The sequence below is a fragment of the Brachybacterium sp. B718/18 genome (assembly GCF_055454375.1).
Window position 1 is genome coordinate 55,869 of the sequence record NZ_JBVDDO010000009.1, and the last position, 54,988, is coordinate 110,856.

Below are 54,988 nucleotides of genomic sequence, written 5' to 3' on the forward strand. Positions count from 1 at the left end.
TCCTCGACGCCGCGGTCATCGCGGGGGAGCGGGAGGACCGCTTCATCGAGTACGTGCACCACCTCCACGAGCACTTCGAGGACCCCGTGATGATCGTCGACGGCAGCTACCGTGCCCCGTCCCTGCCCGGGGCGAGCGCTCGCATGCTCCCCGACTCCCTCGCGCCGCACCTGTTCCCGGACGGCGCCGTCTGGAAGGATCCCCACCATGTCCTCGCCGTCTGAGTCCTCCGTCGCCTGGTTCGACGAGGCGCGCTTCGGGCTGTTCATCCACTTCGGGCTGTACGCGATCCCGGCCCGCCACGAGTGGGTCATGTCGCGCGAGCTGCGCGATCCCGACGAGTACGCCCGCTACGCGGAGGTGTTCGACCCGGACCGCTTCGACGCGGCGGACCTCGCCCGCACCGCCCGCGCGGCCGGCATGCGCTACGCCGTGCTCACCACCAAGCACCATGAGGGGTTCAGCCTCTTCGAGACGGCGCACAGCGACTTCTCCGCCCCGGCGGTCTGCGGCCGCGACCTGGTGCGCGAGTTCGTCGACGCGATGCGGGCCGAGGGGCTGCGCGTGGGCTTCTACCACTCGCTCATCGACTGGCGCCATCCCGACTTCACGATCGATGAGCACCACCCGCTGCGCGGCCGTGACGACGTCGACGCGCTGAACGCGACCCGCGACATGGACCGCTACCGCGCCTTCCTCCACGCCCAGGTGCGGGAGCTGCTCACCGGCTACGGGCAGATCGACTATCTCTTCTTCGACTTCACCTATCCCGGGCCGCACGGCAAGGGGCCTGAGGACTGGGACGCCGAGGCGCTGCTCGCGATGGTGCGCGAGCTGCAGCCGGGTTGCCTCGTCAACGACCGGCTCGGGCTCCCCGGCGACCTCGTCACCCCCGAGCAGTACCAGCCCGCCGCGCCGATGCGCGACGAGCAGGGCGAGCTCGTGCGCTGGGAGGCGTGTCAGACCCTCAACGGCTCCTGGGGGTACGACCGCGACAACCTCGACCACAAGAGCCCGGACCTGCTGGTACGGATGCTCGTCGACTCCGTCGCGAAGAACGGGAACCTGCTGCTGAACATCGGGCCCGACGGCCGCGGCGCCCTCACCCCCGTCGACCGGGCGACGCTCGGCGCGCTCGGGGAGTGGATGGCGCTGCACGGCGACTCCGTGCACGGCGCCGGTCCAGCGGACGGGGTCGAGGCGCCGCAGGGCACCCTGCTCACCCGCCGCGGCGACCGCCTCTACGTCCACCTCACGGCCTGGCCGATGCAGCACCTGCACGTGCGCGGCCTCGCCGATCGGGTCCGCTTCGCGCGGCTGCTGCACGACGGCTCCGAGGTGCCCTTCGAGACCATCGACCCGGAGCGGCGGGCCTGGAACACCACCGCCCGCGGCCTGGGCGCCGACGTCGTGACGTTCACGCTGCCGATCCGCCGCCCCGACGTGCTGCTGCCCGTCCTCGAGATCCGACTCGACGCCCCCGACGCCCCCGATGAAGGAGCGATGCGATGACCCCCGCCGCCCGCCTGCCGGAGCTCGGCTTCGGCGCCGCCCAGCTCGGCAACATCTTCCGTGTGACCACTGACGAGGAGGCGCGCGGCGCGGTCGACGCCGCCTGGGAGGGCGGGCTGCGGATGTTCGACACCGCCCCGCACTACGGCGTCGGCACGAGCGAGCGCCGCCTCGGCGCGCTCCTGCGGGACCGGCCCCGCGACGAGTACGTGCTCTCCACCAAGGTCGGCCGGCTCCTCGTCCCCGGCCCCGGCTCCGGCGACGACATGGCCCACGAGTTCGCCGTCCCCGACGACCTCGTGCGGCGGTGGGACATGAGCGAGAAGGGGGTGCGGGCGAGCCACGAGCAGTCCCTCGAGCGCCTCGGCCTCGACCGCGTCGACGTGCTCTACCTCCACGACCCCGAGGAGGGGCCCGTCGACCAGGGCATCGAGGAGGCGCTCCCCGCCCTCGCCGCGATGCGCGAGGAGGGGCTGATCAGCCACGTCGGCGTCGGCTCGAAGGACGCGGACGTCCTCACCCGCGCCGTCCGCACCGGACTGCTCGACGTGGTCATGCTCTCCGGCCGCTACACGCTGCTCGAGCAGCCCGCCGCCGCCGAGCTGCTGCCCGCCTGCCTGGAGCACGACGTGCAGGTCGTGGCCGTCTCGGTGTTCAACTCCGGGATCCTCTCCCGTCCCGAGGTGCCCCAGGACTCCCACTATGAGTACGGGCAGGCGCCGACGGAGATGCTCGAGCGGGCCCGGGAGCTCGCCGCGCTCGCCGCCCGGCACGGCGTCGAGCTGCCGGACGTCGCCCTGCAGTTCCCGCGTCGCCACCCCGCGATCGGCTCCGTCGTGCTCGGCATGCGGACCGGGGCCCAGGTCCGCCAGAACCTCGAGCGGTTCCACCGGGAGATCCCCGCGGCGCTGTGGGAGGAGCTCGGTGCCTGATCACGCGGGTCTCACGGACACCCACCTGCACCTGTGGGACCTCTCCGGCGGCGGCTACGGGTGGCTCGCGGGAGCGCCTGAGGGTCTGCGTCGCGATGTGCGCTGGGAGGACGTCGCCCCGCAGCTCGCGGCCGTCGGCGTGCGCCGCGTAGTGCTGGTCCAGGCCGACGACACCCGCACGGACACACTCGCGATGCAGGCCGCCGCCGAGCGGATCGAGGCGGGGACGATCCCCGGCGGCAGCGGCGGGGTCGAGCGGGTCGACGTCGTGGCCTGGCTGCCGCTCGACGACCCGCACGAGGTCGCCCAGCTGCTCGACGACCCCGCGGCGATGCACCGCGTCGTCGGCGTGCGGCACCTTGTGCACGACGACCCCGACCCGGGCTTCCTCGACCGGGCGACGGTGCGCCGCTCCCTGCAGCTGCTTGCCGCCCGCGGCCTGCCCCTTGACGTCCCCGATGCGTATCCGCGCCATCTCCGCCAGGCGACGAGAGTCGCGCGCGAGGTCCCCGGGCTCGTGGTCGTCCTCGACCATCTCGCCAAGCCGCCCTTCGGCGACGCCGCGGCGATGCGCGACTGGGAGAGGCAGCTGCTGGAGGCCGCGGCGGTGCCCACCATCATCGCCAAGGTCTCGGGGCTGTCCACGAGCGGTCTCGGCCCCGGCCCGGGGGACGTGGCGCGGGTGCTCGAGGTCGCGCTCGACGCCTTCGGGGCGGACCGGCTGATGCTCGGCTCGGACTGGCCGATCGCCCCCGTGCCTCTCGACCTGCGCTCCGGCATGCAGGAGCTGCTCGACGCGGTGGACGCGCTCGAGGAGCCGACCCGCTCCCAGCTGCGGCAGCGGACGGCGGGGGGCGTCTATCGACGCGTCGAGGGGCAGACGACCTCACGCTAGGCAGGGGGCGCCGGAAACTCCACGATGGACGATGCTCGCGCCCCGCGGTCAGCCGACGTCGGCGCTCCGCTGGATCCAGGACTCCACGGCGGCGATGTGCGCCGCCGTGTGGACTCGGGCCAGATCCGCCCGTCCCGCCCGCAGCGCATCGAGGATGCGACGGTGCTCGGCGAGGGTGCTCTCGACCGCCGAGTCCTCGGTGAGCCCGCGCCAGACCCGCGCGCGGGCGGTCGCCGAGGCGAGTCCCTCGAGCATCGACGAGAGATAGACGTTGGGGCAGCGCGAGGTGATCCGCTGGTGGAACGCGAGATCTGCCGCGACCAGCTCCTCGACCGAGGAGTGCTCGGAGATGTCGACCATCAGCTGCTCGAGGACGGTGAAGTCCTCCTCGCCGAGGTGCGCGCAGGCCTGCTCCACCGCGACCGGCTCCAGCAGCCGGCGCACCTCGAGGATCTGCCCCTCGGCCGAGCCCTGGTGGAGATCGAGCATGAAGGCGAGGGACTCGACCAGCAGCTCGGGGGCGAGCGAGGTGACATAGGTGCCGTCGCCCTGCCGGACGTCCAGCACCCGGATCACGGAGAGCGCCTTGACTGCCTCGCGCAGGGAGTTCCGGCTGACCCCCACGCGCTCCGCGAGCTCCTTCTCGGGCGGGAGCCGATGCCCGGGGCCGAGCTCGCCGACGAGGATCATCTGCTTGATGGCGTCGATCGCCCGATCGGTCACCGCATGCGTCGTGGCCATCCGCGCCGTCCTCCCTGGAGTGCTGCTGGGCGTGCTCGAGGCGCACGCTGCGCTGCCGGGCACTGTCGGACGAGCCTAGTCGAGCAGACGGCCCGTGTCCGGGGGACACGGGCCGTCGTGGCTGGTCTCGAGGGAGTGCTCGGGCCGAGCGTTCCCGCTCAGACGACGGGGGGATCCCGACGCTCGGAGACCGAACCGTTCGGTGAGGACTGCGTGCTCACCACGGTGCGGCGCGACTTCAGCGCGAGCAGGAGGCCCACGACGAAGAGGATCGCGCCGGCGACCATGAGGATGGTGCCGAGCGTGCCGGAGTCGAGACCGGGGAGGTCGAACTCGAGGGCGAAGCGCGCGATGGCTCCGAGGACGAACAGGATGATGCCGCCGACGATGGCGCCCATGGTGTGCTCCTAGCGGTGGGGGGAGGGGAAGGGGTGCTGCGATGACCGCGGGGGCGGTCTCCGGCATCGTACGGCCGGGGCTCCTCCCGGGGAGGGAGAACGGCCGATGCGCGCCCGTGTCGCCGGCCGTCACGCCCGCGGCGAACAGACGGGGAATCCCCGGGGATCGCGCGTACTCTCGACCCATCACCACCACCGGACGGGGGAGGACCATGTTCGAACGCTTCACCGATCGCGCCCGCCGCGTCGTCGTCCTGGCTCAGGACGAGGCACGGCTGCTGAACCACAACTACATCGGCACCGAGCACATCCTGCTGGGCCTGATCCACGAGAACGAGGGTGTGGGCGCGAAGGCGCTCGAGGCCCTCGGGGTCACGCTCGACGCCGTGCGCGAGCAGGTCCGGGACATCATCGGCGAGGGCAACCAGACCCCCTCGGGCCACATCCCGTTCACCCCGCGCGCCAAGAAGGTGCTCGAGCTGAGCCTGCGCGAGGCGCTGCAGCTGGGCCACAACTACATCGGCACCGAGCACATCCTGCTCGGCCTGCTGCGCGAGGGCGAGGGCACCGCGGTCAAGGTGCTCTCGCGCCTCAAGGCCGAGCCGTCGGCCGTGCGCCAGGAGGTCATCGAGCGCCTCTCGGGCTACCAGGGCAAGGAGCCGGCCACCGCCGGCGGCCCCGCCGAGGGCCAGCCCGCGGGCTCCCTCGTGCTCGACCAGTTCGGTCGCAACCTCACCCAGGCCGCCCGCGAGGGCAAGCTCGACCCGGTCATCGGCCGCGAGGCCGAGGCGGAGCGCGTCATGCAGGTGCTCAGCCGTCGCACCAAGAACAACCCGGTGCTGATCGGCGAGCCCGGCGTGGGCAAGAGCGCCGTGGTCGAGGGCCTGGCCCAGTCGATCGTGGCCGGCGACGTCCCCGAGACCCTCAAGGACAAGCAGCTCTACACCCTCGACCTCGGCTCCCTGGTCGCCGGTTCCCGGTACCGCGGCGACTTCGAGGAGCGCCTGAAGAAGGTGCTCAAGGAGATCCGCACCCGCGGCGACATCATCCTGTTCATCGACGAGATCCACACCCTCGTCGGAGCCGGTGCCGCCGAGGGCGCCATCGACGCCGCCAGCATCCTCAAGCCGATGCTCGCCCGTGGCGAGCTGCAGACCATCGGGGCGACCACCCTCGAGGAGTACCGCAAGCACATCGAGAAGGATGCCGCCCTCGAGCGCCGCTTCCAGCCGATCCAGGTGGGCGAGCCCTCGGTGTCCCACACCGTCGAGATCCTCAAGGGCCTGCGCGACCGCTACGAGGCGCACCACAAGGTGACCATCACCGACAGCGCCCTCGTCGCCGCCGCGAACCTCGCCGACCGCTACGTCAACGACCGCTTCCTGCCGGACAAGGCGATCGACCTGATCGACGAGGCCGGCGCCCGCCTGCGGATCCGTCGCCTCACCGCCCCGCCGGAGCTGAAGGCCTTCGACACTCGCATCGAGGAGACGCGGAAGAAGAAGGAGGAGGCGATCGACGGGCAGGACTTCGAGCTCGCCGCGAGCCTCCGCGACGAGGAGCAGAAGCTCAAGACCGAGCGGGACGAGAAGGAGAAGGCCTGGCGGCACGGCGAGTCCGATGCGGTCACGACCGTCTCCGAGGAGACCATCGCCGAGGTGCTCGCCGCCGCGACCGGCATCCCGATCGTGAAGCTTACCGAGGAGGAGTCCTCGCGACTGCTCCACATGGAGGACGAGCTGCACAAGCGGGTCATCGGCCAGGACGAGGCCATCAAGGCGCTCTCGCAGGCGATCCGCCGCACCCGTGCCGGGCTCAAGGACCCCAAGCGCCCCGGCGGCTCGTTCATCTTCGCGGGGCCCACGGGCGTCGGCAAGACAGAGCTCGCCAAGGCGCTCGCCGAGTTCCTCTTCGGGGACGAGGAGTCCCTCATCCAGCTTGACATGTCCGAGTTCGGTGAGAAGCACACCGCCTCGCGCCTGTTCGGCTCGCCCCCCGGCTACGTCGGGTACGACGAAGGCGGCCAGCTCACCGAGAAGGTGCGCCGCAAGCCGTTCTCCGTGGTGCTCTTCGACGAGGTGGAGAAGGCCCATGTGGACATCTTCAACTCGCTGCTGCAGATTCTCGAGGACGGCCGCCTCACCGACTCGCAGGGTCGCACGGTCGACTTCAAGAACACCGTGATCATCATGACCACCAACCTCGGCACCCGGGACATCGCCAAGGGCGTGTCGATGGGCTTCACCGCCGGCGGCGACCTCTCCACCGACTACGAGCGGATGAAGTCGAAGGTTCATGAGGAGCTCAAGCAGCACTTCAAGCCCGAGTTCCTCAACCGCGTCGACGACGTGGTGGTCTTCCCGCAGCTGTCGCAGCCCGAGATCGTCCAGATCGTCGACCTGATGATCGGGAAGCTCGAGACGCGTCTCGCGGAGAAGGACATGGCGATCGAGCTGACCGACGGCGCCAAGAAGCTCCTCGCGGAGAAGGGGTACGACCCCGTCCTCGGTGCCCGTCCGCTGCGGCGCACGATCCAGCGCGACATCGAGGACACGCTCTCCGAGAAGATCCTCTTCGGGCAGGTCCACGTGGGCGACACGATCGTCGTGGACGCCGAGGGCGAGGGTCTGCTGGGCGAGCTCACCTTCTCGCGGCGGGACGGCGAGGGTCGCCTCGCGGCGATCTCCGAGACCGTCGATGTCGAGCAGATGACGCAGGCCCGCGCCGACGAGGTCTCGCTGCCGGACGCCTCGGGCTCGGAGGAGTCCGATCCGGCGGAGGCCAGCGCCTCCTGACCCCGGAGGAGCCGGTCCCCGCCCCCGACGGGGCGGGGACCGACTCCTCTGTTCAGCCGCTGCTGCCCCGCCGTCGCGGGGGAGCCCGAACTCGCGGACGGAGGAGTCGCATGGGCGGACTCGTCGAGTGGGTGCTGTCCCTGACCGGTCAGGTTGAGGACTGGATCCTGCAGGTAGCCGATGCGTGGTGGGTCCATGGAGTCGTCTACCTTTTCGCCGCCTTCGACGGGTTCTTCCCCACGGTGCCCAGCGAGTCGACCATCGTCACGCTCTCCTCGCTGTGGTCGAGCTCGGGCCGACCCTCGATCCTCCTCATTGGGATCGCGGCCTGGGCCGGAGCCTGGACCGGTGACAACCTCGGCTACTACCTGGGGCGCTGGATCGGGTTCGAGCGCTTCCGCTTCCTCCGGGAGGGCAAGGGGCGGGCAGCCGTCGAGGCCGCCGAGCGCGGTCTCGACAAGCGCGCCCTGGTCTTCCTGATGACCGCCCGCTACATCCCCTTCGGTCGCACCGCCGTGAACCTCGTGGCGGGGGCCGTGCACTACCCGCACCGCCACTTCTGGCCGCGCTCCCTGCTGTCCACCTTCGTGTGGGCGGTCTACTCCTGTGCGATCGGTGCCGTGGCCGGGGCATGGTTCGAGGACAACCACCTGCTGGCAATCACCGTGGCGCTGGTCGCCGCGGTGGTCGTGGCACTCGTGGTCGAGCGCCTGATCAACGCCTTGCATCGGGCCCTGGACCGCCGCGCCGCCCGACGAGCCTCCGTCGACTCCGTCGACACCCCCGACACCGCCGGTGAGGACGCTGGGGAGGACGGGGCCGAGTGGTCCTCCACCGAGGCGCGGCCGTCCGTCGAGACCGTCCGTTCCCCCGAGGAGCCCACCGCATGAGCATCGTGATCCGTTCCGCCCGCCCCGCCGACGTCCGCGGCATCGACGCGCTCGTCGAGCCGATGGCGACCGCGGGGATCTTGCTGGGCAAGGACCTGGTCTCGTACTACGAAGCGGTCCAGGAGTTCCTCGTCGCCGTCGACGAGGAGTCCGGACGGGTCCTCGGCTGCGGGGCGCTGCACGTCATGTGGGAGGACCTCGCGGAGGTCCGCACCCTGGCCGTCCACGAAGACCAGCGCGGCACCGGACTCGGCCACCGGCTGCTCGATCATCTCCTCGAGCGCGCCCGCGAGCTGGGCCTGCAGCGGGTCTTCTGCCTCACCTTCGAGGTCGAGTTCTTCGCGCGCCACGGCTTCGAGGTGATGGACGAGGCGGTCGACCCCGAGGTCTACAGCCAGCTGCTGCGCTCCCTCGACGAGGGCATCGCCGAGTTCCTCGATCTGGCTCGGGTGAAGCCCAACACCCTCGGCAACACTCGCATGATCCGGCAGCTCGAGCCGACCCCGGCCTGAGTCCCGGCGCGGGGACTCCTCACGGCAGGCGCAGCGTGGATCCTTCCTGCACCGCGAGGCCGTCGGCGACGAGCGACTCCCGGCAGCGCGCGACCCGTTCGGGATCCGCGGGATCGAGGTGGGCGAGGTCGGCGATCTCCACTCTGCTCGCATTGCGCAGCGCGGCCATGATCTTCCCGCGCATCTCGCGGTCGGTGCCCGCGAACGCCTGCCGGGGCCGCCTCTCGTCCTCCGGGGCCGCGGGTCGTCCGCGGGCGACCCAGGCACAGCGCCCGTCGGCCAGGGGGCACTGGTCGCAGCGCGGGGACCGGGCGGTGCAGACGAGGGCGCCGAGCTCCATCACGGCCTGGTTCCAGGCGACCGACACCTCGCGGGACTCGGGGAGCACCGCGGTCGCGAGACGACGCTCGGCCGCGGAGTAGCTGGGAGCGGGCAGGGGACGTCCGGTCGCGGCCCGTGCCAGCACCCGGCGGATGTTCGTGTCGACGACCACCGCCCGGTCGTGATGGGCGAACGCGGTGACGGCGGCAGCGGTGTATTCGCCGATCCCGGGGAGGGTGCGCAGCGCCTGTTCGCCCCGGGGCACGATCCCGCCGTGCTCGCGGACGATCGCCCGGGCGCACTCCTGGAGCCGCAGCGCGCGGCGCGGATAGCCGAGGCGGTCCCAGGCGCGCAGCACCTCGGCGGTCGGTGCATCGGCGAGATCGGCCGGGTGCGGCCATCGCTCCATCCAGTCGAGCCAGCGCGGGAGGACCCGCACCACGGGCGTCTGCTGCAGCATGATCTCGGAGACCAGGATTGCCCAGGGCGAGGTGTCCGCGGACCGCCAGGGCAGGTCCCGGGCCTGCTCCTCGAACCAGGCGATGACCGCCTCCACAGAGCCGGCGGGGAGCGCGCCGGGCGCGTCCGGATCGACGGCGGGAGCGGCGGGGGAACGGGGCACCTCGGGACCGTACCCCATGGCGGGGCCTGGGACGCGGCGGGAGACACAACGACGGGACGGCACCGTGCGGTGCCGCCCCGTCGGGGTGGGTGCTGATCCGGGTCGGATCAGACCTGCGGGTTCTGCGCCTTGAGCAGGTCGCGGATCTCGGAGAGCAGGACGACGTCCTCGGGAGCCGCCTCGACCTCCTCGTCGACGCCCTTGCGACGGTTGGCCGCCTCGCGGGCCTTGGTCATCGGCATGACGAAGACGAAGTAGACGACGGCCGCGGTGATCAGGAAGGTGATGATCGCGGAGATGACGGCGCCGAAGTTGACGAAGGTCGCCTCGTTGTTCTCGAAGATCTGGAAGCCGAAGCCGCCGACGGAGTCGGCGCCGCCGGCCGCGGCGACGACGGGGTTGATGAGGTTGTCGACGAAGGCGGTGACCAGCGCGGTGAACGCTCCACCGATCACGACACCGACCGCGAGGTCGATGACATTGCCCTGCATGGCGAAGTCCTTGAAGCCCTTCATGGCGGACGTCCTTAATGATTCGGGGGTCGGGGAGAGTCGCTTTCGCGATCCGCGGGAACTTTAACCGATCACCGAGACGCTTATGTATCCCTCGGCGAGGGCACTGGTCACACCGGCCGTGTCCCGTCGGTCGATCACCACGAGCACCTGCACGTCTCCGCTCGAGGTGGTTCCCGTCACGGCCTGCGCCCCGGTCATTCCGCCCGGTGGCTCCAGGACGGTCGCCGGCACCCCTCGCGGCTCGGGGTCCAGGGCGGTGGAGGTCTGCAGCTCGAGCCGCGTGCCGGCCCGCAGATGCGGGAGGAGGACGGCGGGGGCCGGCACGGCGAGCAGCGCCGAGCCCTCGGGGACGGTCGTCGAGCCTGTGCGGTCCTCGAGCATCCCCTCCAGCAGCGGGGTGCCCGCGTCGAGGGGGAGCAGGATCTCGCGGCCGGCCGGATCGTCCGCGGCGGTGAGGGCTCCGACCGGGACCAGCTCGGCGGCGAGACGCTCGGTGCTGAGGTCCTCCCGCTGCAGCGGCTCGCCCGCCGGCACGTCCCGGCGCAGCACCAGCACCTCGACGCCCCGGTGGGAGACCGGCAGCAAGGCGGGCAGCAGCAGCGCAGCGGCGAGGGCTAGACACAGCACCGTCAGGAGTCGACGGCGGCGACGGAGGGCGCGGTGCCAGTGGGGGAGGCGGGCGAGAAGTCGCGAGAGCATGCCTCGACGCTAGGGCGCGCTCGGGCTCGGGGCAGGGTGGATCCGCCCGCTGTGGATCAGCGGGCTCTGGGGAGGAACGGTCCGGTCAGGACGCGGCGGCCTGGCTCGAGCTCGAGGAGCTCGAGGCCGACGAGGACGTGCTCGAATCGCTGGAGGTGCTCGAGGAGCTTGTCGCGGAGGAGGTGTCCGTGGTGCTCGACTCGGAGGAGCTGCCGACGGTGCTCTTCCCGCTCGTGGAGGAGTCGGTGGAGTAGAAGCCCGGGCCCTTGAAGACGATGCCCACGGAGTCGAACACCTTGCGCAGCGCGTCGTGCGCGCACTCGGGGCAGGTCACGAGCGAGTCCTCGCTGAAGCTCTGGTACTGCTCGAAGCGGTGACCGCAGTTCTTGCAGGCGTAGACGTAGGTGGGCACGCGAGGTTCCTCCGGGGCGTTCTCTCTGGGGTCGCGAGCGGAGCGACCGGAGGCAGTCTACGGCGCGCACGGAGGCGTGGTCCTCACGATGTGGTGAGGCAGACGCTCCCCTCGGCCGTGAGAGCTGTGGCCACCGGCACGTCCCGGGGCCCGCGGGGCAGCGCCCCGGCGGGGAGCACCTCGTGGGGATGCACGACGACGAGCACCTCGGTGGTGATGGGCAGGCGGCTCAGCGCTCGGTCGTAGTACCCGCCGCCGTGACCGATCCGGGTGCCGGAGAGGTCCACGGCGAGGGCCGGGGCGAGGACCAGGTCGACGCTCTCCACGGCCTTGGGGCCGAGCCGTTCACCGTCGGGCTCGCGGCCGAAGCCGCGGCCGGGGGAGGCGACGAAGTCCGACCGCCCGTCCCAGCGGATCCAGTCCAGCTCCTCGCCGGCCGCAGCGGGGAAGAGCAGCTCGGCGCCGTGCTCGGCGAGCGCGCGGACCAGCGGCAGGACATCGGCCTCGGTGGGGGTGGGGTGGAAGGCGGCGACTCGCAGGGGCGCGCCCGTCGGCCGCTCACGGCTGCGTTCGATCAGGGGGTAGCCCGCCGTGCGCAGCGCCGCGGCCTCCGCGGCCCGCCGTGCGGCGCCCTCCGTCCCGCTGTAGCGGGCGCGTCGCTCGGCTCGCAGTCGGATCCGCAGCTCCTGCTTCTGTGCGGGGAGCGCGTCGCGCGCGGCGCCACCGCGGTCCACGGCATCGTCTACGCCGACGTCCCCGCCGTCATGCTCAGTCCCCGGGAGCTCGTGACCGGTCGCCTCGTCCATGCCTGCAGGGTCGCACATGCGCGTCGTCGGGGCAGGGGGTCCGCCCGGCCGTACGATGGCGCGATGGTGCACGTGTGGCCGCTGACGCTGCGGGACGGGGAACTGGTGCTGCGGCCGCTGCGTCGCCGGGACCGGGGCGCCTTCGAGCGTCTCCGCGAGCGCAACCGCGACTGGCTGCGCCCCTGGGACGCCGCCGACCCCGATCGTCCGCGCAGCACCCTGCCCTTTCCCGTGCTGCGCCGCTGGAACGAGCAGCAGGCGCGGCGCGGTGCGTACCTCCCCTTCGCCCTCGAGGTCCACGGCCGTCTGGTCGGGCAGATCACCGCGGGTCCGCTGCAGTACGGCGCGCTGCGCACCGCGGTGCTGGGGTACTGGATCGACCGCGATCAGGCCGGGGCGGGTCTCGTCCCCCGGGCCGCCGCGCTCGTCATCGACCATCTCTTCGCCGAGATGGGGATGCACCGGGTGGAGGTCACGGTCCGCCCGGAGAACGCCCCCAGCCTCCGAGTGGTCGAGAAGCTGCACCTGCGGCCCGAGGGACTTCGCCGCGGGGCGATCTTCGTCGACGGCGCCTGGCGGGACCATCTCGTCTTCGCCCTCACCGCCGAGGAGGTCGTGACCGACGCGGAGGGCCGCGGGGTGCTCGCGAGATTGCGGACGGAGTTCGGGGCCGACACGCCCGCGTCGTGACCAGGGAAATCACATCGGTGTCATTACCCTGGGCTCGTGGAGACCATCAACCTCGGAGCCGTGCTGTTCGCTCTGCTGCTGCTGCTGTGGGTGGCGTACGCCCTCCCTCGCACCGCCGGCCGGCGCGAGGTGATGGGGCGCGCCCGCGCCCAGGAGATCGCCGAGATGTCCTCGGAGGCCCGGGATCTGTCCGAGGCCGTCCACGCCCGCCGCTCGCCCAGCCGTGAGGTGACCGCCCCCATGCCCCAGGACCGCCTGCTCCTGCGCCCCGCCGATCCCACCCGTCGGCCCCGGTTCGACGCGGACCCCGGGGTCCGCATCGACCTCTCCGAGGAGCGGCAGCGCTCGCGCCGCCTCATGCGCGTGCTGCTCGCGGCTCTCGCGCTCGGCACCGCGGCGCTCGCCGTGGCCGCGGTGATCGGCCCCGTGAGCTGGTGGGTGCCGCTGATCACCGCGGGCGCCCTGCTGGTCTATCTGGCGGGTCTGCGCCGTGCCGAGGTCCAGCGCCGCGCCCGGGCCACCCGAGCGGCGACCCTCGCGCGCCAAAAGAGGGCCGAGCAGGAGACCGCTCGCCGCGCCGCGGCCCGGGGTGCGGGCCCTGCGGAGGCTCCGCGTGCTCGCGAGTCGGCGCCGGGCAATGGATCTGTCGAGCCTGCCGTGACCGTCGCCCGGGTGTCCGGCGAGGAGTCCGAGGCGCCGGTGCGTCGCGCTCCCCTCGAGACCACCTCCGCCCGGGCCGCAGAGCAGGTCGCCGCGCCGGGCGAGTGGATCCCGCGACCCGTGCCGCTGCCCACCTATGCCCTGCGCGGGGAGGTCGACGACCTCGCGACGCGCCACGCCGCCCACCGCGAGTCCCTGCGCGCCACCGCGGTGCCGCTCGAGCGGGACGGCGTCGAGGCGATCGAGGCGGCCGATGAGGCCGCCGCTCCGCCGGCCCTCGACCTGGGCCTCGACGAGGTCCTCGCCCGCCGCCGCGCCTGAGATGACCACCCGTCCGCGGATCGCGGCGATCACGGCGCTCCTGGACGCCGAGGGGTACCGGGAGCGCCCGATCGCGGTGCTCGACCTCGACGCCTTCGACGCGAACCTCGAGGTCCTCGCCCGCCGGGCGAGCGGGCGTCCGATCCGCATCGCCTCGAAGTCCCTGCGCGTCCGCGCCCTGCTCGATCGGGCGCTCGCCCACCCCGCGACGGGCGGGGTGCTCGCCTACACCCTGCCGGAGGCGCTCTGGCTGGTGGACCACGGAGCTCGCGACGTGGTCGTCGCCTATCCCACCGCCGAGGCGGGAGCGCTGCGCCGCCTGTCCGCGCGGCCCGAGGCGCTGCGCGCCATCACGCTCATGGTCGACGAGTCCGCTCAGCTGGATCTGATCCTCGCGGCGGTCGCGGACCTCCGCCCCGGCCGCGACCGTCTGCCGCTGCGGGTCGCGCTCGAGGTCGACGTCTCCTACGCGCCGCTGCCCGGAGTCCGCGTCGGCGCTCATCGCTCTCCGGTCCGCACTCCGGCGCAGGCCGCCGCGCTGGCGCGCGAGATCCAGGCCCGGCCGGCCCTGCAGCTGGTGGGGATGATGGCCTACGAGGGGCAGATCGCCGGGGTCGCCGACGCGGCCGCCACCCCGTACGGCGCCGCCGTGCGGGCGATGAAGCGGCTCTCCCGTCCGGATGTCGCCCGCCGCCGCGCGGAGACCGTCGCGGCCGTGCGCGAGGTGGCGGAGCTCGAGTTCGTCAACGGCGGCGGCACCGGCTCCCTCGAGTCCACGGCCGCGGAGAGCGCGGTCACCGAGGTCGCCGCAGGGTCCAGCCTCATCGGCCCGGGCCTCTTCGACGGCTTCCGGGACTTCTCCCCGCGACCGGCGCTGCACCTCGGCGTCTCGGTGGTGCGTCGGCCCGCACCCGGGGTCGCCACCGTGCTCGGCGGCGGCTGGGTGGCCAGCGGCCCGCCGGGCCCGGACCGCCTGCCCACGATCGCGCATCCGCCCGGTCTCCGCTACGCCCCGCAGGAGGCGGCGGGAGAGGTGCAGACCCCCGTGCTCGGCCCCGCGGCCGATCGACTCCGGGTGGGGGACACCGTCTGGCTGCGGCACGCCAAGGCCGGCGAACCGGCAGAGCACGCCCTGACCTATCTCCTCGTCGCTGGCGAGCCCGAGCCCGCCCTCGTCGGCGCGGTCCCGACCTATCGTGGCGAGGGCGTGATGTTCCTCTGACCTCAGGACCGCCGTCATCACGGTGCGAAGGAGCCCCGCATGACCCGTCGACCCGCCGTCCCCACCCGCACCTGGAGCGGAGGACACTGCTGGTCCCCGCAGCAGATCCTCACCCCGCGCAGCGAGGCGGAGGTCCTCGCCGGGGTCGCGGCCGCCCGGGCAGCCGGCCTGCCGCTGCGGGTGGTGGGAGGCGGGCACTCCTTCAGCCCCCTTGCCGCGACCGACGGCGCGGCGATGAGCCTGGACCGCTACCAGGGACTGGTCCGCGCGGACCGGGCCAGTGGTCTCGTCACGCTCCGAGGCGGCACGCGGCTGTGGGAGGTCGCGGACCTGCTCGCGCCGCACGGTCTGGCGCTCGAGGTGATGGGGGACATCGACCGGCAGTCGATCGCCGGGGCGATCCAGACCGGCACCCATGGCACGGGAGCGGCGTTCACCGGATTCGCCGGCATGGTGCGCGGCCTGCGCCTCGCCCTGCCCGACGGCAGCGTCGTGGAGACCTCGCCCACCGCGGATCCTGACCTCTTCGAGGCGGCGCGGCTGGGCCTCGGGGTCATCGGGGTGGTGCTCGAGGTGACGCTCGCCTGCGTGCCGCGATTCCGGCTCGCGCTCACCGAGAGCACCGAGGACCTCGACGGCGCCGTCCGGGCGTTCGCGGCCCGCTCCCTGGCGGAGGACCATCACGAGTTCTTCTGGTTCCCGCGCACCTCGCGGGCGACCGTGCGCACCGCCGTGCGCGTCCCCGCAGAGACCCCCGTCCTCCGCCCGGGGCGCGCGGCGGAGCTGCTGCAGCGGGAGGTGCTCGGCAACGGCGCCTGGGAGGTGCTGTGCCGCGCCGCCTCCGCCGTGCCCGCCGCGAGTCGGCCGGTCGCGGAGTTCGCCTCCCGCGTGTTCGCGGGCTCGGCCGTGACCGACGACTCCGCGGACGTCTTCGCCGCCCCGCGCCGCGTGCGCTTCCACGAGTCGGAGTGGGCGATCCCTGCCGAGCGCTTCGAGGAAGCCTTCACGGCGCTGCGGCGCCGGCTCGAGGAGGAGCGGGTGCGCGTCACCTTCCCGCTCGAGATCCGCCGGGCCGCCGCCGATGACGTCTGGCTCTCCACCGCCTCGGGACGCGACACCGTGTACCTCGCCGCGCACCGCTACCACCGCGAGGACCCCGGCCCCTACCTGCTGCTGGTCCAGCGCACCCTCGCCCCTTTCGCGGCCCGGCCCCACTGGGGCAAGCGGCACTGGCTCGGCGCGCGGGAGCTGGCGGCGCTGTACCCGCGCTTCGAGGACTACCGGGCCGTGCGGGCGGCCGTGGATCCCGAAGGGCTGCTGCTCACCCCGTACCTGCGCCACCTGCTGGGCGTCGCACCCGCGGCCTGAGCGCCCCGCCGTAGGCTGGACGCGATGAGCATCCAGCCCGCCTCCGCCCCCACGCCCTCCGCCGACGAGCTGCTCCGCATCGCAGTCGCCGCCGCCCACGAGGCGGCCGAGTACCTCCGCTCGCTGGACCGCGACGCGCTCGACCGCGAGTACAAGACCTCGAGCCACGACATCGTCACCGTCCACGACCGTCGCAGCGAGGAGATCATCGTCGCCTCCCTGCGGGCCGCCCTGCCCGACTGCCGGATCGTGGGGGAGGAAGGCGGGGAGCGTCCCGCCGAGGAAGCGGGCCCGGACCAGGTCTCCTTCTACGTCGACCCGATCGACGGCACCAGCAACTTCGCGGCCGGCCTGCCGCTGTTCTGCGTCTCCATCGGGGTGGCGATCGGCACCGGCGAGGACGAGCGCCTCGTGGCGGGCGTCATCGACGTGCCGATCCTGCACCAGGTCTTCACGGCCGCCGACGGGCCCGCGTTCCTCAACGGGCGCGAGATCGCCCCCCGCGCCACGAAGCCGGCCGCGGACGCCCTGCTGGTCACCGGCTACCCCAGCCAGCGGATCATCTCCGAGCAGCCGGAGGTCGCCGCCCGCGCCGCGAGCGATCTGCACCGGGGGGTCTCCGCCGTGCGCCATCTCGGATCCGCCGCGATCGAGCTCGCCTACGTCGCCGCCGGCTGGGCGGATGGGACGGGACTCGGCTCGATCAACGCCTGGGACGTGGCGGCGGGCTTCCACCTCCTCGAGCGGGCCGGCGGCTCGCTGCGCACCTGGCCGGCGCTCGGCGATCCGCGCCGTCCGGCGCATCACCAGCCGGCCTACGCCGCCTGCACCGGTCCGGAGCGGATCGAGGTGCTCGACCGCCTGATGGACGAGCTGCAGGCGGCCCGCGAGGCGCGCGCCGCCGGATCCACCCCGACGCCCATGTGATCCTCGTCAACGGCGGCTGACCTGGTGTGCGAGCATACTCCCCGCAGTGCTAACCTGCTCTGGTCGCTCGACGACATGGGGCTATGGCGCAGTTGGTAGCGCGTCTCGTTCGCAATGAGAAGGTCGGGGGTTCGAATCCCCCTAGCTCCACCGCAGGCCGAGGCCGCGGCATCCTCCAGGGGTGCCGCGGCCTTCTGCATCCCGCCCCGGAGCCGCCTCCACCCCTGGACACTCGGTGGTCCGGACTGCCGCTCCGGGTTAGCGTCAGGACATGCGCATCGGCATCGATCTGGGCACCACGCGAACCATCGTCGCGGGCGGCGACCGCGGCAACTATCCCGTCCTGACCGTCCCGGACCCCGACGGGGATCCCCAGGACCACGTGCCCTCCGTCGTCGCCCTCGACGGGGACCGGCTGGTCCACGGTCACGCCGCGGTGCGGGCCGCGCAGGACGGCGCCCCGCACCTGCGGTCCTTCAAGCGCCTGCTCGCCGACCCAGAGGCCCATCCGGGCATGCTGGTGCGGATCGGCTCGCGGGAGCTGCCACTGCTGGACCTGCTCACCGGATTCCTCGCCGCGGTCCGCGCGGCGCTGCCCGCGGAGGTCGTCGGGCGGGGCGACGGCACCGTGCCGGCCGCGATCTCGGTCCCCGCCCACGCCCACTCCGCACAGCGCGTGATGACCCTCGAGGCCTTCCGGCGGACAGGCTTCGAGGTGCTGTGCCTGCTCAACGAGCCCTCCGCGGCGGGCTTCGAGTTCTCCCACCGCCAGGCGCGCTCCCTCACCTCCCGCCGCACCCGCATCGCCGTCTACGACCTCGGCGGCGGCACCTTCGACGCGTCCCTGCTGGAGACCGACGGCACGCGCCACGAGGTGCTCGACAGCGTCGGCATCGCCCGACTCGGCGGGGACGACGTCGACGCGCTCCTCGCCGAGCTCGCCCTCCGCGGCACCGGGACCTCCCTCGAGGATCTCGATACCGCCCCGCGGGCCGCGCTGCTCGAGGAGGCGCGCGGCGCGAAGGAGCGGATCACCCCGCAGAGCCGCCGGATCCTCGTCGAGCGTCCCGAGACGGTCTCCGACCAGCCGGCCCTGATCCCCGTCGAGGAGCTGTACGCGGCCGCCTCCCCGCTGGTCGACCTGACCATCGAGGAGATCGCCCCTCTCGTCGGCGCCCTGGACCGCGACTCCGCCATCGCCGGGATCCACCTCGTCGGCGGCGCGACCGCGCTGCCGCTCGTGCCGCGGATGCTGCGCGAGCGCTTCGGACGCCGCGTGCACCGCTCCCCGTATCCCGCGGCGTCCACCGCGATCGGACTCGCGATCGCTGCCGACCCGGACGCGGGTGTGACCCTCACCGACCGGCTCTCCCGCGGCCTCGGTGTCTTCCGGGAACGGGAGGCGGGAGGCGGCATCGCCTTCGACCCGATCCTGACCCGCGACGCGCCGCTGCCCGAGAGCGGGGTGCGGACGGTGACCCGCCGCTACCGGGCCGCGCACGACCTCGGCTGGTTCCGGGTGGTCGAGCACGGCGCCGTCGACGCGGCGGGGGAGCCGCGCGGCGACCTGGTGCCCTACGCCGATGTGCTCTTCCCCTTCGACCCCGACCTGCAGCACCTCGATAACGAGACCCTCCTGGGCCGGCCCGTGCGGCGCCGCGAGGACGGCCCCGAGGTGGAGGAGGTCTACACGGTGCACCCCTCGGGCATCGTCGGCCTGCGGATCACCGACCTCGACACCGGCCACTCGCGCGAGTACGGGCTCGCACACCGCGGCTGACCCACGCGCGAACCGCACGGCATCCCACAGCACGACACCCCCTGCACCGGTCGGTGCGGGGGGTGTCGTCGCACGCGGCGGCTCAGATCCTCAGATCCTCAGATCCTCAGATCGTCGCGGCGAGGGGGTCGAAGTCGACCGGGACCAGGGGGATCTCGCCGACCGAGCTGTTCACGGTGACGAACTCGCCCGAGGCGGCGGACTCCTCGGCGGAGAGCATCACGTCGAGCACGTGGTAGCCCAGCTCGCCGCTCGCGACGTGCGGACGGTCCTCGGCGATGGCCCGGACCATGTCCAGCAGGCCCATGCCGCGGCCGACGACGACGCCCTCCTGGGGCACCTCGATCCAGTCCTGCTCCGGCGGGCGCTCGCCGAAGGACTCGAAGGGCTTCACGTAGGCGATCCGGCCCTCGAACATGTTCGGGTCGGGGACCACGAGGGAGCCCTCGGTGCCGTGGATCTCGACGATGCCCTGGCGGGCGAGCGGCGAGTCGAAGCTGACCAGGGAGGTGCCGGTCTGGCCGGCCTCGAACTGGGTCAGCACCGAGATGGTCGAGGGGACCTCGACGGGGAAGGTCTGCCCGGCGTTCGGGCCCACCTGGATCTCGCGCTCCTCGCGGGCCTTGAGGCCCACGGCGGCGACCTTGTCGACGGTGCCGAAAAGGCTCACCAGGGTGGTGAAGTAGTACGGACCGATGTCGAGCAGCGGGCCGGCGCCCTTCGCGAAGAGGAAGCCGGGGTTCGGGTGGAAGACCTCGGGGCCCTGGTACTGCATCGACGTCTGCGCGAAGAGGGGACGGCCGATGGTGCCCTTGACGATCTCCCGCTTGGCGGTCTGCACACCGGGGCCGAGCACCGTGTCGGGGGCGCAGCCCACGCGCAGGCCCGCCTCGTCGGCGGCCTCCAGCAGCGCGGCGGTGGACTCGCGGTCCAGGCCCAGCGGCTTCTCGGTCCACACGTGCTTGCCGGCCGCGATCGCCGCGGAGGAGATCTCGGCGTGGGCGGCCGGGATGGTCAGGTTGACGACCACCTGCACGCCCGGGTGGTCCAGGACGTCCTGGGCCGAGCCGTGCGCGGGCACGCCGTGCTTCTCCGCCTGGGAGCGAGCGCGGTCGAGATCGAGGTCGCCGAGGATCAGCACCTCGACGTCCGGGAAGGAGTTCAGGTTCTCGAGGTAGGTGTCGGAGATGACGCCCACGCCGATGAAACCGACGCCGATGGGGGCGCTCATGCGACGAAGCCCCCCTCGACGAGGAAGGTGTAGCTGTCGCGGATGTCCTCGAAGACGTCGCCGGGGGCGTTGTCGTACTCGATGACGGCGTACTGCACGTTCTTCGCGGCCTTCAGGGCGGCTTCGGTGGGCACGTCGCCCTCGCCGGCGTGGCGCTGGTCGAGGTCGGCGGAGGAGAACTTGGGGGCGTCCGGGGCGAAGGGGTTGGAGGCCGGGGCCTTGCCGTCCTTCACGTGGATCGCGGTCACGCGGTCGCCGAGGCGCTCGACGAGGGCGACGACGTCCTGCTGGCCGGCGAGGGCCCAGAACAGGTCCAGCTCGATCTGCACCGACGGGTCGACCAGCGAGATGAAGTACTCGTAGGCGGTGACGCCGTCGAAGGACGCCACGAACTCCTGGGAGTGGTTGTGGTAGCCGACGGCGAGGCCGAAGCCCTTGGCCTTCTCAGCGGCCGCGTTGAGGCGCTCGGCGATGTCCTTCACGCCGTCCTCGGTCAGCCAGCGATCGGCGGCGACCATGGGCTCGAAGACCGTCTTGATGCCGATCTCGGCGGCCGCCTCGAAAACGACCTCCTGGGCCGGGGTGGGGATGGAGCCGTCCGGGGTCCACAGCTCGTCGGAGAGCAGCGGAGCATGACCGGTGGGGGAGGCCAGGCCGGCCTTGTCCAGGGCCTCGCGGATCTCCTTTGGGCGGCGCACGAAGTCGAAGGCCTCGACGTTCTTCAGGCCGATCTCGGAGAGCTTGGCGAGGGAGCCGTCCATGTCCGCCGAGAACTCGGCGGCGAGGGTGTAGAGCTGGATGGAGGCGAGGGGTGTCGTCACGAAGGACCTCTTTCACGCGTCATCGTCGGGCGAGAGCCACGTCTCACCGACGTGGTGGAAGAACGCTAGCACGCAGAAACCTCCATGTGGAGGCTTTGGCGGGTTAGAGTTCGGCCCATGACGCCCGCGACGCCTTCAGAGCCCCTCTCGACGCCCCCGGACGGAGCCCCTGGGGCGACGCCGGAGGAACCCGTCGCGATCGGTCGCCCCGGGGCATACTCCAAGGGCGTCGCGCGACGCCAGGAGATCCTCGACCGGGCGATCGAGGTCTTCCGCGAGCGCGGCTCGGACGGCACCTCGCTGCGACGCATCGCCACCTCGATCGGCGTCTCCCATGCGGCCCTGCTGCACTACTTCGACTCCCGCGAACAGCTGCTGGTCGCCGTCTACCAGCACGCCGAGGCCCAGCGGGACGCCACGGAGCGCGGGGAGGAGTACAGCAGCGGGGTCAGCCGGGCCGTCGACGATATGGTGCGGGCCGCTGTGCTGAACGTCGAGATGCCCGGGCTGGTGAAGCTCTACTCGACGCTCGTCGCCGCCTCGCTCGAGGCCGACGCCGGCCCCTCGAGAGACTTCTTCGCCCCCCGCTTCGAGCACCTGCGGGAATCGCTCACCGCCGCCCTGCGCTCCGAGCAGGAGGCGGGGGCGGTCCGCGACGACGTCGATCCCGCGCACATCGCCGCGCTCGTCATCGCCGCCTCCGACGGCCTGCAGATCCAGTGGCTGCTGGAGCCCTCGATCGCCCTGCGCGACACCCTGGCGGCCCTCGCGACGCTGCTCGCGCCGCCCCCGGTCCGGCAGCCGGCCGCCGCCGACTGAGCCCGCCGCCCGATCGCTCACATCCCCGCGTCGTCGCAGCACCGACTCCGGTACGCTCCCAGCGCAGCGCGGGCGGCCCGCGCGCTCATCGGGGGAGGGGATGGGGATGACGCACAGCATCGTGCTGATCCACGCCGTGCGCTCCTCCCGCACGATGTGGGCGGGCCAGGTGCGCCGGCTCCGGAAGAAGGGCTTCGACGTCCACGCCCCCGACCTTCCCGGGCACGGCACGCGCCGCGGCGAGCCGTTCACCGTCGACGCGGCGCTCGCGACGATCGACGCGGCCGTCGACGCCTGCGCCGAGCCGCCGCTGCTCGTGGGCCTGTCCCTGGGTGGCTATCTCACCCTCCACTGGGCGGGACGCTCCGCGGACCGCCTCGCCGGCGTCGTCGCGGCCGACTGCACGATCGTCCCCGGCCCGGCGCTCGCCCGCCTCTACGGGCTGTGGATGACCATGAAGGACTGGCTCCCCGGTGACTCCGACTCCCGCGTGGAGCGCTCCTTCGCCCGTCGGCACAGCCGCAAGGCGGCCCGTCGCTACTACGGCGGTGGTCGCGCCCACGGCGTGGTCGCCGCGGTGGTCCGTGTGATCGGCGGGATCGACCTGCTCGCGGACGTCGCCGCGATCTCCGTGCCGATCACCTTCGTCAACGGCGAGCACGATCCGTTCCGCCGTCATGAGGCGCTGTTCCTCGAGGCCGCGCGCGACGGGGAGCTGGTGGTGCTCGAGGACGCCGGGCACATCGCCAACCTCTCGCGGCCCAAGCGGTTCACCAAGATCCTGCGTCGCTGCGCCGCCGGCGCGCCGCTGCCGGTATGAGCCCCTGGCCCGTCGTCCTGGTCCACGGGGCGCGCACCTCCCGCAGCCAATGGGATCTGCAGCTGCCCGGGCTGCGCGCCGCCGGGCACGAGGTGCTCACCCCGGATCTTCCCGGGCACGGCACGCGACGTGCGGAGCCCTTCCTCCTCGAGGCCGCGCTCACGGGGATCGAGGACGCGCTCGCCAACGCCCCTGGGCAGGGGCCCGTGCACCTGGTGGGCAGCTCCCTCGGCGGGCTGCTGGCGATCGCGGTCGCCGGCCGACGCCCTGCCCGTCTCGGCTCGCTGACCGCCTGCGGCGCCGCCGTCCGCCCCTCGCCCCTGACCGCCCGCCTCTACGCAGCGCTGATCGCGGCGACCGATCGGCTGCCCGGCGCAGGGGCCGACGCGGATCCCCGCCTGCTCCGGCTCCTGCTGGGCGCCGACGGCTCCCGGGCGTACCTGCGCGGCGGGCGGGCGGATCTCGAGACGGTCGGCTCCGCGCTCCGCGCCGTCGGACCTCTCGATCCGCTCCGGGACGTTCACCGCACGCAGGCGCCCGTGACCTTCCTCCACGGTCGCTTCGACCAGCTGCGCTTGCACGAGCGCTCCCTCACCGCCGCGGCGGCGCACGGCCGCCTGGTGGTCCTGCCCTACGGCACCCATCTCGTGAACCTCACCCGGCCCGGACGCTACACCGCCGAGCTGCTGCGGGTCCTCGCCCGCGCGGAGGGCGCCGCTCGCGCCGCGCGCGGGTCGTCGGCCGCCTGAGCGCCGCGGCGCTCCGGAGCCGCCCCGTCAGCCGGGCAGGGACCCCGTGCGGAGGAGGTGGTCGAGCTCTCCCGCGAAGCGTTCGGCGTCGTCCTTGCGGTGGGGGAGCAGCCTCAGGTCGCGCTCGCCGTCGACCAGCAGCCGCAGCCGCGTGAAGGCACCCTTTCGGTACTCGACCCCCCGCACCTTCGCGGCGGGGATCGAGCGCAGCGCCTTCGCTCGGGCACGCCACCCGCCGACCCGAGAGAGCACCACCCGGGAATCCGTGACGATCAGGACCGTTGGGGCGTCGCTCGCGACGGCGGGGAGGGCCAGCAGCGCCCGCTCGGAAGGCTCGAGCACGTCTCCCGTGCGGCGCAGCCCCAGGTCCGCGTACAGCTCGTTGCGGGACAGCGCGGCGGCGAATCCGTTGTCGGCGGCTCGAGGATCCACGGTGTTCACGCGACGATCGTAGGGGACGGCGCGGTGCGGTCGACCGGCATGGGGAGTCCTCCCCATGGTCTTCCTCCGGGCGCCCCGCCTACGGTGGTCCCGGCATACGAGGGCCGCACCGACCGGTGTGCGCCGGGGACGAACAGGGGCGTCAGGACGATGAGCGGATTCTACGGAGCGGATACCGAGCAGCTGCGCGATCACGCGCAGTCGATGCTCGAGCGCGCGCGGCGGCTCGGCGAGCTGCGGGACGAGCTCGAACCGCTCGTGATGGACGACAGCATCTGGCGCGGCACCGATGCAGACGCCTTCCGCCAGGACTGGGCCTCCCGCGTCGCCCCGTCCTTCTCGCAGGGCTCCGAGCGGATCCTGGAGAAGCGCAACGAGCTCGATCGGCACGCCGAGGAGCAGGACTCGGCCTCCGAGGTCGGCGGGGCGGCTGGCGGCTCCGGCGGCGGCAGCGGCGAGGACGGCGGCTGGAATCCGCTCGGCCTGCTGAAGGACGTCTGGCTGAAGGGCCAGGGGATCTACGGCGGCGTCCAGAAGATGATGAAGTTCATCGACGCGATCCCCAGCGCTGCCGACGAGTTCGCGAAGCTCAGCGAGGCCGGGCTGACGAAGCTCTGGAAGTCCGCCTACCTCGACGAGCTGTTCCAGGGCGGCAAGGGCTGGCAGGCGGCCGGCGAGAAGCTGCTCTCCAAGCTCGGCATCCCCCATGCTCTCGGTGACGTCAAGCCGCTCTCGGTCCTGAACAAGCTCGACGACGTCGCCCCCTGGCTGAAGACCGCCGGCCGGGGCCTCGGCAAGGTGCTGCCGGCCGTCGACGTGATCACCGGAGGCATCAATGCCTACAAGGGCTTCACCTCCGGCGACGTCTACGGCGGCGTGAGCGGCAGCCTCAGCGCCGTCGGCGGAGCCCTGCTGATCGCCGCGCCCTTCACAGGACCCGCCGCCCCGATCGTCGGCGCGATCGGTGCCGGTCTCGGGATCGTCTCCGTCGGCATGGACCTCGGGCGGGAGATCTACCGCAACTGGGACGGGATCACCTCGACCGTCGGCGGTGCCTTCTCGACCGCCGGCGACGTGATCAGCGGAGCGGCGTCGACCGCGAGCGATGCCATCGGCGGGGCCGTCTCGACGGCGGGCGAGGCGATCGGCGACGCGGCCTCGACGGCGAGCGATGCGATCGGCGGGGCCATCGACGGTCTCGGCGACGCCTTCGGCTTCTGACCCCGACCCTCTTCGACCCTCTTCGGCCATCCCTGACCAGCCCTGACCCGCCCCGCCCCCACCCCCTAGGATCGGTGACATGACCAGCCCCACCCTGATCTCCGAGCGCGACGCCGCCGGTGCCTACGCCCTGCTCGCCACCGCGGCCGAGGACCCCTCCGTGCTCGCCGTGCTCAGCGATGAGGAGCTCCTGGCCCTCGAGGGGCTGGAGGGCGCCGAACTCGCCGGCAGCCCCTTCCTCGAGGCCTCCGGCTTCGATCGCGAGCAGGCCGCCGCGGTCGCCGCCCGCTCCCTCATCGCCCGCGGCCTGGTGGTGCTCGACGAGTCCCGGCAGCAGCCCGAGGGCGAGGACCTCGAGACCGGGCGGACCGTCACCCGCGCCGCCCAGCTCGATCCCACCCTCGCCGGACTCCTCACCCTGCGCGGCATGCCGCTCGCGATCCTCAACCTCACCCGCCAGGTCGAGGAGCAGGCGACGAGCCTCATGCTCTACGTCTTCCCGCAGGAGGGCATCCTCGAGGAACTGGTCACCGCGGACGGCTTCCACCACTTCAGCCTCCCCACCCGGTCCGTCGTCCCCGAGCGGCTCGCCCGCTATGTCGACCAGGCCCAGGTGGCAGGGGAGGAGGACGGCGAGTCCGTCACCGGCACCGCCGCCGAGCTCGAGGCGGACTCGCCGATCGGGCGCCGCCTCGCGGACACGCGCGCGCTGACCGTCATCACGAGCGCTTCCGGCGAGGGCTCCTCCCAGCTCTCCGTGATGGCGACCGCCACCTCGGTGCACGCCATGGACACCCCCTCCTCGCCCGAGGACCGGGTCGAGGTGCGAGAGATCTCGGCGGGGTCTCTGCGCGAGCTGCTCGCCCGGATCCTGCCCTCCGTCAGCGCCGCCTGACCCGGAGGGGGCCGTACGCTGGCCCCATGGACCACCCGCATCTCCGCGTGGGCTTCGTGCCCGGCGTCGAGCCCGACCGCTTCCTGCGCCGCTGGAGGACCGGACGTCGACCCGCTCGGCTCGACCTGATCCCGGTGCCGCTCTCGCACCAGCAGGACGCCCTCGCCGCGGGCGAGGTGGACATGTGCTTCGTGCGCCTGCCCGTCGCCGGCGACGAGCTGCACGTCGTCGCCCTGTGGCAGGAGCGGCCCGCGGTCGTGGTCGGCACGGAGAACGTCCTCAGCCTCCTCGAGGAGGTCACGGAGGACGATCTCGCGGAGGAGACGGAGATCCGGGCCGAGCACCCTGACGACGCCGCGGACCGCGTGGCCGTCGTGGCGACCGGCATCGGCTACACCCGCATGCCCCTCTCCCTCGCGCGGCTCCACCATCGCAAGGACGCCGCCCACCGGCCGCTGGTCGATGCCGAGCCCACCCGCATCGCGTTGGTCTGGCCCCGCGGCGCCGACGACCCGATCCGTCAGGAGTTCGTCGGCGTGGTGCGCGGCCGCACCGCGCGCTCGAGCCGCTGACCCGCCCCCACCCACACCCCAGGAGAACCCCGTGACCGAGCAGCCCCGCATGAACGTCGAGAGCTTCAACCTCGACCACCGCACCGTCGCCGCCCCCTATCTGCGGATCGCCGACCGCAAGGAGCTGCCCGGCGGCGACGTGCTGACGAAGTTCGACATGCGCTTCACCCAGCCGAACGCCGAGCATCTCGAGTCCGAGACCGTGCACTCGCTCGAGCACCTGATGGCCGAGCATCTGCGCAACCACACCGGCGACGTCCTCGACGTGTCCCCGATGGGCTGCCGCACCGGCTTCTACGTGCTGCTGGTCGGCGACCACACCGTCGACGACGTCGCCCCGCTGCTCGCGGCGACCCTCGAGGACGTCCTGGCGGCCACCGAGGTGCCCGCCGCGAACGAGGTCCAGTGCGGCTGGGGCGCCCACCACACGCTCGAGGGCGCCCAGGCCGCGGCCCGCGCCTTCCTCGCCGAGCGTGAGCAGTGGGGACAGGTCACCGCGGCCTGAGCAGCCCCTCTCGGGTCAGCCCGGCAGCGTCGGGCCCCGCGCCGCTCAGCCTGACTCGACCCCGCGACCTTCAGCCCAGCTCGGCCCGCACGGCGGCGAGCAGGCGGGCGGTGCGGGCGTCGGACGCGATCTGATCCACGCCGATCGGGCGCAGGTCCGGATCGGCGAGCGGGATGCGCCAGTTCGGGTACTCCTCGTCGGTGCCGGGCTGGTTCTGGATCCGCCGCTCGCCCACGCAGTCCACGAGCGAGACCCCGAGCAGCATCGCGGGGGTGCGGGCCAGATGCCGGTGCAGCGCGACCACGATCTGCTCGAGCTCGAGCTCGTCGGTGGGCAGCGCGGGCAGCAGCTGCTCGGCGCGCAGCAGGTCGAGCACCTGTTCGCGCTGGGCGGCATCGGTCGCCCGCTCCTCGTCGAGGCCCCGCTCGAGCAGCCCCAGCCGGTGGCGCAGGGCGACGTGGTCGCCCGCCAGATAGCCCGCGGTCGGCGGGAGGTCATGGGTGTTCACCGAGGCCATGCACAGCGCGCGATAGTCCTCGGGACGCAGCGGCCGCCCGTCGGCGTCGTGCTCGAACCACAGGATCGAGGTCCCGAGGATCCCGCGATCCACGAGGCAGTCGCGCACCCAGGGCTCGAAGGTGCCGAGGTCCTCGCCGATCACCAGGGTGCCTGAGCGCTGCGCCTCGAGGGCGAGGATCCCGATCATCGCCTCGTGGTCGTAGGAGACGTACGCGCCGTCGGAGGCCTGATGCCCGGCGGGGATCCACCACAGCCGGAACAGCCCCAGCACGTGGTCGATGCGCAGCGCCCCGGCATGGCGCATGAGGGTGCGCAGCATGTCCCGCCAGGGCCGGTAGGACGCCTCGGCGAGGCGCTGCGGGTGCCACGGCGGCTGGCTCCAGTTCTGACCCTGCTGGTTGTACTGGTCGGCCGGGGCGCCGACGGTTGCGCCCCGGGCCAGGACGTCGCCGAGGTTCCAGGAATCCGCCCCGACCTGCTCGACGCCGACCGCGAGATCGTGCATGATCCCGATCCGCATCCCGGCCTCGCGCGCCGCCGTCTGGGCGGCCGCGAGCTGCTGGTCCAGCAGCCACTGCACCCACACGTGGAAGTCGACGCGGCCTGCGAGCTCCGTGCGGGCCCGCTCGCGATCCGCCTCCGTGAGCGCGCGCAGTCGCTCCGCGGCCGAGGCCGGATCCGCCCCGGGCGCCGTCCGGGCCTCCTCGGCGAGGGCCGACCACACGGCGAAGTCCTCGAGCCCCTGCCCCTCCCGGGCGCGGAACGCCTCGAGCAGCGCGCTGCGGGCGGGGGAGAGGCCGGCGGCGAAGAGCTCCTCGAGGGCGAGCAGCTTCGCGGCGAACGGCCGGTCGCGATCCAGCGACTCGACGCCTGAGTTCAGCGGGGCGACCTCGACGTGCAGCAGGTCGATCCGCTGCCGGGCATGGGCGGGCAGGTCGCGGTACTCGGCGACGTCCTCGATGCGCAGCGAGAGCGCGCTCGGGAAGCGGCGCGTGACCGGGAGGTAGGGGGAAGGCTCGACCGGAGGCGTCGGATACGAGGCGTGCAGGGGGTTGATCAGCAGGAAGTCCGCACCATGACGGGCCCCGAGGATCGCGGCGAGATCCCGCAGGTCGGCGAGATCGCCGATCCCCCAGGAGCGCTCCGAGCGCACCGAGTACAGCTGCGCCTGCACGCCGACGGCCCGGCGGGCGCGGAACGACTCGTGCACGGTGAGCCGCGCCGGCACGATGACCACGTCGGCCTCGTGGCGGCCGTCGGCGGCCTCGGCGACCAGTCGATGCCAGCCGAGCGGCAGGCCCGACGGCAGCGCGAAGCGCGCCCGTCCGCGCAGGGCCCCGTCGAGGTCGACGGGAGGCGTGAAGTCCTCGACCTGGACGAGGTCCCGGCGCGAGCCGTTCTCGAGCTCGAGATGGACCTCCACGGCCGTTCCGTGCGGGACGTGCACCGGGATGGTCGTCTCACGGTCCTCGCGCAGCACCGTCACGGCCGGCAGGGTGCGCCGCCAGTGCTCGGACTCCCGCTCGTCGCGATACCGCGCCACGTCGGCATCGGAGGCGGCGTGCACGCCGAGGGCCGCGAGGACGGCGCGGAGGGTGTCGTCGGCGACGTCGCGCCGGATCCCGTCCCAGCCCCAGTAGTCGATGCCGACGCCCAGGTCGCGGGCGAGATCGCGCAGTGCTGCGGAGTCCAGAGCCATGTGCACATCGTACGGGCGGCACGTGCTCCGACGCGCCCGCTGACCGTGGTTTGCCGTCAGCTCCAGCTGGGCAGCCAGATGCGGTAGTGCCACTGCTCGGCGTCGATCACCTGGCCGGTCCACAGGGGCCAGAAGAACGCCGAGACCAACACGATCAGCACCAGCAGGGAGCCGACGAAGAGACCACCCGCGAGCCGGCGCTCACGGTCGGAGTCCTCCCCGCCCAGCACCAGGCCCAGCACGTAGGCGAGGCACAGCATCACCCAGGGGGTGAAGGCGATCGCGTAGAAGGTGAAGATGGTCCGGTCGAGGTACATCAGCCACGGCAGGTAGCCGGCGGCGATGCCGGAGAGCGCGGCCCAGGCGCGTCCGTCGCGGAACCAGATCGCGAGGACCAGCGTCACCACGACGGCCAGGGCGCCCAGCCACCAGATCAGCGGGTTGCCGACGTCGAGGATCTGCGCGGCGCAGCGGGCGACCTCGCAGCCCTGCTCGCCGTAGTCGTAGGAGCGGTAGTAGAAGTTGGTGGGGCGGAGCATGATCAGCCAGCCCAGCGGGCTGGCTTCGTAGGGATGTTCCGAGTCGAGGCCGACGTGGAACTCGTAGGCCTGCCGGTGGTAGATCCACAGCGAGTGCAGCGCGTCGACGATCGGGTTGCCGGTCGCGACGCCCTGCTCGGCGGCGACATGGCGGTGGTAGCCGATGGAGGAGGCGAACCAGCCGGACCAGCTCGCCACGTAGACGACCAGCGCCGTCCCCACCGTGGCGAAGAAGGCGGGGATCGCATCGCGCAGCAGCCCGGAGAGGAACCACCGCCGACGGGCGATCGTGCGCCGCGCCCACCAGTCCCACAGCACGGTCATGATCCCGAAGACGGCCACGAACCACAGCCCGGACCACTTCACCGAGCAGGCCATCCCCAGCAGCACTCCGGCGAGCAGTCGCCAGGGCCGCAGACCGCCCGGGACGCCGAGCGGCGGCTCCGTCTCGGCGGAGGTCTGGATCCGGGCCATGGTCATGGCGAGGCGCGCGCGGAACCGGTCGCGATCGATCAGCAGCGCGCCGAAGGCCGCGAGCGCGAACACCATCACGAAGTTGTCGAGCAGGCCCGTGCGGGCATGCACGATCGCCATCCCGTCGACCGCCATGAGCAGACCCGCGAGGAGACCGACGGCGGTGGAGCGGAACAGCCGCCGACCGAGGAGGGTCACCATCAGCACGGCGAGGGAGCCGGCGAGGGCGGTCGAGATCCGCCAGCCCCACGGGTTGTCCGCTCCGAGCAGCATCATCCCGGCGCCGATCAGCCACTTCCCGAGCGGGGGATGGACCACGTAGGCGGCATCGCCCTCGAGGTACGTGTCGACGTCCCCGGCCTCGAAAGCGGCGTCGGGCTCCTCCGGCCAGTCCATCTCGACGCCCTCCTGGGTGAGGGCGTAGCCGTCCTTGACGTAGTACGTCTCGTCGAAGATCAGCTCACCGATACCGCCGAGGCCCCAGAGGCGGAGCACGAGCGCGAGCCCGAAGATCGCCATCGCCGCCGCCCAGGCGAGACGCCCGGCGGGACGGTGATCGACGTGCAGTCGACGCCGCCAGGACGCGAGGAGGGCTTCCGGCTCGTCGCCGATCTCGGCGCGATGCGTCGGGACCTGCTCCTCCTGCGTGTGCACGCGCACATGCTAGGTCATGGCCCTGCCTCGATAGCATGGCGGGATGCTGGAGCCCGGAGTCCTCACCCTCGCCGCGACCCCCATCGGGAATCCGCTCGACGCCTCGGTGCGCCTGGTGCGGGCGCTCGGCTCGGCGGACCTCATCGCCGCCGAGGACACCCGGCGCCTCCATCGCCTGCTCACCGATCTCGAGGTCGAGGCCGCCGGGAGGATCCTCTCGTACCACGAGCACAACGAGGCGGAGCGCACGCCCCTGCTGCTCGAGGCCCTCGCGGCCGGGCAGCGGGTGCTGATCGTGACCGATGCCGGGATGCCGGTGGTCTCGGACCCGGGCTTTCGGGCAGTGCGCGCCGCGACCGCCTCCGGACACCCCGTCACCGTGCTGCCGGGCCCGTCGGCCGTGCTCACCGCGCTCGCCGCCTCCGGGATCGCCCCGGACCGCTTCGCCTTCGAGGGGTTCCCGCCGCGTCGGGACGGCCGGCGCGCCGCCGCCTTCGAGCCGCTCGCGGGGGAGGAGCGGACCCTGATCTTCTTCGAGTCGCCGCGCCGCACCGCCGCGACCCTCGCGTCGATGGCCGCCGCCTTCGGCGCAGACCGTCCGGCCGCGGTGGCCCGGGAACTGACGAAGACGCACGAGGACGTGCTGCGCGGAACGCTCGGGGAGCTGACCGACTGGGCCGAGGGCACGGAGGTGCTCGGGGAGATCGTGATCGTGGTGGCGGGGGCCGAGCCGACGACGGCGAGCGCCGAGGACCTCGTGGAGACGGTGCTGGCACGAGTCGCGGCGGGGGAGCGCCTCAAGGACGCCGCGAAGGAGGTCGCCCGGGGTCGCAGCGGGGTCACCGCGAGCGCGCTCTACGACCTCGCCCTGCAGCGGAGGGGCTGAACGTCACGCTGGACGTCAGGAGGACGACGACGCCCCCGTCACCAGGGAGGGTGACGGGGGCGTCGTGACAGCTGCGGGGCCGGGCCCGCGCGGAATCAGTCCTCGATCTGGAGGAGACCGCGCTGGTAGGCCTTGGCGAGGCGACGGGGCACATTGGCGGTGCGGCCACGCACGGTGACCTGCACGAGGCCGGCGTTGTCGGCCTTCCACTGCGCACGGCGGGACCGCGTACGAGCGCGGGACATCTTGAACTTGGGCACTGCCATGGGAACGCTCCTTGACGGTCCGGAGGATGGTCGGGCGTCGGCACCCCGCCCGAGCAGCGACCCGAACCCACTCCAGCGGAATCGGGGCGCTCGGGTGCACGAAAGGGACGCGCAACGACGACCCATCTTGCCACAGGACGCGTGTCTGCGCTCCCTCCGCTGCCCGTGAGCTATCCCACCGCGGCGCGCGGTCGCGGGGAACCCGGCGGACGACGACGGCCCGGCTCCTACGATGGTCGCATGCCGTCCCCGAACGAGACCGAGACCGCGTCGACCAGCCCAACGCCGACCGTCGCGTCCGCCGCCCCCGAGCCGGTGCGCCGCCGTGAGGACATCGACCCGCGCAGCTCCAGCCGGGACCGCTCCTGGCCGCCAGAGCCCGCACCGCTGCCGTTCCCGGTGATCGACAACCACTGCCATCTCGACTTCGCCGACGGCGAGCAGCACCTCACGGTCGGCGAGCACGTCCGCCGGGCGGCTCGAGCCGGTATCGACGGCCAGATCACGATCGGCTCCGACCTCGAGGCGGTGCGCTGGACGGCCGCACTGCTCGCCGATCCCGCCTGCCCCCCGAGCCTCTTCGGCGGCGTCGCGATCCACCCCAACGAGGCGGCGCTCCACGCCCGCGGCACCGACCTTGACGGCCGCCCGCTCGTCGACCTCGACACCGCGCTCGCCGAGGTCGCCGAGCTCCTCCGCGGACCGCGGATGGCCGTGGTGGGGGAGACGGGCCTGGACTGGTTCCGCACCTCGCGGAAGGACGAACGCGCCCGCGCCGCCCAGATCGACGCCTTCCGCGCCCACATCGCGCTCGCCAAGGAGCTCGATCTCCCGCTGCAGATCCACGACCGCGATGCGCACTGCGACGTGCTCGAGATCCTCGAGGCCGACGGCGCTCCCGAGCGCACGGTTTTCCACTGCTTCTCCGGTGACGCCGAGTTCGCGCGCGCCTGCGCCGACCGCGGCTGGTACCTGTCCTTCGCCGGCACCGTGACCTTCAAGAACTCCGTCCCGCTGCGGGAGGCGCTCGCCGAGGTCGGGCTCGACCGGGTGATGGTCGAGACCGACGCCCCCTTCCTCACCCCGGTGCCCTACCGCGGCCGCCCGAACTCCTCGTACCTCATCCCGCTGACGATGGCTACGATCGCCGAGGTCACGGGGACCGAGCTGGCCGAAGCGTGCCGACGGGTGCGGGCCACGACGGAATCGGTCTACGGCGCGCTGTGGACGGCGGCGGCATGAGCCGGGACGCAGGGGCCGGCGCCGCGAGCGCCGCGGGTGCCGAGCGCGAGAGTGCGGGCCTGCTGCTCACCCACCGGGACATCCGAGAGCTGGCCGAGGCCGCCGGCATCCGGCCCTCGAAGCAGCGGGGCCAGAACTTCGTGATGGACCCGAACACGGTGCGCACCATCGTCGGCCGGGCGCACCTCGAGCCGGGCCGGTCCGTGCTCGAGGTCGGTCCGGGCCTCGGCTCCCTCACCCTCGGCCTGCTCGAGGCGGGAGCCGACGTGGTCGCCGTCGAGCTGGACCGCGGACTCGCCGAGCTGCTGCCGCTCACCCTGCGGGCCCGCGGTGTCGCGGAGGACCGCTTCCGACTCGTGCATGCCGATGCGCTGCAGGTGACCGAGCTGCCGTCGCCGCCCCGTGCGGGCGAGCCCACGGCGCTCGTCGCGAACCTGCCCTACAACGTCGCGACCCCGATCCTGCTCACCGTGCTCGAGCGCTTCCCCTCGATCCGCACGGCGCTGGTGATGGTGCAGTCCGAGGTGGTGGACCGCCTCGCCGCCGGCCCCGGCTCGCGCACCTACGGCGCCCCGAGCGTGAAGGCCGCCTGGTACGGCCGCACCGAGCATGCCGGTCGGATCTCCCGGCAGATCTTCTGGCCCGTGCCCAATGTCGACTCGGCCCTCGTCGAACTGGTCCGCCACGAGACCCCGCTCGGGGACGATGCGGAGCGCGCCCGGGTGTTCGCCGTAGTGGATGCGGCCTTCGCGCAGCGGCGCAAGACCCTGCGGGCGGCCCTGGCCGGTTGGGCCGGTTCCGCGCCCCGTGCCGAGGCAGTGCTGCGCGCGGCCGGCGTGGACCCGTCGGCTCGCGGCGAGACCCTCGAGATCGCGCAGTTCCAGGCCATCGCCCGCGCCGCCGACGAGGTGCCCGCATGAGCGGGGTCCCGGCGTCGGGTGCGGACCAGGGGACGGGTGCGGGACCAGGGGCCGGTGCGGGCTCGGGCACCGGTGTGGGCCTCGCGCGGCGGGTCGTCGTGCGGGCACCGGGCAAGATCAACCTCTCGCTCGCGGTCGGCGCCGTGGACGCGCGGGGCTATCACGTGCTCGAGACGCTCTTCCACGCCGTCGACCTGGCCGAGACCGTCACCGCCGTCCCGGCCGACGAGCTCTCTCTCACGGTCGACTCGGCCGTGCCCGGGGAGATCCCGCTCGACGGCCGCAACCTCGCCCTGCGCGCCGCCGAGCAGCTCCGCGCCGAGCACGACGTGAGCGCCGGCGCGGAGCTGCACATCCGCAAGGAGGTCCCGGTCGCAGGCGGTATGGGCGGCGGATCGGCCGACGCCGCCGCGACCCTCGTGGCGCTCGATCGACTCTGGGGCCTGGGGCTGAGCGAGGCGCAGCTGCGCGCCCACGCGGCGCGGCTGGGGGCCGACGTTCCCTTCGCTCTCCGCGGACGCACCGCGCTCGGCCGCGGCAACGGGGGAGACCTCTCCTCGGTGCTCACGGCGATGCACCCCACGTGGCTGCTCGCCGTGCCGGGAGGACACCTGTCGACCCCCGAGGTCTACCGCCGGCACGACGAGATCGCCGCCGCCCGCGAACGGACGCTCACCCCCGAGCCGCGGATCGACCCGCGCCAGCTCGAGGCCCTCGCGAGCGGGGACCTCGAGCTGCTCGGACGCACGCTCCACAACGATCTCCAGGACGCCGCTCTCGCCCTCCATCCCGGGCTCGAGCCGGTCCTCGCCGCCGCGCTGCGCGAGGGCGCCCTGGGTGCGCTGGTCAGCGGCTCGGGGCCGACGATCGCCGTGCTGGTCGCCGACGAGGCCCAGGCGCGGGGCGTAGCGGCCGCCCTGCAGTCGGCGGGGCTCGTCGAGAGCTGCCTGATCGCGGAGGGCAACGCCCCGGGAGCACGGGTGCTCGAGGAGAGCTGAGGGGCTCCCGCTCGCCTCCCGGCGGGCCCCCGTCCGTCTCCCGGCGGGCCTCCCGCCGTGTGCCACGCGCTTTCACCTGCGCTTCCGATGGAAGAATTCTCCTGCATATCAGGGACGCGCCGCCTGCTTCGTCGTTCCTGTGCCCGAGAAATCCCTCTTCTCACGCCGCGCGTAGCGCTCGAGCGGGACACTCGTCCAGCGTGCGGCGTGGGGCCCACGGGTGAAGAAGGGGGGCCAGTAAGAATCATTCCTCCCCAGTGGGTAGTTATCCACAAAGGGAAACTACTGCCCAGTAGGTAGGTGATTCCCCTTGCTCTATTCGAAAGGGTGTACGAGACTGGAGGCATGACATCTTCGGGGGACGGCGCGAGCAGGGTCGCCGGTGGGGCGGTGCTGGAGGACCAGCACATCCGCCTCGCCGAGGTCGACCTCTCTGCTGCTCGCGACGTTCTCGCCCGGATCGGCGCCGAGGGTGCCGAGACGTTCGACGCCCTCACCGCGCCGGAGTCCATCGCCCTGCTCGCCGAGCTCACTCGGATCGACGGCGCGCTCGAGGCGATCCGCGCCCGCGCCCTCATCCGTCTCGAGGAGGCCGTGCGCGAGGACTGCGTCGAGCGCGGCGAGAGCCCGCGCCGCGCCGTCGACATCGCCCGCACCGAGGCGTCCTTCGCCCTGCGCTCCTCCCGCGCGGTGGCCGGTCGCAGCCTCGCCACCTGCCGCCGGCTCGTGCTCTCGCTGCCCGGTCTGCTGCGGAGCCTCGCGGAGGGCACTCTGTCCCCCGAGGCGGTGCATCAGGTCGGCGTCGTGCTCGGCCCGGTCGAGCCGGAGATCCGTCGGCAGGTCGACGAGATCCTCACCTCCCGGCTGGAGGAGCACCAGGACTGTGGCCCCCGGGAGTGGTCGGACCTCGCCGAGAAGGTGCTCCACAGCCTCGATACCGCGGGAGCCGCGGCCCGGCATCATCGGGCCCGCCGAGAGCGGCACGTGCGGATCCGTCGCGTCCCGCACGGGATGGCGAAGGTCTCCGCGCTGATCCCCGCGGCGGACGGCGCCAGGATCCGCAAGGGTCTCTCCGTCGCGGCGGAGGCCGCGCGTGCCGGCGGCGACCGACGCGGGCACCAGCAGATCATGGCCGACCTCTTCGCGGACGCCCTCGTCGGCCGCGGCGACGGCGTCGACCCCGCGACTCTCGAGCTCGGGATCATCATCACCGACCGCTCCCTCCTCGCGCCGGAGCATGCCGACGCCGCGATCCTCGAGGGCTTCGGGGCCGTGCCCCTCGAGCACGTGCGCGAGGAGATGCGCCGCACCGCCCGGGACGCCGAATCCGCGGATCCCGAGCTCGCGCACACGCTGCGCCGCCTATACACCGATCCGGAGGACGGTCAGCTGGTCGCGGTCGAGTCCCGCTCCCGTGCCTTCCCGCCCGCGCTGCGCCGCTTCCTCACCTATGCCCACCAGAGTTGCCGCGCCCCGCACTGCGATGCCGACATCCGGCAGATGGACCACATCGTCCCCTGGTCCGAGGGTGGGGAGACCTCCCTCGCCAACGGCAACGGGCTGTGCGCCGCGGACAACGCCAAGGAGAGCGCCGGGGTGCGCGCCCGCGTCATCGAGGACGAGACGAGCGCGCGCCGCGGCGTCCGCTGGATCAGCCGATACGGGCAGGTCGCAGAGCGCGGAGCCGTGGATCTCGACCCCCTCGGGACCTACCGGAACCGGGTCCGGCGAGAGCCGGCAGACCGCGAGCGACGGCGGGATGAACCCGCCCCGCAGCCCCAGACAGACCCCGGGTCACAGCCCCTGCCCACGCTGCATCACGCCCTCGAGGCCCTCGTGATCCCGCTCCGGGACGGCACGAGGTCCCACCCGCAGGGCTCCCGAGGATCGGCGTCTCGCCGTGTCGATCTGTCCTGCCTCTGGTCCGAGGCCGCCTGAGCCTCCGCGAGACCTGACGGACCGCCCGTCCGGCCCCGCCCGCGGTCAGCCGATCTGCTCGGACAGCTCGAGCCAGCGCTCCTCGAGCTCCTCGTTCTCCTGCTCCAACGCGCGCAGCTGATCGGTCAGCCCCTGCAGCCCCTGGTAGTCGGACTGGTCGTGGTCGGCGAGCTTCGTGTGCAGCGTCTCGGTCTGCGCGGAGATCTTCTGCATCCGTCGCTCCACCGCGGAGAGCTCCTTCCGCGCGGCATGCGCCTCGGCACCCGAGAGAGCCGGGGCGCCTCCCGCAGAACTCCCGTCGGCCGGGTTCGTCGCCGACGAGCCGGTGACCCCAGCTTTGGCCCCTGGCCCGGCCCCCGCTCCGGCCTCCTCCGCCGCCGCGCGCAGCGCGAGATACTGCTCGACCCCGCCCGGCAGATGCCGCACCGCCCCGTCGAGCACCGCGAACTGCAGATCCGTGACCCGCTCGAGCAGGTACCGGTCGTGGGAGACGACCAGCAGCGGCCCCGGCCAGGTGTCGAGCAGGTCCTCCATCGCGGCGAGCATGTCGGTGTCCATGTCGTTCGTCGGCTCGTCGAGCACCAGCACATTGGGCTCCTCGAGCAGGGTCAGCAGCAGATCGAGCCGCCTCTGCTGCCCGCCCGACAGCTCCTTGACCTGCACCTTCTGGTGAGCCGAGGTGAAGCCGAGCCGCTCGAGCAGCTGGCCGGGGCTGACCTCGTCCTTCCCGGCGCGGAAGGTCGTGCGGTAGCGACCCACGAGGTCGCTGATCCGCTCGTGCATGTGCTCCTGCAACCCGTCGAGACGCTGGGTGACCTCCTTGACGGTCACCGTCTTCCCGCGCTTGACCCGGCCGGCCTGCGGCGACACCGAGCCCGTCACGAGCCCCAGGAGCGTCGACTTCCCGGCACCGTTGGGGCCGAGGATGCCGATCCGGTCCGCCGGCCCGATGTGCAGGGTGATATCGCTCAGCACGGTCCGGTCCCCGTAGCCGGCGTCGACGTCCACGATGTCGATCACGTCGCGGCCCAGGCGCGAGGTGGCCAACTGGGTCAGCTCGACGGAATCACGCACCGGCGGCTCGCCGGCGATCAGCTCGTTCGCGGCATCGATCCGGAACTTGGGCTTCGAGGTGCGCGCCGGGGCTCCGCGGCGCAGCCAGGCCAGCTCCTTGCGCATGAGGTTCTGGCGCTTGGCCTCGATCGCGGCGGCCTGCCGGTCGCGCTCCACGCGCTGCAGCACGTACGCGGCGTATCCGCCCTCGAACGGGTCGACCACCCCGTCGTGCACCTCCCACATGCGGGTGCACACGGCGTCGAGGAACCAGCGGTCGTGAGTGATGACCACGAGACCGCCGTCCTTCGGACTCCACCGTCGGCGCAGGTGCTCGGCGAGCCAGGCGATGCCCTCGACGTCGAGATGGTTGGTGGGCTCGTCCAGGAGCAGCACCTCCCAGTCACCGACGAGCAGCTCGGCGAGATGGACACGGCGCAGCTGCCCGCCGGAGAGGGCGTCGAGCCGGGCGTCGAGATCGATCCCGCCGAGCAGCCCCGCGAGGACGTCGCGGATCCGCGCGTCCGACGCCCACTCGTACTCGGGCCGATCACCGACGACGCGCTCCCGCACCGTCGCCCCGACCGTCGCCTCGTCCTGCTGGCTGAGCACGCCCACGCGCACCCCGCCGCGCACCGTGACCCGTCCCCCGTGAGGCTCCTGCGCGCGGGAGAGCAGCCGGAGCAGGGTCGACTTGCCGTCGCCGTTGCGACCGACGACGCCGATGCGGTCGCCCTCGTCGATCCCGATCGTGACGTCGTCGAGGAGCACCCGGTCGGGGAGCGCGACGTGGAGGTTCTGGGTGCCGAGCAGGTGGGCCATGCGGTGAGGGTTCCTCTGAGGATGTCGAAGGGCGGATCGCGGACGCGGGTCCGTCGCGGGGCGGGGCGCAGGACGCCACTTGGTGGAGGTCAGTCGCCGGGAGGGTCCTCGACCTCGAAGGTCAGCAGCAGGGCGCGCAGGGTCTGAGCCAGGTCCTGCTCCGCGTGGGGGTCCAGCGGGGCCAGGAGCTGGCGCTCGGCGGCGAGCAGGCTCTCCATCGCCGTGTCGACGCGGGCGACGCCCTCGGGCTGCAGCCGCACCTCGACAGCGCGGCCATCCCGGGGGCTTCGGTTCTTGGAGACCAGTCCGCGGGAGACGAGCTTGTCGATGCGAGTGGTCATCGTCCCGCTCGTGACGAGGGTCTGATGCATCAGCGCGCCGGGGGAGAGCGCGTCGTCCCCGCTGCGGCGCAGCGCCGAGAGCATGTCGAACTCCCAGCCCTCGAGGCCCGCCGCGGCGAAGGCCGAACGGCGCGCCGTCTCGAGATAGCGGGAGAGGCGCGAGATGCGCGAGAACACAGCCAGGGGGCTGACGTCCAGCTCGGTGCGCGCCCGCTGCCAGCCCTCGATGATGCGGTCGACCTCGTCGCGGGGGTCGGTGGGAGCAGGCATGGGGGCGAGTCTACGGAACCTGCTCAGCCCGACTGACGGGGCCCGGACTCCTGGCGCAGCGTCGGGGCCTTCTGCAGCGCTCCGAGGCCGAACCAGGACAGGTTGACCATCCGTGCGGCGACGACCTCCTTGGCGGGACGACGCGTCTCGAGCCACCACTGCCCGGTGTACGCCACCATGCCCACGAGCATCTGCGCGTAGAGGGTCGAGTCCTTCGCGGGATAACCGTGGCTCGAGAGCTGGGTCGAGAGGATCACCTCGACCCGCCGGGCGACGTCGGTGAGCAGGGCCGAGAAGGTCCCTCCGGCCTGCGAGACCGGGGAGTCCCGCACCAGGATCCGGAAGCCGTCCTCGTTCTCGTCGATGTAGGACAGGAAGGCGAGAGCCGCCCGCTCCATGAGCTGTCGCGGATGGGCGCGCTGGTCCTGCAGCGAGTCCTCGAGAGCCCGCAGCAGGCTCGAGACCTCGCGGTCGACGACGACCGCGTACAGCCCCTCCTTGCCGCCGAAGTGCTCGTACACGATGGGCTTGGAGACCTTGGCCCGGGCCGCGATCTCTTCGACGCTGGTCACGTCGAAGCCCTTCTCCGCGAAGAGCCGACGGCCCACGGACACCAGCTGCTCGCGCCGCTCCTGGCCCGTCATCCGGGTCGACCGCCCCCGAGGGGCTCCCTTCTCCGCCATGCGGCGAGTCTCGCACAGAGCGGCGCAGAGCTCGGGCGTGGCACGGCGGGTGGCTCGGGTCGAGCGCTGCGGTCGAGCCGGGCACGGCGCCGCGGGCGGCGAAGCAGGTGGGCGGCCCTCGGGCGCTAGGATCGAGCCGCGCCGACGGCGCCGCCGGACCCGGCCCTGCTCGCCCGGAGCAGGACCGATCTTCGCGGCGGTGGCGTCGCCCTCCGCCATGGTGTAATCGGCAACACCTCAGATTTTGGTTCTGATGTTTCAGGTTCGAGTCCTGATGGCGGAACGCCCATCGCCGACCGGCGGTGCCGCAGCCCAGACCCGTCGACCTCGAGGAGCTGCCCCCGTGGAAGCCTCTGCCCCCGCCGCCGTGATCGTCCTGGCCGCCGGTGCCGGGACCCGCATGAAGTCCCGGACCCCCAAGGTCCTCCATGAGATCGGCGGCAGGTCGCTGCTGGCCCACGCCGTGATCGCCGCCGAGGGCACCGGGCCCGCCGAGCTGGTCGTCGTCGTCCGGCACGAGCGGGATAAGGTCGCCGCCCACCTGTCCGAGCACGCCCCCGAGGTGGCGATCGCCGACCAGGACGACGTGCCCGGCACCGGCCGCGCCGTCCAGTGCGGGCTCGAGAAGGTCGCCGCGGACTCCGGCACGGTGCTCGTGACCTACGGCGACGTGCCGCTGCTCGAGGCCGCCACGCTGCGCGAGCTGGTCACCGCCCATGAGGCGGTGTCCGCCGCGGTGACCGTCCTCACCGCCCGCGTCGGCGATCCGACCGGCTACGGCCGGATCCTGCGTAGCGACGACGGCTCCGAGGTCCTCGGCATCGTCGAGCACAAGGACGCCACCGAGGCCCAGCGGGCGATCGACGAGATCAACTCCGGCATCTACGCCTTCGACCTCGCCGTGCTGCGCGACGCCCTCTCGCGGGTCAGCACCGACAACGCCCAGGGCGAGATGTACCTCACCGACGTCCTCGAGATCGCCCGATCCGACGGCCGCTCCGTGCGGGCCGTCGTCACTGACGACGTGATGATGGTCGAGGGCGCCAACGACCGCGTCCAGCTGGCCCAGCTCGGCGCGGAGATGAACCGTCGCACCCTCGAGCGCCACATGCGCGCCGGCGTGACGATCATCGACCCGGCCACCACCTGGATCGATGCGGACGTCACCATCGGCCAGGACGCCAGCATCCTCCCCGGCGTGCAGCTGCACGGTGCGACCGACATCGGCGAGGACGCGATCATCGGTCCCGACACGACCCTGCGCGACACCGAGGTCGGCGCCGGTGCCGAGGTGGTCCGCTCCCATGCGCTGCTCGCCCAGATCGGCGCGGGCGCCACCGTCGGACCCTTCTCCTACCTGCGTGCCGGCACCGAGCTCGGGGCGAAGGGCAAGATCGGCGGCTTCGTCGAGACGAAGAACGCCCGCATCGGGGACGGCGCGAAGGTGCCGCACCTCAGCTACGTGGGCGACGCCGAGATCGGCGAGGGCACCAACATCGGCGCCGCCACGATCTTCGCCAACTACGACGGCGTCACCAAGCACCGCACGACCGTCGGCAAGCACGTGCGGATCGGGTCCGACAACGTGCTCGTCGCCCCCGTCACGATCGGTGACGGCGCCGCGACCGGCGCCGGGACCACGGTCCGCAAGGACGTGCCCCCGGGCGCTCTCGGAGTGAACGCCGTCGCGCAGCGGAACGTGGAAGGATGGACCCTGCGGCGCCGAGCGGGGACCGCGGCCGAGGCAGCGGCGCGTGCCGCCCTCGAGGCCGATCCCGCGGCCACCGCAGCACCTGCCGTCGAGGACAACGAGGAGCACCAGCAGCGATGAGCGGAATCGTCACGACGGGGGAGAAGCGCCTGGTCCTCGCCTCGGGAAGGGCTCATCCGGTCCTCGCCCAGGAGGTCGCCGCAGAGCTCGGCGTCGAGGTCCTCCCCATGGATGCCTGGGACTTCGCCAACGGCGAGATCTACGTGCGCTACGGCGAGTCCGTGCGCGGCACCGATGTCTTCGTGCTGCAGTCGCACCCCGCGCCCATCAACACCTGGGTGATGGAGCACCTGATCATGATCGACGCGCTCAAGCGCGCGTCGGCCAAGCGCATCACCGCGATCGCGCCGAGCTTCCCGTACGCGCGCCAGGACAAGAAGCACCGCGGCCGCGAGCCGATCTCGGCCCGCCTCATGGCGGACCTCTACGAGACCGCCGGTGTCGACCGCATGATCTCCGTGGACCTGCACGCCCCGCAGGTGCAGGGCTACTTCAACCGCCCGCTGGACCACCTCATGGCGCTGCCGATCCTCGCGGACTACATCTCCGCGAAGTACGGACACGAGGACATCGCCGTGGTCTCGCCCGACGCCGGTCGCATCCGCGTGGCCGAGCAGTGGTCCAAGCGACTCGGCGGCGCGAACCTCGCCTTCATCCACAAGACCCGCGACACCACGCGCCCGAACCAAGCGGTGGCCAAGCGCGTGATCGGCGACGTCGAGGGCAAGACCTGCATCCTCGTCGACGACATGATCGACACGGCGGGCACCATCGTGCAGGCCGCCGACGCTCTGGCCGCCAACGGCGCGAACTCGGTGGTCATCGCGACCACGCACCCGATCCTCTCCGACCCCGCCACCGAGAGGCTGCGCAACAGCCAGGTCCGCGAGGTCGTCGCGACCAACACGCTCCCGGTGCCGCCGGAGAAGCAGTTCGACCGGCTCACCCTGCTCTCGATCGCGCCGCTGCTCGCCCGGGCGATCCGCGCGGTCTTCGACGACGGCTCGGTGACGTCGCTCTTCGACGGCGAGGTCTGAGCACCGCCCCGGGGAGCCGAGGTCCCCGGGACGAGATGGACATGAGGAAGGGGCCGCTCCTGGGGGAGCGGCCCCTTCGTCGTGCGGGGTGGGGATCAGATAGGGGTCAGATCAGGTAGGGCGCCTTCTCGCCGACGAGCGCCGTCCAGCGCTTGCCGAGGCCCAGGTACTGCCCGGCGCCGAGGCCGGCCAGGGCGATGAGCAGCACGCCGAGGATGACGTGGTCGTCGATGAGCGGGTTGGTGGTCATCGGGAACGCGGCCAGGTACATGAGGCCGTAGAGGGCCGCGCCAGAGACGGCGGCGATCCGCATGCCGATGCCCAGGAGGAGGGCGACACCGATGCCGAGCAGGCCCGCCATGAACAGGATGTTGGTGAACGGGTTGAGGTCGAGCCAGAACTGCCAGAAGCCGGCGAACGGGTTGCCGCCCTCGATCGAGCCGCCGAGGAAGCCGGCGGTCGGGGAGCCGCCGTTGATCCAGGCGCGCTCCGCGGGGGTGGAGAAGCCGAGGCCGAACAGCTTGTCGAGGAAGGCCCACAGGAAGTAGAAGCCCAGGAGGATGCGCACGACGCCCAGGACCTGGAAGCCCCACCCGCGGGCGGAGCCGACGGCCGCGGGAGCGGCGGGGGCGATGGTCGGGGAGGAGGGAGCGGCGGTGGCCATGAGAGATGTTCCTTCGCTGTCGCGAGTTCCGTGCCGGTCGTGTTCGACTGACACCAGAAGGCTAGGCTCGCTGAGCGCTCCCGCGCGGGGACCTAGGTCACCGTTTTATGGCTCTGACCTGCAGGGACGTTGGTCCCGACGGCGCCGGAGGGTGCGAGGTGCATCCGGGGCCGGTGCACTCGAGGGTCCGCCGGTGCGAGTCCGATCACCCGGCCGACGAGGTGGATCCCTCCACGTGCTAGCCTTCCCGCGTCACTTCGGCGAGGGAACGGGCTCGGCCCGCTCCGTGATCGACGCGGTGCGGGTGCTGCCGGAGATCTCCGGCACGAGTTCCCGTGGCGTCGCTCATCGTCGAGCCCCACCCCACCAAGGAGCATCCCATGGCTGAGAAGCTGAACGTCGAGCTGCGCGAGGACTTCGGCAAGGGCGCCGCCCGCCGTCTCCGCGTCGAGGGTCGCGTGCCCGCCGTCCTCTACGGTCACGGCCAGGACCCCGTCCACCTGTCGCTGCCGGGCCACGAGACCGCCCTCGTCGCCCGCAACCCCAACGCCCTGCTCGAGCTCGCGCTCGCCGACGGCACCACCCACCTCGCCCTGATCAAGGAGATCCAGCGCCACCCGCTCAAGCGCTCGCTGGCCCACCTGGACCTGATCATCGTGCGCAAGGGCGAGAAGGTCGAGGTCGACATCCCCGTCGTCCTCACCGGCGAGCCCGTCTCCCCGGCCATCGCCGTGGTCGACGCCCAGACGCTGACCCTCTCCGTGGACGCCCTGAACGTCCCCGAGCAGATCGAGATCTCCGTCGAGGGCGCCGAGGACGGCCACCAGCTGTTCGCCGGCGACGTCACCCTGCCGGGCGACGCCGAGCTGGTCACCGACGCCGAGCTGCTCGTCGTCGCGGTCCAGATCCCGCGCGTCGAGGAGGAGCCCTCCGAGGACGAGGAGGCCGCCGAGGGCGAGCAGGCCGAGGGCGGCGCCGAGGAGTCCTCCGAGGAGGAGTGACGATCCTCGGATCACACCGACCGGCCGGGGCGTCGCGCAGGAGCGCGGCGCCCCGGTAGGTTTCTCGGGGGCCCCGGTGCGCCGGAGGCCCCTGTCGTCATGTTCAGGAGGAGCACGTGAGCACGTCCGACCGCAGCGCGGGCACGTATCTGGTGATCGGCCTCGGCAATCCCGGGGACCGCTACGCCGCGACCCGGCACAACGTCGGCCAGATGGTGCTGGATCACATCGCCGCGAGCACCGGGTCGAGGTTCTCGGCAGCGCGGCGCGCCCAGGCCGTCGTCGTGGAGGGCCGGCTCGGGCTGCCCGGCGCCGACGAGCGCGTGGTCCTCGCCAAGCCCACGACCTACATGAACACCTCCGGCGGGCCGGTGAAGGCGCTCGCCGCCTACTACGACGTCCCGCCCGAGCGGGTGGTGGTCGTGCACGACGAGGTCGACATCCCCTTCGACACCGTGCGGCTCAAGCGCGGCGGCGGCGAGGGTGGGCACAACGGCCTGCGCGACATCACCAAGGCCCTCGGCACGAAGGACTACCTGCGGGTGCGCGTCGGCGTGGGCCGCCCGCCGGGCACGAAGGACACCGCGGACTTCGTGCTCTCGCCCTTCACCACCACCGAGCGGAAGTCCCTCGAGCTGCTGATCTCCGACGCCGCCGACGCGGTCGAGTCGGTCGTGCTCGAGGGCCTCACCGCCTCCCAGCAGCGCTTCCACTCCCAGGACCCCCGATGACCCCGCGCGCTGATCTCGCCCCTCTCGCCCCGCTCCTCGACCAGCTCGCCGAGGGCGCCGACCTCTCCGCGATACGCCGTCTCCTCGAGGACGGCACCGCCTCGGGCGAGGGCGGGGACATCGTCGCCGCCACCGGCTTGTTCCCCTTCGCCGTCGCGGATCTCGCGCGTCGGGCGACGGCCGAGCAGCCGCTCGTCGTCATCACCCCCACCACCCGCTCGGGGGAGGACCTGCGCGCGGCGCTCGGCGCCCTCGTCGGCACCGAGAACGTCGCCGAGCTGCCCGCCTGGGAGACCCTCCCGCACGAGCGGCTCTCCCCGCGCGCGGACACCGTCGCCCGCCGGCTGGCGACGCTCCGCCGTCTCGCGCACCCCGAGTCCGAGACCCCCGTGCACGTGCTCCTCATGCCGGTGCGCTCGCTGCTCCAGCCGATCGCGACCGGACTCGGCGAGCTGCGGCCGGTGCGTGCCCGCACCGGGGAGGACTATCCGCTGGAGCGCCTCGTGGAGGACCTCGTCGATGCCGCCTACGTGCGCGTGGACATGGTCGAGAAGCGCGGCGAGTTCGCCGTGCGCGGCGGCATCCTCGACGTCTTCCCTCCCACCGAGCCGCATCCCGTGCGGGTGGAGCTCTTCGGGGACGAGATCGACGAGGTCCGCTACTTCTCGGTGGCCGACCAGCGCTCCCTCGACCCCGCCCCGCACGGCCTCGACGCCCCGCCCTGCCGGGAGATCCTCCTGACCCCCGCCGTCCGCGGTCGCGCCCGCGCCATGGCCGAGGAGCTGCCGGGGGTGCGCGACCTGCTGCTGCGCATCGCCGACGGCATCGCCGCCGAGGGTATGGAGTCCCTCAGCCCCGTGCTCGTGGACGGCATGGAACAGGTCGCCGACGTCCTGCCGCGCGGCGCCCGCCTCCTCGTGCTCGACCCGGAGAAGGCCCGCGCCCGTGCGGCCGAGCTCGTGGCCACGACCGACGAGTTCCTCGCCGCGGCCTGGTCGAGCGCGGCCGCCGGCGGGGGCCTGCCGATCGACGTCGGCGCGGCCAGCTTCGTCCCGCTCGCCGAGGCGCGGGCCCATGCCGAGGCGGAGGGGCGCGCCTGGTTCACCCTGGCTGCCTTCGGCCTCGAGACCGACGTCGACGTCACCGCCGGCGCGACGACCCATCCCGGCTACTCGGGCAAGCCGGGCGACGCCGCGAAGGATCTGGAGCGCCGCCGCGCGGACGGCTGGTCGGTGATCGCGACCATGGTCGGGCCCGGCGGTGCCCGGCACGTGGCCGAGAACCTCCGCGCCGAGGGCCTGCCCGCGGTCTTCGCGCCCGATCTCGAGGGACCGGTCGGCCCGGGCGAGGCTGTCGTCACCGTCGGCCCCTTCCCCGAGGGGCTCGTCGTCCCCGACCTCAAGCTCGTCCTCGCCTCCGAGCGCGACCTCACCGGCAAGTCCGGTGCGCGTCGCGGCGAGGAGCGGAAGATGCCCTCGCGCCGCCGCAACGTGGTCGACCCGCTCCAGCTGCGGCCCGGCGACCACGTCGTCCACGCCCATCACGGCGTCGGCCGGTTCGTCGAGATGACCAGCCGCACCGTCGGGGTCGGCGCGAAGCGCACCACCCGCGAGTACCTGGTCATCGAGTACGCCGCCTCGAAGAAGGGGCAGCCGGGGGACCGGCTCTACGTCCCCTCCGACCAGCTCGACCAGGTCACCAAGTACGTCGGCGGTGAGGAGCCGAGCGTCAACCGCATGGGCGGCGCGGACTGGGCGAAGACCAAGTCGAAGGCCCGCAAGGCGATCCGCGAGATCGCCGACGAGCTGGTCCGTCTGTACTCGGCGCGGCAGTCCGCCCCCGGGCACGCTTTCGCGCCCGACACGCCGTGGCAGCGCGAGCTCGAGGACGCCTTCGAGTTCGTGGAGACCCCGGACCAGCTCTCGACCCTCGACGACGTCAAGGCCGACATGGAGAAGACGGTCCCGATGGACCGCCTGGTCCTGGGCGACGTCGGCTACGGCAAGACCGAGATCGCCGTGCGCGCCGCCTTCAAGGCCGTGCAGGACGGCAAGCAGGTCGCGGTCCTCGCGCCGACCACCCTCCTCGCTCAGCAGCATCTCGACACGTTCACCGAGCGGTACACGGGCTTCCCCGTCACCGTGCGCGGGCTGTCCCGCTTCCAGACCCCCGCCGACTCCCAGGCGACCATCGAGGGGATTGCCGACGGCAGCGTCGACGTCGTCATCGGAACCCATCGTCTGCTCACCGGGGCGGTGCGCTTCAAGGACCTGGGCCTGCTGATCATCGACGAGGAGCAGCGCTTCGGCGTCGAGCACAAGGAGACGCTCAAGGCGCTGCGCACCGACGTCGACGTGCTCGCCATGTCCGCGACCCCGATCCCGCGCACCCTCGAGATGGCCGTCACCGGCATCCGCGAGATGTCCATCCTGGCGACCCCGCCCGAGGAGCGCCACCCGGTGCTGACCTACGTCGGCGTGCAGGAGGACAAGCAGGTCACCGCCGCGATCCGGCGCGAGCTGCTGCGCGAGGGCCAGGTCTTCTACATCCACAACCGCGTCGAGGACATCGACGCCGTCGCCGCCCACCTGCGCGAGCTGGTGCCCGATGCCCGCGTGCGGGTGGCCCACGGCAAGATGAACGAGGCGCAGCTCGAGCGGGTCATCGTCGACTTCTGGGAGCGGGAGTTCGACGTCCTGGTCTGCACCACGATCGTGGAGACCGGCCTGGACATCGCCAACGCCAACACGCTCATCGTCGAGAACGCGGACCGCTTCGGCCTCTCCCAGCTGCACCAGCTGCGCGGCCGCGTGGGCCGCTCGAGCGAGCGGGCGTACGCCTATTTCCTCTACAACGGCTCGAAGCCGCTCACCGAGACGGCCCACGACCGCCTCACCACGCTCGCCACCAACACCGATCTCGGCGCGGGCATGCAGGTGGCGATGAAGGACCTCGAGATCCGCGGCGCGGGCAACCTGCTCGGCGGAGAGCAATCCGGGCACATCGCCGGAGTCGGCTTCGACCTGTACGTGCGCATGGTGGGCGAGGCCGTGGCGGCCTTCCGCGGCGAGTCCTCGGCTCCCGAGAAGGAGATCCGCGTCGAGCTGCCGCTGGATGCCCACATCCCGCACGACTACATCGGCTCCGAGCGGCTCCGGCTCGAGGCCTACGCGAAGCTCTCGGCCGTCCGCACGGTGGAGGAGATCGCCCAGGTCCGCGCCGAGCTCACCGACCGCTACGGCACGCCGCCGGAGCCGGTCGAGGTGCTGCTGGACGTCGCGCGCTTCCGCATCGACGCGCGCGCCGCGGGCGTCGACGAGATCCAGGCGCAGGGGAAGATGATCCGCTTCGCCCATCTCGAGGTGCCCGACTCCGCCGCGATGCGGATGAAGCGCCTCCACCCCGGCACCCTGATGAAGCCCGCGACCCGGCAGGTGCTCGTGCCGCGCCCGATGACCTCCCGCTTCGGCGGCACCGAGCTGCGCGACCACGAGCTGCTCGAGTGGGCGCGGGACGTGCTGCGCACCCTCGTGCCCACGGCGACCCTGACCGAGGCGCCGGCACCGGTCCCGGCGACGAGCCCGACCGCGTAGCCTCGCGTCGTGAGCACCGCACGGCGACCCGACCCGTCCGACCCCGTTCCGCCCCCGGACGGCGGGGGAGGGCGTCGGGGGAGCGAGCTGCTGCGCGCCGTGGAGGTGATGGAGTCCCTGCGCGGCGAGCACGGCGACGCCTGGACCCACCAGCAGACCCACGCCTCCCTCGCCCGCTACCTGCTCGAGGAGGCCCACGAGGTGCTCGAGGTGATCGAGGCGCCCCAGGCGCGCGGCCCCGGGGCTCTCGCCGACGAGCTGGGCGATCTCCTCTTCCAGATCCTCTTCCACGCCCGGGTCGGCCAGGAGGCGGAGGTGCCGTGGGACATCGATGACGTGGCCCGCGCCTTCGTGGCCAAGATGGAGCGGCGCAACCCGCATGTCTTCGGCGACCGCGAGGCGGGGGAGCAGGTGCTCGAGGACCCCGCGGACGTCGACGCGATCATCGCCCAGTGGCACGCCGTCAAGGCCGCCGAGCGCCGCGCGGCGGGGGAGCGCGAGAAGGGCTGGCTCGACGGTGTCCCGTCAGGCCTGCCGGCGCTGCAGACCGCCGCGAAGGCGGTCCACCGCGCCCGGTCCGCGGGGCGGCTGCCCGAGCTGCTCGCGGCGGCCGACGGGGTCGCCGGGGCGCCCGGGGAGGATCCCGACGGTTGGGGCGGGGACCTCGCCCGGCGGATGCTCGACCTCGCCGTCGAGGCCGAGGCGCGGGACGTGGACCCCGAGTCCGCCCTGCGCGCCCTGCTGACGCGGCTGCGCGGCGAGCTCCCCCGGCAGGGCCGGGAGCCGGGTCCCGACGGCAACAGCGGCCCCCGCGGCGGTGCGGGCACGCGTACCGCCTAGACTGTCCGCGGACGGTCAGCGCCGACCGGACGATTCGAACTTCATCCCCGAAGGAAGGAAATGCCCATGGCTGCCATCATCGATGCCGTCCACGCCCGCGAGATCCTCGACTCCCGCGGCAACCCCACCGTCGAGGTCGAGATCCTCCTGGAGGACGGCACCGTCGCCCGCGCCGCCGTGCCCTCGGGCGCCTCCACCGGCGCCTTCGAGGCCGTCGAGCGCCGCGACGGCGACAAGGACCGCTACCTCGGCAAGGGCGTCGAGCTCGCCGTCGCCGCGGTCATCGAGGACATCCAGCCCAAGATCCTCGGCTTCGACGTGCAGGAGCAGCGCGCGATCGACGCCGCCATGATGGAGATCGACGGCACCCAGAACAAGGGCGCACTCGGCGCCAACGCCATCCTCGGCGTGTCCCTCGCCGTGGCCCGCGCCGCCGCGGACTCCGCCGGCGTCCCGCTGTACCAGTACGTCGGCGGCCCGAACGCGCACATCCTGCCCGTCCCGATGATGAACATCCTCAACGGCGGCTCCCATGCGGACTCCAACGTCGACATCCAGGAGTTCATGATCGCCCCGATCGGTGCGGACTCCTTCGCTGAGGCGCTCCGCATCGGTGCCGAGGTGTACCACGCGCTGAAGTCCGTGCTCAAGGAGCGCGGCCTCGCCACCGGTCTCGGCGACGAGGGCGGCTTCGCCCCCAACCTCGAGTCCAACCGCGCCGCGCTCGACCTCATCGTCGAGGCCATCGGCAAGGCTGGCTTCGAGGCCGGCAAGGACGTCGCGCTCGCGCTCGACGTCGCCGCCTCCGAGTTCTTCGAGGACGGCTCCTACACCTTCGAGGGTGCGACGAAGACCTCCGCCGAGATGATCGAGTACTACGCCGAGCTCGTCGACGCGTACCCGCTGGTCTCCATCGAGGACCCGCTGAACGAGGAGGACTGGGAGGGCTGGAACGCCATCACCGCGAAGCTGGGCGCCAAGGTCCAGCTCGTGGGCGACGACCTGTTCGTCACCAACCCCGAGCGCCTCGGCCGCGGCATCGCCGAGGGCTCCGCGAACGCGCTGCTGGTGAAGGTCAACCAGATCGGCTCGCTCTCCGAGACCCTCGACGCCGTGGATCTCGCGCACCGCGCAGGCTTCAAGGCGATGATGTCGCACCGCTCCGGTGAGACCGAGGACACCACCATCGCGGACCTCGCGGTCGCCACCAACTGCGGCCAGATCAAGTCCGGCGCCCCCGCCCGCGGCGAGCGCGTGGCGAAGTACAACCAGCTGCTGCGCATCGAGGAGGAGCTCGGGGACGCCGCCCGCTACGCCGGCGCCTCCGCCTTCCCGCGTTTCTCCGCCTGAGGCTCAGCCCCAGGCTGTAGCCTTCCGGCATGACCAGCAGACGACCGGGCGCCCCGCGGACCGCGAGGCGCCCGGTCTCCGCGTCCGGGGGCTCCGGCACCTCGGCGCGGAAGGCCACGCGCTCCGCGTCGAGCTCCCGCTCCGCCTCGAGCTCCCGCAATGCCTCGAGCTCCCGCAACGCCTCGAACTCCCGCCCGGCGGCCGCCTCGCGGCCGCGCACGACCTCTCCGCCGGCACCGCCGGCCGACGGGCCGGGCGTCACCATCACCCGTCGCACCCTCGCCCTGATCGCCGTCGTGGTCGTCGCCCTCGCGGCGCTCGTCCCGACCGTGAACTCCTACGTCGCCCAGCGGCAGCAGCTCGCACAGCTGCGCGCGCAGGTCGCGCAGCAGGAGCAGGACGTCGAGGCGCTGCGCGCCCAGGTCGCCCGCTGGGACGATCCCGCCTATGTGGCGGCGCAGGCTCGTGAGCGCCTGCTCTTCGCCATGCCGGGGGAGACCCAATACCGACTCACCGACACCTCGGGCCGGGACGTCCCCCTGACCGAGGAGCAGCAGTCCGCCGCCGCGGCGGAGCAGGGCGAGTGGTACTCGACCCTGTGGACCTCGGTGGAGGGCTCGAGCCGCCTCACCCCCGAGGACATCCCCGACGAGACCGGCGCCACCGACGAGGACGCCGCCGACCAGGACAGCACCCCGTGACCCCACTTCCCCCGCTCCCGTACGAGACCCCCGCGACCCCGCAGGACCTCGAGGTGATGAGGGCGCAGCTCGGACGCGACATGCGCGGCGTCGTCTCGATCGCCCGCCGCTGCGGCTGCGGCCGTCCCGCCGTTGTCCGCACCGCCCCCCGCCTCGAGGACGGCACGCCCTTCCCCACGTCGCTCTACCTCACGCTGCCCTGGCTGACCCTGGACCTCTCCCGCCTCGAAGCGGTCGGCACGATGACCGAGCTGACCGGGCGCCTCGGTCAGGACGAGGAGCTGGCCGCGGGCTACCGCGCCGCCCACGAGCGCTACCTGGCCCGGCGCGAGGAGGTCGGCGATGCCGAGGAGGTGCGTCACGTGAGCGCGGGCGGAATGCCGACCCGCGTGAAGTGCCTGCACGCCCTCGCCGGCCAGGCCCTCGCCGAGGGACCGGGGGTCAACCCCGTCGCCGACGAGGTGCTCGCGATGATCCCCGGCGCCCTCCCCGACCTCGACTGCCGCTGCGATGAGGAGGACGCGTGAGCCGCACCGTCGCCGCGATCGACTGCGGCACGAACTCGATCCGACTGCTCGTCGCGCGGCCCGAGGCGGGCACCGGCCGCCTGCTCGACCTCGAGCGCCAACTCGAGATGGTGCGGCTCGGCCTGGGCGTGGACCGCACCGGTCGCTTCGACCCCGTCGCCGTCGAGCGCACCCTCGACGCCGCGCGCCGCTACGCCCGATTGATCGAGCACCACGGCGTCGACCCGCAGGACATCCGCTTCGTCGCCACCTCGGCGACCCGCGACGCGTCCAACCGAGATGTCTTCATCGAGGGGATCGAGTCGATCCTCGGCGTGCGCCCCGAGGTGATCTCGGGACAGGAGGAGGCGGAGCTCTCCTTCCGCGGTGCGGTGACCACGCTCGACGCCCTGCCCGACGGGCCGCGCCTGGTCGTCGACATCGGCGGCGGCTCGACGGAACTGGTCCTCGGCACCGAGTCCCCCTCCCATCGCATCAGCCTCGACATCGGCTCGGTGCGGCTGACCGAGAGGCACCTCGGGGAGGACCCTCCGACCGCCGAGCAGATCGCCGCCGCCACCACCGACATCGAGGAGCTCCTCGACCGGGCCGCGGTGGAGATCCCTCTCGAGCGGGCCGCCGCCCTCGTCGGCGTCGCCGGGACCGTCACCACCCTCACCTCCGTGGCGCTCGGACATACCGAGTACTCGCCGGAGGACACCCATGGGGCGACGCTGAGCATGGACGCCTCGCTCGCGCTGTGCGACCGGCTGCTGCAGGAGAGCCGCCAGGAGCGCTCGGCGCACCCCACCATCCACCCCGGCAGGATCGACGTGATCGGCGCGGGAGCGCTCATCTGGTCCCGGATCCTCCGTCGCGTCCACGAGGCGGCGGGACTCACCTCGGTCCGCACGAGCGAGCACGACATCCTCGACGGCATCGCCCTGGCCCTCGCCGACCGCTCCCGCTGACCGTCGGCAGGCGCTCCGGACCCGGGTCGCTCGCGAGCGGTGTCCATTCCACCGGCAGGTTTTTGTCCGGGGGCACATTCGCCCTAAGGTTGACCCCATGAACACCACCTTCGGCGGCAAGCCCCATGTCCTGATCCTCGGCGGCGGGTCCGTCGGTATGACGACCGCGTCCGAGCTGCGCAAGACCCTCGGATCCGAGGTCGCGATCACCATCGTCGACCCGCGTCCCTACATGACCTACGCCCCCTTCCTCCCCGAGGTCGGCGGCGGCTCGATCGATCCGCGCAACGTCCTCGCGCCCCTGCGCAAGGTCCTCGCCGGCACCAAGGTCGTGACCGGCTCGGTGTCCCAGATCCGCTCGGCCGAGAACACCGTCGTGGTGACCACCGAGGACGACAGCAAGCTCGAGATCGCCTACGACTACCTGGTCGTCGGCCTGGGCGCCGTCCCGCGTCTGCTCCCGATCCCCGGCCTGGCCGAGAACGCCATCGGCTTCAAGCAGGTCGAGGAGGCCGTGGCCGTGCGCGACCGCATCCTCGCCAACCTCGCAGAGGCGGCGTCCACCAAGGACCCCAAGGTCCGCAAGCGCCTGCTCACCTTCACCTTCATCGGCGGCGGCTTCGCCGGCGGCGAGGCCATCGCGGAGACCGAGGACATGGTCCGCGATGCTCTGCGCTACTACCCTGACCTGCACGCCTCCGACATCCGCTTCGTGCTCGTCGACGCGGCGCCCTTCGTGTTCCCTGAGCTCACCGAGGACCAGCGCGCCTACGTGCTGAACCAGCTGCGCGAGCGCGGCATCGAGGTCAAGCTCGAGACCTTCCTGAACTCGGCCGAGAACGGCGTCATCAAGACCTCCGATGGCGACGAGTACGAGACCGGCCTGCTGGTCTGGAACGCCGGCGTGAAGCCGAACCCGGTCCTCGGCGATGCGGAGTCCTCGGATCTCCCCACCGTCACCGAGCGCGGCCCCCTCATGGGCAAGCTCGAGGCCCTCGCGGATCTCCGCGTCAACGGCACCGACGGCCCGCTGGACAACGTCTTCGCCGCCGGCGACTGCGCCGCCGTGCCGGACCTCGCCTCGGGCGAGGGTAAGTTCTGCCCGCCGAACGCCCAGCACGCCGTGCGCCAGGGCAAGCGGGTCGCGGACAACATCGCCCGCTCCGTGCAGGGTCGTCCGCTGGTGGACTACTACCACAAGAACCTCGGCGTCATGGCGACCCTGGGCATGTACAAGGGCGTCGGCCGGCTGATGCTGGGTGACAAGGAGATCGACGTGCGCGGCGTGCCGGCGTGGGCCATGGCCCGTGCCTACCACGTTTACGCCATGCCGACCCTGGGGCGGAAGGCCGCGGTCCTCGCGGGCTGGGCCACCACCCTGATCTCGCGCCGCGACATCATCGGCATCCCTGAGACCACCACCCCGC

At 72.6% G+C, this 54,988-nt stretch carries 53 protein-coding genes and 2 tRNA genes (2 of these 55 only partly in view); 38 read left to right on the plus strand and 17 right to left on the minus strand.

The genetic code is table 11. From position 1 onward, the window contains the following. The 4 genes in view from ACZCAH_RS12945 to ACZCAH_RS12960 are tightly spaced (each overlapping or abutting the next) and all read left to right on the plus strand, a layout consistent with a single transcriptional unit that may run on beyond the window. Positions 1 to 224, plus strand: partial view of an enolase C-terminal domain-like protein gene (locus tag ACZCAH_RS12945; RefSeq protein WP_464341468.1) — the end only. 1,099 nt of this gene lie to the left of the window's left edge; only the last 224 of its 1,323 coding nucleotides appear in the window; the start codon falls outside the window, past its left edge; the stop codon is at positions 222 to 224. Continuing rightward, positions 208 to 1,512: an alpha-L-fucosidase gene (locus ACZCAH_RS12950; protein WP_464341469.1), complete on the plus strand. Its 1,305-nt coding sequence runs from the start codon at positions 208 to 210 to the stop codon at positions 1,510 to 1,512. The genes ACZCAH_RS12945 and ACZCAH_RS12950 overlap by 17 nt, the downstream gene beginning before the upstream one ends. Next, positions 1,509 to 2,444 (plus strand): aldo/keto reductase, encoded by a 936-nt coding sequence (locus tag ACZCAH_RS12955; RefSeq protein WP_464341470.1) that lies wholly within the window; start codon positions 1,509 to 1,511, stop codon positions 2,442 to 2,444. Before ACZCAH_RS12950 ends, ACZCAH_RS12955 begins: the two co-directional genes overlap by 4 nt. Further along, complete coding sequence (locus tag ACZCAH_RS12960; protein WP_464341471.1) at positions 2,437 to 3,339, plus strand: amidohydrolase family protein; 903 nt, start codon at positions 2,437 to 2,439, stop codon at positions 3,337 to 3,339. The genes ACZCAH_RS12955 and ACZCAH_RS12960 overlap by 8 nt, the downstream gene beginning before the upstream one ends. Positions 3,340 to 3,387: 48 nt before the next feature. On the opposite strand, the gene ACZCAH_RS12965 is transcribed toward ACZCAH_RS12960, so the two are convergent. Continuing rightward, positions 3,388 to 4,080 carry a FadR/GntR family transcriptional regulator gene (locus ACZCAH_RS12965; RefSeq protein ID WP_464341472.1) on the minus strand — a complete coding sequence of 231 codons (693 nt, stop codon included), beginning with the start codon at positions 4,078 to 4,080 and terminating at the stop codon, positions 3,388 to 3,390. 158 nt (positions 4,081 to 4,238) lie between these two features. Beyond that, positions 4,239 to 4,478, minus strand: coding sequence for a DUF6458 family protein (locus tag ACZCAH_RS12970; RefSeq protein WP_329745014.1), 240 nt, complete (start codon positions 4,476 to 4,478; stop codon positions 4,239 to 4,241). Between the two features lie 212 nt (positions 4,479 to 4,690). Here ACZCAH_RS12970 and ACZCAH_RS12975 point away from each other — a divergent pair, with 212 nt between their 5' ends. The 3 genes from ACZCAH_RS12975 to ACZCAH_RS12985 all read left to right on the plus strand — a co-directional run bounded on the left by ACZCAH_RS12975 (position 4,691) and on the right by ACZCAH_RS12985 (position 8,675). Then, positions 4,691 to 7,273 (plus strand): ATP-dependent Clp protease ATP-binding subunit, encoded by a 2,583-nt coding sequence (locus ACZCAH_RS12975; protein ID WP_464341473.1) that lies wholly within the window; start codon positions 4,691 to 4,693, stop codon positions 7,271 to 7,273. A gap of 110 nt (positions 7,274 to 7,383) precedes the next feature. Further along, positions 7,384 to 8,163 carry a DedA family protein gene (locus ACZCAH_RS12980; protein ID WP_464341474.1) on the plus strand — a complete coding sequence of 260 codons (780 nt, stop codon included), beginning with the start codon at positions 7,384 to 7,386 and terminating at the stop codon, positions 8,161 to 8,163. Continuing rightward, complete coding sequence (locus tag ACZCAH_RS12985; protein ID WP_464341475.1) at positions 8,160 to 8,675, plus strand: amino-acid N-acetyltransferase; 516 nt, start codon at positions 8,160 to 8,162, stop codon at positions 8,673 to 8,675. Before ACZCAH_RS12980 ends, ACZCAH_RS12985 begins: the two co-directional genes overlap by 4 nt. A gap of 19 nt (positions 8,676 to 8,694) precedes the next feature. Here ACZCAH_RS12985 and ACZCAH_RS12990 read toward each other — a convergent pair whose 3' ends face one another. The 5 genes from ACZCAH_RS12990 to ACZCAH_RS13010 form a co-directional block, all read right to left on the minus strand. Further along, positions 8,695 to 9,636: an HhH-GPD family protein gene (locus tag ACZCAH_RS12990; protein WP_464341476.1), complete on the minus strand. Its 942-nt coding sequence runs from the start codon at positions 9,634 to 9,636 to the stop codon at positions 8,695 to 8,697. 89 nt (positions 9,637 to 9,725) lie between these two features. Continuing rightward, positions 9,726 to 10,133 (minus strand): large conductance mechanosensitive channel protein MscL, encoded by a 408-nt coding sequence (gene mscL / locus ACZCAH_RS12995; protein WP_464341477.1) that lies wholly within the window; start codon positions 10,131 to 10,133, stop codon positions 9,726 to 9,728. 60 nt (positions 10,134 to 10,193) lie between these two features. After that, the gene (locus ACZCAH_RS13000) at positions 10,194 to 10,832 is read right to left on the minus strand and encodes an SAF domain-containing protein (RefSeq protein WP_464341478.1); all 639 of its coding nucleotides are present in this window, start codon (positions 10,830 to 10,832) and stop codon (positions 10,194 to 10,196) included. An 85-nt stretch (positions 10,833 to 10,917) separates the two neighbouring features. After that, a complete protein-coding gene (locus tag ACZCAH_RS13005; RefSeq protein ID WP_464341479.1) occupies positions 10,918 to 11,244 on the minus strand; it encodes an FmdB family zinc ribbon protein in 327 nt (108 codons plus the stop codon). Positions 11,245 to 11,327: 83 nt separating this feature from the next. Further along, positions 11,328 to 12,050 carry a 5-formyltetrahydrofolate cyclo-ligase gene (locus ACZCAH_RS13010; RefSeq protein WP_464341480.1) on the minus strand — a complete coding sequence of 241 codons (723 nt, stop codon included), beginning with the start codon at positions 12,048 to 12,050 and terminating at the stop codon, positions 11,328 to 11,330. 63 nt (positions 12,051 to 12,113) lie between these two features. On the opposite strand from ACZCAH_RS13010, the gene ACZCAH_RS13015 reads away from it, so the two are divergent. The 7 genes from ACZCAH_RS13015 to ACZCAH_RS13045 all read left to right on the plus strand — a co-directional run bounded on the left by ACZCAH_RS13015 (position 12,114) and on the right by ACZCAH_RS13045 (position 19,018). Beyond that, the gene (locus tag ACZCAH_RS13015) at positions 12,114 to 12,740 is read left to right on the plus strand and encodes a GNAT family N-acetyltransferase (protein ID WP_464341481.1); all 627 of its coding nucleotides are present in this window, start codon (positions 12,114 to 12,116) and stop codon (positions 12,738 to 12,740) included. 36 nt (positions 12,741 to 12,776) lie between these two features. Beyond that, a complete protein-coding gene (locus tag ACZCAH_RS13020; protein ID WP_464341482.1) occupies positions 12,777 to 13,721 on the plus strand; it encodes a hypothetical protein in 945 nt (314 codons plus the stop codon). Position 13,722: 1 nt separating this feature from the next. Further along, the gene (locus ACZCAH_RS13025) at positions 13,723 to 14,943 is read left to right on the plus strand and encodes an alanine racemase (protein ID WP_464341483.1); all 1,221 of its coding nucleotides are present in this window, start codon (positions 13,723 to 13,725) and stop codon (positions 14,941 to 14,943) included. A 39-nt stretch (positions 14,944 to 14,982) separates the two neighbouring features. Beyond that, positions 14,983 to 16,311: a D-arabinono-1,4-lactone oxidase gene (locus tag ACZCAH_RS13030; RefSeq protein ID WP_464341484.1), complete on the plus strand. Its 1,329-nt coding sequence runs from the start codon at positions 14,983 to 14,985 to the stop codon at positions 16,309 to 16,311. A 24-nt stretch (positions 16,312 to 16,335) separates the two neighbouring features. After that, a complete protein-coding gene (locus ACZCAH_RS13035) occupies positions 16,336 to 17,238 on the plus strand; it encodes an inositol monophosphatase family protein (RefSeq protein ID WP_464341485.1) in 903 nt (300 codons plus the stop codon). A 77-nt stretch (positions 17,239 to 17,315) separates the two neighbouring features. Next, positions 17,316 to 17,388: transfer RNA gene (locus ACZCAH_RS13040), tRNA-Ala, on the plus strand. 121 nt (positions 17,389 to 17,509) lie between these two features. Continuing rightward, positions 17,510 to 19,018: an Hsp70 family protein gene (locus tag ACZCAH_RS13045; RefSeq protein ID WP_464341486.1), complete on the plus strand. Its 1,509-nt coding sequence runs from the start codon at positions 17,510 to 17,512 to the stop codon at positions 19,016 to 19,018. A 106-nt stretch (positions 19,019 to 19,124) separates the two neighbouring features. Here the strand turns inward: ACZCAH_RS13045 and ACZCAH_RS13050 are convergent, their stop codons facing one another. Next, positions 19,125 to 20,249, minus strand: a complete 1,125-nt coding sequence (locus tag ACZCAH_RS13050) for a Gfo/Idh/MocA family protein (protein WP_464341487.1) — start codon at positions 20,247 to 20,249, stop codon at positions 19,125 to 19,127. Then, the gene (locus tag ACZCAH_RS13055) at positions 20,246 to 21,070 is read right to left on the minus strand and encodes a sugar phosphate isomerase/epimerase family protein (RefSeq protein ID WP_464341488.1); all 825 of its coding nucleotides are present in this window, start codon (positions 21,068 to 21,070) and stop codon (positions 20,246 to 20,248) included. Before ACZCAH_RS13055 ends, ACZCAH_RS13050 begins: the two co-directional genes overlap by 4 nt. Positions 21,071 to 21,187: 117 nt before the next feature. Between ACZCAH_RS13055 and ACZCAH_RS13060 the strand changes: the two genes are divergently transcribed. The 3 genes from ACZCAH_RS13060 to ACZCAH_RS13070 all read left to right on the plus strand — a co-directional run bounded on the left by ACZCAH_RS13060 (position 21,188) and on the right by ACZCAH_RS13070 (position 23,458). Next, positions 21,188 to 21,889 carry a TetR/AcrR family transcriptional regulator gene (locus tag ACZCAH_RS13060; RefSeq protein ID WP_464341489.1) on the plus strand — a complete coding sequence of 234 codons (702 nt, stop codon included), beginning with the start codon at positions 21,188 to 21,190 and terminating at the stop codon, positions 21,887 to 21,889. Between the two features lie 106 nt (positions 21,890 to 21,995). Then, a complete protein-coding gene (locus tag ACZCAH_RS13065) occupies positions 21,996 to 22,709 on the plus strand; it encodes an alpha/beta fold hydrolase (RefSeq protein ID WP_464341490.1) in 714 nt (237 codons plus the stop codon). After that, positions 22,706 to 23,458 carry an alpha/beta fold hydrolase gene (locus tag ACZCAH_RS13070; protein WP_464341491.1) on the plus strand — a complete coding sequence of 251 codons (753 nt, stop codon included), beginning with the start codon at positions 22,706 to 22,708 and terminating at the stop codon, positions 23,456 to 23,458. The genes ACZCAH_RS13065 and ACZCAH_RS13070 overlap by 4 nt, the downstream gene beginning before the upstream one ends. A 27-nt stretch (positions 23,459 to 23,485) precedes the next feature. Here ACZCAH_RS13070 and ACZCAH_RS13075 read toward each other — a convergent pair whose 3' ends face one another. After that, positions 23,486 to 23,899, minus strand: coding sequence for a hypothetical protein (locus tag ACZCAH_RS13075; RefSeq protein ID WP_464341492.1), 414 nt, complete (start codon positions 23,897 to 23,899; stop codon positions 23,486 to 23,488). A gap of 150 nt (positions 23,900 to 24,049) precedes the next feature. Here ACZCAH_RS13075 and ACZCAH_RS13080 point away from each other — a divergent pair, with 150 nt between their 5' ends. The 4 genes from ACZCAH_RS13080 to ACZCAH_RS13095 all read left to right on the plus strand — a co-directional run bounded on the left by ACZCAH_RS13080 (position 24,050) and on the right by ACZCAH_RS13095 (position 27,092). Then, positions 24,050 to 25,120, plus strand: coding sequence for a WXG100 family type VII secretion target (locus ACZCAH_RS13080; protein ID WP_464341493.1), 1,071 nt, complete (start codon positions 24,050 to 24,052; stop codon positions 25,118 to 25,120). A 79-nt stretch (positions 25,121 to 25,199) separates the two neighbouring features. Then, complete coding sequence (locus ACZCAH_RS13085) at positions 25,200 to 26,015, plus strand: hypothetical protein (RefSeq protein ID WP_464341494.1); 816 nt, start codon at positions 25,200 to 25,202, stop codon at positions 26,013 to 26,015. Between the two features lie 26 nt (positions 26,016 to 26,041). Then, on the plus strand, positions 26,042 to 26,587 hold the full coding sequence (locus ACZCAH_RS13090; protein WP_464341495.1) for a LysR substrate-binding domain-containing protein: 546 nt from the start codon (positions 26,042 to 26,044) through the stop codon (positions 26,585 to 26,587). A gap of 31 nt (positions 26,588 to 26,618) precedes the next feature. Continuing rightward, a complete protein-coding gene (locus ACZCAH_RS13095) occupies positions 26,619 to 27,092 on the plus strand; it encodes an S-ribosylhomocysteine lyase (RefSeq protein WP_464341496.1) in 474 nt (157 codons plus the stop codon). Between the two features lie 70 nt (positions 27,093 to 27,162). On the opposite strand, the gene malQ is transcribed toward ACZCAH_RS13095, so the two are convergent. Further along, positions 27,163 to 29,310, minus strand: a complete 2,148-nt coding sequence (gene malQ, locus ACZCAH_RS13100; RefSeq protein WP_464341497.1) for a 4-alpha-glucanotransferase — start codon at positions 29,308 to 29,310, stop codon at positions 27,163 to 27,165. Positions 29,311 to 29,366: 56 nt separating this feature from the next. Continuing rightward, the gene (locus tag ACZCAH_RS13105) at positions 29,367 to 30,977 is read right to left on the minus strand and encodes a dolichyl-phosphate-mannose--protein mannosyltransferase (RefSeq protein WP_464341498.1); all 1,611 of its coding nucleotides are present in this window, start codon (positions 30,975 to 30,977) and stop codon (positions 29,367 to 29,369) included. Positions 30,978 to 31,020: 43 nt separating this feature from the next. Between ACZCAH_RS13105 and rsmI the strand changes: the two genes are divergently transcribed. Continuing rightward, the gene (gene rsmI, locus ACZCAH_RS13110) at positions 31,021 to 31,863 is read left to right on the plus strand and encodes a 16S rRNA (cytidine(1402)-2'-O)-methyltransferase (protein ID WP_464341499.1); all 843 of its coding nucleotides are present in this window, start codon (positions 31,021 to 31,023) and stop codon (positions 31,861 to 31,863) included. Between the two features lie 95 nt (positions 31,864 to 31,958). Here rsmI and rpmF read toward each other — a convergent pair whose 3' ends face one another. Further along, on the minus strand, positions 31,959 to 32,129 hold the full coding sequence (rpmF, locus tag ACZCAH_RS13115; RefSeq protein ID WP_329745042.1) for a 50S ribosomal protein L32: 171 nt from the start codon (positions 32,127 to 32,129) through the stop codon (positions 31,959 to 31,961). A 240-nt stretch (positions 32,130 to 32,369) separates the two neighbouring features. Here rpmF and ACZCAH_RS13120 point away from each other — a divergent pair, with 240 nt between their 5' ends. From ACZCAH_RS13120 to ACZCAH_RS13135, 4 genes are all read left to right on the plus strand, one after another. After that, a complete protein-coding gene (locus ACZCAH_RS13120) occupies positions 32,370 to 33,371 on the plus strand; it encodes a TatD family hydrolase (protein WP_464341500.1) in 1,002 nt (333 codons plus the stop codon). Beyond that, entirely contained in the window at positions 33,368 to 34,291 is a 924-nt protein-coding gene (gene rsmA / locus ACZCAH_RS13125) for a 16S rRNA (adenine(1518)-N(6)/adenine(1519)-N(6))-dimethyltransferase RsmA (RefSeq protein ID WP_464341501.1), read from the plus strand. Before ACZCAH_RS13120 ends, rsmA begins: the two co-directional genes overlap by 4 nt. Then, positions 34,288 to 35,289 (plus strand): 4-(cytidine 5'-diphospho)-2-C-methyl-D-erythritol kinase, encoded by a 1,002-nt coding sequence (locus ACZCAH_RS13130; RefSeq protein ID WP_464341502.1) that lies wholly within the window; start codon positions 34,288 to 34,290, stop codon positions 35,287 to 35,289. The genes rsmA and ACZCAH_RS13130 overlap by 4 nt, the downstream gene beginning before the upstream one ends. Positions 35,290 to 35,634: 345 nt before the next feature. Beyond that, a complete protein-coding gene (locus ACZCAH_RS13135) occupies positions 35,635 to 37,227 on the plus strand; it encodes an HNH endonuclease signature motif containing protein (protein WP_464341503.1) in 1,593 nt (530 codons plus the stop codon). Positions 37,228 to 37,272: 45 nt separating this feature from the next. Here the strand turns inward: ACZCAH_RS13135 and ACZCAH_RS13140 are convergent, their stop codons facing one another. From ACZCAH_RS13140 to ACZCAH_RS13150, 3 genes are all read right to left on the minus strand, one after another. After that, a complete protein-coding gene (locus ACZCAH_RS13140) occupies positions 37,273 to 39,102 on the minus strand; it encodes an ABC-F family ATP-binding cassette domain-containing protein (RefSeq protein WP_464341504.1) in 1,830 nt (609 codons plus the stop codon). 89 nt (positions 39,103 to 39,191) lie between these two features. Next, positions 39,192 to 39,713: a MarR family winged helix-turn-helix transcriptional regulator gene (locus ACZCAH_RS13145; protein ID WP_329745048.1), complete on the minus strand. Its 522-nt coding sequence runs from the start codon at positions 39,711 to 39,713 to the stop codon at positions 39,192 to 39,194. A gap of 23 nt (positions 39,714 to 39,736) precedes the next feature. Further along, a complete protein-coding gene (locus tag ACZCAH_RS13150; RefSeq protein WP_329745049.1) occupies positions 39,737 to 40,396 on the minus strand; it encodes a TetR/AcrR family transcriptional regulator in 660 nt (219 codons plus the stop codon). Between the two features lie 211 nt (positions 40,397 to 40,607). On the opposite strand from ACZCAH_RS13150, the gene ACZCAH_RS13155 reads away from it, so the two are divergent. From ACZCAH_RS13155 to ACZCAH_RS13165, 3 genes are all read left to right on the plus strand, one after another. Further along, positions 40,608 to 40,679, plus strand: a tRNA-Gln gene (locus tag ACZCAH_RS13155). A gap of 60 nt (positions 40,680 to 40,739) precedes the next feature. Next, positions 40,740 to 42,227, plus strand: a complete 1,488-nt coding sequence (glmU, locus tag ACZCAH_RS13160; protein ID WP_464341505.1) for a bifunctional UDP-N-acetylglucosamine diphosphorylase/glucosamine-1-phosphate N-acetyltransferase GlmU — start codon at positions 40,740 to 40,742, stop codon at positions 42,225 to 42,227. After that, complete coding sequence (locus ACZCAH_RS13165; RefSeq protein ID WP_329745051.1) at positions 42,224 to 43,204, plus strand: ribose-phosphate diphosphokinase; 981 nt, start codon at positions 42,224 to 42,226, stop codon at positions 43,202 to 43,204. The genes glmU and ACZCAH_RS13165 overlap by 4 nt, the downstream gene beginning before the upstream one ends. 106 nt (positions 43,205 to 43,310) lie before the next feature. Here the strand turns inward: ACZCAH_RS13165 and ACZCAH_RS13170 are convergent, their stop codons facing one another. Then, positions 43,311 to 43,868 (minus strand): hypothetical protein, encoded by a 558-nt coding sequence (locus tag ACZCAH_RS13170; RefSeq protein ID WP_464341506.1) that lies wholly within the window; start codon positions 43,866 to 43,868, stop codon positions 43,311 to 43,313. 380 nt (positions 43,869 to 44,248) lie between these two features. Here ACZCAH_RS13170 and ACZCAH_RS13175 point away from each other — a divergent pair, with 380 nt between their 5' ends. The 9 genes from ACZCAH_RS13175 to ACZCAH_RS13215 all read left to right on the plus strand — a co-directional run. After that, positions 44,249 to 44,869 carry a 50S ribosomal protein L25/general stress protein Ctc gene (locus ACZCAH_RS13175; protein ID WP_464341507.1) on the plus strand — a complete coding sequence of 207 codons (621 nt, stop codon included), beginning with the start codon at positions 44,249 to 44,251 and terminating at the stop codon, positions 44,867 to 44,869. Between the two features lie 116 nt (positions 44,870 to 44,985). After that, positions 44,986 to 45,600, plus strand: a complete 615-nt coding sequence (gene pth, locus ACZCAH_RS13180; RefSeq protein WP_464341508.1) for an aminoacyl-tRNA hydrolase — start codon at positions 44,986 to 44,988, stop codon at positions 45,598 to 45,600. Further along, positions 45,597 to 49,193 (plus strand): transcription-repair coupling factor, encoded by a 3,597-nt coding sequence (gene mfd, locus ACZCAH_RS13185; RefSeq protein WP_464341509.1) that lies wholly within the window; start codon positions 45,597 to 45,599, stop codon positions 49,191 to 49,193. The genes pth and mfd overlap by 4 nt, the downstream gene beginning before the upstream one ends. 9 nt (positions 49,194 to 49,202) lie before the next feature. Then, a complete protein-coding gene (locus tag ACZCAH_RS13190; protein WP_464341510.1) occupies positions 49,203 to 50,033 on the plus strand; it encodes a MazG nucleotide pyrophosphohydrolase domain-containing protein in 831 nt (276 codons plus the stop codon). A 66-nt stretch (positions 50,034 to 50,099) separates the two neighbouring features. Beyond that, positions 50,100 to 51,383: a phosphopyruvate hydratase gene (gene eno, locus ACZCAH_RS13195; RefSeq protein ID WP_329745057.1), complete on the plus strand. Its 1,284-nt coding sequence runs from the start codon at positions 50,100 to 50,102 to the stop codon at positions 51,381 to 51,383. Positions 51,384 to 51,412: 29 nt separating this feature from the next. Continuing rightward, a complete protein-coding gene (locus ACZCAH_RS13200; protein WP_464341511.1) occupies positions 51,413 to 52,084 on the plus strand; it encodes an FtsB family cell division protein in 672 nt (223 codons plus the stop codon). Beyond that, positions 52,081 to 52,611 (plus strand): DUF501 domain-containing protein, encoded by a 531-nt coding sequence (locus ACZCAH_RS13205; RefSeq protein ID WP_464341512.1) that lies wholly within the window; start codon positions 52,081 to 52,083, stop codon positions 52,609 to 52,611. Before ACZCAH_RS13200 ends, ACZCAH_RS13205 begins: the two co-directional genes overlap by 4 nt. Further along, on the plus strand, positions 52,608 to 53,561 hold the full coding sequence (locus ACZCAH_RS13210; protein WP_464341513.1) for a Ppx/GppA phosphatase family protein: 954 nt from the start codon (positions 52,608 to 52,610) through the stop codon (positions 53,559 to 53,561). The genes ACZCAH_RS13205 and ACZCAH_RS13210 overlap by 4 nt, the downstream gene beginning before the upstream one ends. A gap of 97 nt (positions 53,562 to 53,658) precedes the next feature. Further along, on the plus strand, positions 53,659 to 54,988 hold the 5' portion of the coding sequence (locus ACZCAH_RS13215; RefSeq protein ID WP_329745061.1) for an NAD(P)/FAD-dependent oxidoreductase. Its footprint extends 44 nt past the window's final position; 1,330 of the gene's 1,374 nt are visible here — the first part of the coding sequence; the start codon lies at positions 53,659 to 53,661; the stop codon falls past the right edge of the window.

Coding starts and splice junctions, on each gene's coding strand:
- ACZCAH_RS13145 (WP_329745048.1), bottom strand. CDS start 39,713: ATGCCTGCTCCCACCGACCCCCGCGACGAGGTCGACCGCATCATCGAG.
- ACZCAH_RS13035 (WP_464341485.1), top strand. CDS start 16,336: ATGAGCATCCAGCCCGCCTCCGCCCCCACGCCCTCCGCCGACGAGCTG.
- ACZCAH_RS13065 (WP_464341490.1), top strand. CDS start 21,996: ATGACGCACAGCATCGTGCTGATCCACGCCGTGCGCTCCTCCCGCACG.
- ACZCAH_RS13000 (WP_464341478.1), bottom strand. CDS start 10,832: ATGCTCTCGCGACTTCTCGCCCGCCTCCCCCACTGGCACCGCGCCCTC.
- ACZCAH_RS13170 (WP_464341506.1), bottom strand. CDS start 43,868: ATGGCCACCGCCGCTCCCTCCTCCCCGACCATCGCCCCCGCCGCTCCC.
- malQ (WP_464341497.1), bottom strand. CDS start 29,310: ATGGCTCTGGACTCCGCAGCACTGCGCGATCTCGCCCGCGACCTGGGC.
- rpmF (WP_329745042.1), bottom strand. CDS start 32,129: ATGGCAGTGCCCAAGTTCAAGATGTCCCGCGCTCGTACGCGGTCCCGC.
- ACZCAH_RS13150 (WP_329745049.1), bottom strand. CDS start 40,396: ATGGCGGAGAAGGGAGCCCCTCGGGGGCGGTCGACCCGGATGACGGGC.
- ACZCAH_RS12955 (WP_464341470.1), top strand. CDS start 1,509: ATGACCCCCGCCGCCCGCCTGCCGGAGCTCGGCTTCGGCGCCGCCCAG.
- ACZCAH_RS13080 (WP_464341493.1), top strand. CDS start 24,050: ATGAGCGGATTCTACGGAGCGGATACCGAGCAGCTGCGCGATCACGCG.
- ACZCAH_RS12990 (WP_464341476.1), bottom strand. CDS start 9,636: ATGGGGTACGGTCCCGAGGTGCCCCGTTCCCCCGCCGCTCCCGCCGTC.
- ACZCAH_RS12975 (WP_464341473.1), top strand. CDS start 4,691: ATGTTCGAACGCTTCACCGATCGCGCCCGCCGCGTCGTCGTCCTGGCT.
- ACZCAH_RS12965 (WP_464341472.1), bottom strand. CDS start 4,080: ATGGCCACGACGCATGCGGTGACCGATCGGGCGATCGACGCCATCAAG.
- ACZCAH_RS13085 (WP_464341494.1), top strand. CDS start 25,200: ATGACCAGCCCCACCCTGATCTCCGAGCGCGACGCCGCCGGTGCCTAC.
- ACZCAH_RS12950 (WP_464341469.1), top strand. CDS start 208: ATGTCCTCGCCGTCTGAGTCCTCCGTCGCCTGGTTCGACGAGGCGCGC.
- ACZCAH_RS13050 (WP_464341487.1), bottom strand. CDS start 20,249: ATGAGCGCCCCCATCGGCGTCGGTTTCATCGGCGTGGGCGTCATCTCC.
- mscL (WP_464341477.1), bottom strand. CDS start 10,133: ATGAAGGGCTTCAAGGACTTCGCCATGCAGGGCAATGTCATCGACCTC.
- rsmI (WP_464341499.1), top strand. CDS start 31,021: ATGCTGGAGCCCGGAGTCCTCACCCTCGCCGCGACCCCCATCGGGAAT.
- ACZCAH_RS13015 (WP_464341481.1), top strand. CDS start 12,114: ATGGTGCACGTGTGGCCGCTGACGCTGCGGGACGGGGAACTGGTGCTG.
- ACZCAH_RS13090 (WP_464341495.1), top strand. CDS start 26,042: ATGGACCACCCGCATCTCCGCGTGGGCTTCGTGCCCGGCGTCGAGCCC.
- mfd (WP_464341509.1), top strand. CDS start 45,597: ATGACCCCGCGCGCTGATCTCGCCCCTCTCGCCCCGCTCCTCGACCAG.
- ACZCAH_RS13135 (WP_464341503.1), top strand. CDS start 35,635: ATGACATCTTCGGGGGACGGCGCGAGCAGGGTCGCCGGTGGGGCGGTG.
- ACZCAH_RS13120 (WP_464341500.1), top strand. CDS start 32,370: ATGCCGTCCCCGAACGAGACCGAGACCGCGTCGACCAGCCCAACGCCG.
- rsmA (WP_464341501.1), top strand. CDS start 33,368: ATGAGCCGGGACGCAGGGGCCGGCGCCGCGAGCGCCGCGGGTGCCGAG.
- ACZCAH_RS12985 (WP_464341475.1), top strand. CDS start 8,160: ATGAGCATCGTGATCCGTTCCGCCCGCCCCGCCGACGTCCGCGGCATC.
- ACZCAH_RS13165 (WP_329745051.1), top strand. CDS start 42,224: ATGAGCGGAATCGTCACGACGGGGGAGAAGCGCCTGGTCCTCGCCTCG.
- ACZCAH_RS13070 (WP_464341491.1), top strand. CDS start 22,706: ATGAGCCCCTGGCCCGTCGTCCTGGTCCACGGGGCGCGCACCTCCCGC.
- ACZCAH_RS13130 (WP_464341502.1), top strand. CDS start 34,288: ATGAGCGGGGTCCCGGCGTCGGGTGCGGACCAGGGGACGGGTGCGGGA.
- ACZCAH_RS13140 (WP_464341504.1), bottom strand. CDS start 39,102: ATGGCCCACCTGCTCGGCACCCAGAACCTCCACGTCGCGCTCCCCGAC.
- ACZCAH_RS13200 (WP_464341511.1), top strand. CDS start 51,413: ATGACCAGCAGACGACCGGGCGCCCCGCGGACCGCGAGGCGCCCGGTC.
- ACZCAH_RS13175 (WP_464341507.1), top strand. CDS start 44,249: ATGGCTGAGAAGCTGAACGTCGAGCTGCGCGAGGACTTCGGCAAGGGC.
- eno (WP_329745057.1), top strand. CDS start 50,100: ATGGCTGCCATCATCGATGCCGTCCACGCCCGCGAGATCCTCGACTCC.
- ACZCAH_RS13025 (WP_464341483.1), top strand. CDS start 13,723: ATGACCACCCGTCCGCGGATCGCGGCGATCACGGCGCTCCTGGACGCC.
- ACZCAH_RS12970 (WP_329745014.1), bottom strand. CDS start 4,478: ATGGGCGCCATCGTCGGCGGCATCATCCTGTTCGTCCTCGGAGCCATC.
- ACZCAH_RS13060 (WP_464341489.1), top strand. CDS start 21,188: ATGACGCCCGCGACGCCTTCAGAGCCCCTCTCGACGCCCCCGGACGGA.
- ACZCAH_RS13010 (WP_464341480.1), bottom strand. CDS start 12,050: ATGGACGAGGCGACCGGTCACGAGCTCCCGGGGACTGAGCATGACGGC.
- ACZCAH_RS13030 (WP_464341484.1), top strand. CDS start 14,983: ATGACCCGTCGACCCGCCGTCCCCACCCGCACCTGGAGCGGAGGACAC.
- ACZCAH_RS13045 (WP_464341486.1), top strand. CDS start 17,510: ATGCGCATCGGCATCGATCTGGGCACCACGCGAACCATCGTCGCGGGC.
- ACZCAH_RS12980 (WP_464341474.1), top strand. CDS start 7,384: ATGGGCGGACTCGTCGAGTGGGTGCTGTCCCTGACCGGTCAGGTTGAG.